Below are 47,422 nucleotides of genomic sequence, written 5' to 3'. Positions count from 1 at the left end.
ATTTGCTTCCTAGGCATACATCGATGATAGAGGACCTTCTCTTTTTTTGCCAATCATCAGTCTTCGTCGTTACCGAGAACTATTTTACACATACCCGTACACTCTGCCGATTATTACGTTTAAATGGCGCAATCATGACCATACTGACACATATATTTCATAACGGCAAAGGGTGTTTCTTTATGACGTATCCGGTACACGAACATTTCTTATTCAAAGAAAAGAGAGAACATTTTGCACACACCTTCCACGCATTGGCTGAAGAAATGAGAAAAAAAGAGTTGGATGTATCTTTCCTTCATGAGGTGATTGATGCTTCCCAGGCGGTGGGTGACATCCAGGCGGTGGGTGACATCCAGGCGGATACTGCCTATCATCTGGGATATGAACGTGGATTCAAGGCGGGCAAAGCCAACCGGAAGTATGAAATCTTCCAGGATCAGTTTTGGAAAAAAGCAGCGGATTAAAGCAGGTCGCTCTCTCAGGTTTTTTGAGTAAGGTTTTTTTCCTGCCGGATGTTAGGATAAGGGTATGTACCTATCAACCGGAGGGATAGTAATGAAAGAGTATTCAGCATTTGATATCGGAGGATCTTTTATCAAATACGGCATTGTTACGGAGAATGGAGATTTGCGGCAACAGAACAAAATGAAGACACCGGATTCGCTGGGTGTTTTAATTCAGCGCATCACAGAAGTTGTCCACCGGCACCCTGATTCAGCGGGCATTGCCGTCAGCGCTCCCGGTGCCGTTTCAGACGAAGGCGTCATTTATGGTATCAGTGCCCTTCGCTACCTGCACGGACCCAATATCAAACACCGTCTGGAAGAGAAAACCGGGCTGCCTGTGTTTATCGAAAACGACGGGAACTGCGCCGGTGCTGCGGAAGTATGGAAGGGAACAGCGCGAGAAAAAAAGGATGTGTTGACGGTCGTCATTGGAACAGGCATCGGCGGGACGGTGATCAAAGAGGGGCGGACACATAAAGGAGCCAATCTGCATGGAGGCGAATTCGGTTTTATGCTTCTCGGCAATCCTGATACCGGCCGCCTGGAGAGCTGGAGCCAGCTTGCTGCAACACGTGCTCTGACCCGCTATGCAGAAGCGGAAAAAGGAATCGAACCGGACACCCTCTCCGGCGAAGAGGTTTTTGAGATGGCGGACGAAGGAGATCCGGCATGCGTCAAAGCACTCGATCGTTTTTACCGGTTTCTTGCGCTCGGTTTATATAACCTGCAGTACATATACGATCCGGAGCTCATTCTTCTCGGCGGCGGCGTGAGTGCCAGAGAAGAGCTCGTGCAGCGGATCAACGAAAAACTGGATGGGCTCATGAGAGAAGCACCCGTCGGCACCATCCGCCCGACCCTTGATGTCTGTCATTTCCGGCAGCACGCAAACCTGCTCGGCGCGGTTTATCGCTTTATTCAAAACAAGCCGGCCGACTAAATGAAAAATATCCAGCCGCCGGATCGAGCTTATGCGGAGCGGAAGGGCTTGATGGTACAACAGCACCTGACTCCCTCCCGCCCCCATACATTAATCAGCGTAGGAATATTCCAGTGCTTCTCCCAGCGTTTCTATTTTCTTTTTAAGGGATCCGCTATCTGACTGCAGCTGAAGTCCAAATCCATTCTCCCTTAGTGTTCCCTGTAATGCTTCCCAATCTTTTTGATCTTGCGTTGTCACTTCCGCTGATTCATATTGCATATCATGAGGATAAGAGGACAAGACGGCGTACAGACGTTTAAGGTTTTCTTTCTCACCACGTTCGGTTATATCCAATTGCTGCACATACATCAGCCCATTCAGCGCTTCGTTCATCTCCCTTGCCACCATGCTGGGATCATTCCAACCTGCTTCTTTCTGATTGGATATGGCACCTTCCAGTTCTATCAGATTACTCTGAACGACCTCTGCGTAGAGCTGCTTTTCTGACGCCTTCAACTTCAGGTAAACATGACCGGCTCCCACCAGGGATACTACGACAATCATAACAGCCAACGCTGTGATAATATGCCGTTTCTGTATGTTGAACTTCATGTCGTATCACACCTCCCTTTTCAGCATCAATCACCCATTCCCCAATTGAATTCTCGTGCCGTTGATCAATATCGTATGATCGTTTTGCCAGCTCACCTTTGCTTTATCGGTTCCTTCCACGCAGCGACGCGGGCTTTTTGCTGCGTCGGCCCCGTTCATTTTCCCACTGAACGCAGCCTCGATCCGTTCATGATGACGTTTATCGGGGCACGAAACCCTCTAAAGTGCCTTATGAACCATTCATAATGACGTTTAAGGGCGCACCAAATGCTATAAAGTGCCTCCGGCGATGTCCCCAACGACGTTTACGGGAGTGCGGAACTCCCTAAAGTGCCTTCGGACTATTCATACCACATTTCACGCAACTTCAGGCGCTCTTTGCTGCGTCGGCCCGTTCCTTTTCCCGCTGAACGCAGCCTCGATCCGTTCATGATGACGTTTATCGGGGCACGAAACCCTCTAAAGTGCCTTATGAACCATTCATAATGACGTTTAAGGGCGAACTGAATACTCTAAAGTGCCTCAGGCAATCTGCCCAACGACGTTTACGAGGGCTCGGAACCCCCTAAAGTGCCTTCGACCCCATTCCCAACGAACGTCTGTGACCCCATCGCGGAGCAGCTCAGGTGCAGTTTTTATTCCGGCAAACGGAGGCCTGGAACGTCCGGGACCCGTCGGCTTCAACAAGCAGCTGATCCGGCAGCACCGCAGCCACAAGCCGTGTTCAGGCATAGAAGACACGGTGAGCTCCGCGAACCGATGTCGCCCTTGTACTCCGGAGTGCATAGAAGACACGATGAGCCCTGCGAATCGATGTCGCCCTTGTACTCCATAGTGCATAGAAGACACGAGGAGCGCCAGCGAATCGACACCGCCCTTGTGCCCTGGAGTAAAAGTGAAGTATGTTGACGCAGCGGTTTGTCTCAGCAACGAAGAACGCCGAACGATCAAAAAAATCGTTCGGCGTTCTCCGCTTCTTACAAAGGTCCCAGTCTCTTCCTGCACACCGGCATTCTACCGCATCAAGGCACCACCGTTCACTTCAATTGTTTCCCCGGTGACAAAACTTCCATAGTCAGAAACAAGATAGAAAACCGTTCCGAGCACATCTTTCGGGGTGCCTTCCCGTTTTAACGGGAGGCCTGCGACGATGTTTTTTCGTGCCTCGTCCGATGTAAACGTGTCATGAAATGCCGTCTCTCCGATGAATCCGGGAGACACGTTGTTAACGGTTACATTTGGCGCCAGTTCTTTCGCCAGCCCTTTTGTAAATGTCATCAGACCGCCTTTTGAAGCAGCATAGGCCGCCGCTCCCGGTCCGCCGCCATTCTGCGCGGCAAGAGATGTCATATTAATGATGCGTCCGCCGTTTTCTTTCATCATCGGCACTGCACGCTGGGACACAAGGAAGGCGCTTGTCAGATTCAAGTCTATCACCTGCCGCCAGAGCTCTTCTTTCATCTCTTCCACCGAACTCCGTTCCACCATGTTACCGGCATTGTTTACAAGGATATCCAAAGTACCATCAAATTCGGCCTCCACTTTATCGAAGAGATTATCGATTTCTTCTGTTTTCAGCATATCCGCCTGGACGATGATGCACTGCCGCCCCATGTTCGTAATGATTTCTTTCACTTCTTCCGCGCCTTTCTGATTGCTGCCATAATGAACAGCCACATCAGCACCGGCCTCTGCCAGTCCAAGGGCAATTTCGCGCCCAATGCCGCTTGCACCGCCGGTAACGAGGGCTTTCTTTTGATCCAGTTCTATTTTTATCATGTCTCCACCTCCAACACTTTACTTCCACGTAGTCTGTCGAAATCCCTGCTGGGTTCAGGAAATGCCGCTCTGTCTGTGATGTGGTAGGATGGAAATGAAAAAGACTTTCAGGGAGGGATACGATGAAAGCGTTGATTCATGAGAAAAAAATTGGCATGGAAGGCCTGACATACCGCGAAACGGACACACCGGAACCGGGACCCGGTGAGGTTCGGGTGCGCCTGAAAACGGCTGGAATGAACCACCGGGATTTGTCGATTTTAAACCGTCATCAGCCGGACGACCCCGCCTGCATCATCGGTTCAGACGGCGCCGGAGTGATTGAAGCGGCAGGTACAGAAGTTACGGCTGTTTCAACAGGAGATGAAGTCATCATTAATCCGGGGCTTGGCTGGGAGAAGAACAGCGATGCACCACCGGAAGGTTTTGAAATTTTAGGGGTGCCAAATGACGGCACATTCGCTGAGCAGATCGTTATTCCGGCAGCCAATGTCGAACCAAAACCGAAACATCTCAGCTGGCAGGAAGCCGGCGTTCTGGCGCTTCCTGCACTAACGGCATACCGCGTACTGTTTACCAGAGCGCGTGTTAAGCCCGGCGACAACGTCTTTATCCCGGGGATAGGCGGTGGTGTCGCCACCTTCCTGTTACAGTTTGCCAGAGCGGCCGGTGCTGACGTTTACGTCACGTCCCGGTCCGAATTAAAACGAAAACAGGCTCTGGAACTCGGTGCCATGCAGGCCATCGACAGCCACGAAGACTGGTCGGAGGCGCTTGGCGGTAAAAAAATGGATGTTGTGGTTGAATCCATCGGCGGCGCCACGTTCAACAAGTCGCTCAGCCAGCTCCGCCGCGGCGGTACCATGGTCACGTTCGGATCTTCCACCGATGACAACGTGGAGCTGAATATCCGACCGTTTTTCTACGGCCAGTACAATCTTCTCGGCTCTACGATGGGAAGCACCGAAGAATTGCAGGAGATGCTGGCGTTTATTAAAAAGTATGACATAAAGCCGGTCATGGATCAGACGTATCCGCTTGCTTCCTATGAACAAGCATTTAATCGGCTGCACCAAGCTGCACAAATAGGCAATATCGGGTTCAGCATGACATAATTCCATAGCAATCGTTTTGATTTTTTACACGAAGCGCTTCCGGCTGTCCTTATGATAACCGGGAGCGCTTTTGAGCTTCTGTCTCCTTTTAGCTGACACAACTATTTGCGATACTCTGTTATACTTTTTCGTCAATTCTGTTATACTTCTGAACAATCAGTCTTCATATGTTCATGTCATTCAAATTCCCTGATTTTTCAATATTTCTACCGTCTTTTATTCTTTTGCAGCTTCCTGTACATTCTTTTTTCATAATTTTTATGTTAAAGTACTTTAGACCTTTTTAATTTTATTATTTTTCCAAAAATTCACGCTTAATATGTGTAAAAAGAACTGCTACTAAACTATTGATTTTGATTTTTTTGAAAAAAAAGATTTCTAAAAATATTAAAGATAGCGCTTTCATTACCTGTTTGTCAGTGTCTGAGCTTGTTCAAGCTGGATAGTTAACATACCGCGGCAGATTTGGTAAGGTATAATGAACCTTTCATTGATACAGATTGTGATGAAAGATTAATACAGAGAATACAAAGAGGAGGTTTTTATGATGACAACCCATAGTGTCGAAGCTTTTCGTCAAAAAAACGTTCTCTTGGGTGGAGAATGGCAAGAGAACGAACAAGGAAATAGAATTACGCTGGACTCCCCGTCAAGCGGTGAGAACATTGGTAGTGTACCGGCTCTGAATAAAGCGGAAGTTGATAAAGCCGTTGAGGCCGCACGCGGTGCACAGAAACAGTGGCAGAAAACCCCGCTTCATGAGAGAAAACAACTGCTTCTCCGCTGGGCGGATAAGCTTGAAGAAAATAAAGAAGCCATCGGAACCGTGATTATGCAGGAAGTCGCCAAGAAGAAATCTTCTGCGGTGGATGAAGTCGTCCGCACAGCCGATTTTATCCGCCACACGGCTGAAGAAGGCGTACGGATCAATGGAGAACTGCTGACAGGAGACAGCTACAATGGTGGTCCCGCAGGAAAAACTGCGCAGGTCAGCCGCGTTCCCCTCGGTGTTGTTCTTGCGATTGCACCGTTTAACTATCCATTGAACCTGTCCGCTTCCAAAATCGCACCGGCACTGATGACTGGGAACAGTGTGATATTTAAACCAGCCACTCAAGGGTCGCTGAGCGGCATTATGATGATGGAAACACTCGAAGAAGCAGGTCTCCCGAAAGGCCTTGTAAATGTCACAACCGGCCGCGGCTCCGAGATCGGTGATGTGCTTGTCACGCATGACGGCATTGACCAGATTTCTTTCACCGGCGGTTCGGGCACCGGCATTTCCATGGCGGAAAAAGCGGGAATGGTACCGATGGTTCTCGAACTGGGAGGCAAAGATCCGGCTATTGTGCTGGAAGACGCCGATCTCGACAAAGCAGCCAAAGAAATCACAGGCGGCGCGTTCTCCTACTCCGGCCAGCGCTGCACCGCAATCAAACGAGTGCTCGTGAAAGAGGAAGCCGCCGATGAACTGGTCGCCAAACTGAAAGAAAAAGTAGAAGCTCTCTCTGTCGGCAAGCCTGAAGATGACGCTGATATTACACCGCTCATCAATGATAAAGGCGCCGATTACCTGCAGGGCCTCATCGACGACACCATCGCAGACGGTGCTGAAGTGGTGACAGAAAACAAACGGGACGGCAGACAGTTTTCACCGGTACTGTTCGATCATGTTTCAACCGAATCCCGCATTGCCTGGGAAGAGCCGTTCGGCCCGGTCCTTCCGGTCATCCGTGTGAAAGATGAAGATGAAGCCGTAAAAATCGCCAACGATTCCGAATACGGGCTTCAGGCCAGCGTCTTTACCCAGGATATCAACACAGCACACCGCATCGCGGACGAGCTGGAAGTCGGAAGCGTCCAGGTGAACGGAAAAACATCCCGCGGCCCGGACCACTTCCCTTTCCTTGGTGTGAAGAACTCCGGCATGGGCGTCCAGGGCGTACGCTACAGTCTGCTCAGCTACACCCGCGAAAAAGTGACCGTGATCAATCAATAAGAAAGAAAAAGGAGAAGGGCGCCGCCCTTCTCCTTTTTTTTTGCTCTGCTCTAAAGGTAAATCACCTGCCCGCACCGCATGCCGGCATTTTTCGGCTGCCGCTTCGGTTCACCGGGCTGTGGCGGTGGACACTACCACCTGAAAATAACAGCATAGTGTCCACCGATCATCGTTTCGCGGCCACTACGCCGCTGAAATCATTCATTAGTGGATGCCGGCAGAAATCAATGGACACTAATCTTCGGCAAGAAAAGTTCAGTGTCCAGCTATACTGTCTTCGCGGATACTACGCATACTTCCGGGCCATTTAGTGTCCACAGAGCATCTCCGCTCCGGAACAACCGCAGTCCAGCTCCAACTGCCGGGCTGTTTTTACCCGGCGGATTTAATCATTTCCGGCGTATCGCCGGTGATTAACTGACAGAGGGGGTGATCGCCTGCATGCTGAAATTCTTCAAACAGCTGCACCACTTGATCCGAGCCTTCCCGGTTTTTCAGTTTCTCCACCTCTGCACGATACATCCGGAGAATCGAAGGATACACATTAGGCTCCGTTTCTTTGTCCGTTTCCTGATTCCGCAGCAGAGTCCCGAGATAACGGCAGCGGAATTCCAACCGCTTGGTTAAATGAACGACGTGGCGCAGGTGGGCCATGAGTTCAGGCGAATAATGTTCAAGTCCATCGATCTGCTGTCCGGCGTCCCGAAGAACCTGCAGGCTGCACAGTGCAATCATGAATAAGCCTCCTTCTTATCTTCCCACGGTTTCTGAAGACTGATCGATCCGGCCAGTTCTTTGCTTTTCTCCCGCTTCAACTTCCGGATTTCCTCCCGTTCCGGGGCGGTTTCAAACAATTTCAGCTCCTCTTCTGTCTCCGGTTCGATACCCGGCACCTGCATCGGGCGTTTGTTTTCATCAAGCGCTACAAACGTCATGAAGGCTGTCGTTGCCATGCGCCGCTCGCCCGTCATCATATCCTCGGCAATCACCTTGCAGAAAATCTCCATTGAACTTTTTCCGGTATAGGAAACAAACGATTCCACGCATACCGAATCCGACTGATATATCGGGCTGAGAAAGTCTATTGAATCTGTCGAGGCGGTGACGCATTCTTTGGCACGCGAATGCCGGCGCGCCGACAGAACTGCACAGCCATCCAGCCTTTTCATCAAAACCCCGCCGAACAGGGTGTTATAATTATTTAAATCACTGCTGAGCACTTGATCTGTATTGACTACTTTACTTTCTTTCGGATGTTTCTTCTCCATAATGATGCACCTTCCATCCTGAATCATTTCTTATTCATCATAACGACGGAAGAAGTATGCGTAAAATGGAATCCTTTCATGACGTTCTATAACGTATGTCTATGAAATCGGTCCCTCATCCGGTAGATGAGTTTCAGCAAACCTTATCCATTCCTTTGCGGCGTGGGAGAGGTAACTATCTCTTCTCCAGATGATGGCAAGCCTCCAATACATCGCCTCCTGATCCACATCCTTAATGCAGACCTCCCCTTTCACCTCACGGCATATGCTTTCCGGCAGCAGCGTCACACCCAGTTTGGACGCTGCCATTTTTCCAAGCAGGTCCCACTGTGAACTTTCAAATACAACAAAAGGGTCAAACCCTTCCATGCGGCAGGCTTCCATGATGCGGTTCCGCAAGGCAAAATCACTGTTTAATAACATAAAATGCTCGTTTTTCAGCTCAGATAAAGGAACGGAGTCCCTGCCTGCAAGTGGATGATCAGCAGCAGCTACCAGCTGGATCGGTTCTGTACCGAATGAAAAATAGGAAAAAACATCTTCTTTCACCGGCTCTACCACAACGCCAAGATCAAGATGTCCGTTCTCTACATCCGCGGCTATCTTGTTGGAGCCGTCTTCCATCAATTCGATGGTGACCGCTGGATACATCTCCCGGAACTTTCCGATAATCATCGGAAAGTAGCTCGAGCCCACCATCGGAGGCAGTCCGATGCGCAGCCGCCCTTGTTTCAAGCCGGATAGATCTTCGAGCTGACTCTCCAGGTCTTTGAACGCCTGATGAATCACCTGCGCCTGTTCGAGAATGATGTTGCCGGCATCGGTTAAAACAACCTGTTTTTTGGAACGGTCAAACAGCGTTACATTGAATTCTTTTTCCAGGTTTTTAATCATTTTGCTGATCGTCGGCTGTGTAACGTATAAGTGCTCCGCCGCCTTGCTGAAACTGTTAAACCGGTTGATTTCAATAAAGTACTGCAGCTGTTTGATATCCATTGGTTTTCCCCGCTTCTCTCATGATTTACCTTCATCTTACAACATAAAACCGGACCTTTTCACCTTTCTCTATAACGGTTCCGGCAAAAGCATCGGCATTCTCCCCTTCCTTTTGATATGATATAAGAATAAGGAGGCCGTGCGATGAACCTGGAACATTTGAGAGCCTTTTATATCCTGGCAGACCATCAAAGTTTTTCTGAAACAGCAAAAATCCTGCACCTGGCCCAGCCGACAGTCAGCATGCAGATCAAACACCTCGAGCAGTCCCTGGAGGCAACACTGTTTGAACGGACAACAAAAAGTGTAAAGTTAACTCCTTCCGGTGAGATTTTATATAAGTATGCGGATCAGATTTTTTCACTTGTCAAACAGACAGAAAAGGAACTGGACAGTTTATCTGAAACCATTCACGGCGATTTGGATATAGGGGCCAGCCTTACCATCGGAGAACATATTCTTCCTTACGTGCTGGGACAGTTCCGCAAAGAATATCCAAATATCCAGATGAAACTGAAAGTATATAATTCAGAACAGATTATGGAACATCTGGGCAATGATGATATTGATCTCGGATTTATCGAGTCCACCAAGTCATACCCTGATTACGATCAACTTGCCTTTTTGGAAGATGAACTGGTTGTGACAACAGGTACCTCCGCTTCTTCCCCGGTCCCCCCTCAGAAACAGACGATCGCGCCTGAGGAGCTGTTTGAATTTCCAATTATTATGAGGGAGCCGGGATCCGGTACAAGACAGGTGGTGGAACAGCATCTCAAGAATAACGGCCTTTATCCGGAAAAACTGGACGTCATCATGGAACTCGAGCATACGGAATCGATTAAGTCCGCCGTGGAATCCGGCCTCGGTATTATGATTATCTCAAGAAATGCCATTCAAAAAGAGCTGGAACTCGGCACGCTCCGCGAGATTCCAATCAACGGAATCCGACTCCGGCGTTTCTTTTACGCCGTGTATAGTAAGGATAAGCTAACACTCCCGGGAGAAACCTTTTTATCTTTTATCCAGAATTATTATCTCAACGAAAAATTCCAATTGTGACCCCATCTGCAGTTTCTAAAACACCTTCAACGTCATTCTTTAAAAAAAGCAGTCACCGCAAGGGAAATGCCCTGCGGTGACTGCTTCTTTCCTTCATCCGGATGACTGATAACATGAGTACCTTATATTGACATCAGATGCCGGTCTGTTTTACGAGATCGGAACTGTCCTTTCGGAAGGAAATTTAAAATACCCGCTTCAACTGCTTCACCGCATTTTCTGCAGTGAATCCATATTCTTTCACTACTGTATCCCCCGGAGCAGAAGCACCGAATGTTTCAATACCGAATACGTATCCATAATCCCCTGTGTACTTGTGCCAGCCGAGCGGGCTTGCCATTTCAAACGCTGCCCGCTTTTTTATATCCGGTGGTATCACCGACTTCTTATACTCATCGGTCTGTTGCTCAAACAAGTCCCAGGACGGCATACTTACAACATTCGGACGGAATCCTTCTTCTTTAAGCCGGCCCGCAGCTTCCAGCGCGAGAGACACTTCGGATCCGGAAGCAAGCAGAACCAGGTCGGGACTGTCTGATTGCGAGACGATATAGGCCCCCCTGGACACGCCTTCTTCCACTTCTTTCAGAGAAAGCGGAAGGGATGGAAGCTTCTGCCTTGAAAAGATTAATGCAGACGGCTGTGATTGATTCGATAACGCTGTTTTCCAGGCAGCAGCGGTTTCTTTAGCATCGGCAGGACGGAGTACGTTCACATTCGGCATAGCGCGAAGCGAAGCAATATGTTCCACCGGCTGATGTGTCGGACCATCTTCACCGACAGCTATGCTGTCGTGGGTGAACACATACGTCACCGGATTTTTCATAATCGCGGACGTCCGGATGGCTGAACGCATGTAATCGGAGAATGTCAGAAAGGTTCCTCCGTACATATGCAGTCCCCCGTGCAATGCCATACCGTTTAATGCTGCTCCCATGCCGAATTCTCTAACACCGAACCATATATTTCTTCCGCTGTAATCGCCTTTTTTCATATCCTCTTCTGCATCGATCATCGTTTTATTGGAAGAGGCAAGATCAGCGGAGCCTCCCACAACGGATCTCAGATGAGAAGCAAGTGACTGAATCACTTCACCGGAGGCGCCTCTGGTGGCTTTTTTGCCTTCCACTTCCAGCTCTTGAAAAATGGAATCCCATAGGTTTTCACTGATCTCGGCATGCCCCTGTTCCCAGCTTTCATACAGCTCCGGATATTTTGTGCGGTATTCCTGCATCATCCGGTTCCACGCTTCTTCTTCTTTTTCAGCTTGCTGCTGCAGGGAAGACATATGATCCCGAACCGTTTCCGGTACGTAAAACGGCTCTTCTTGTGTCCAGCCGTAGGCTTTCTTCACCTCTTCTATTTCTTCTTCACCCAATGGAGCGCCGTGAGAAGCGGATGACCCGCCTTTTGTTGGTGCTCCGAAACCGATGATGGTTTTCACTTCAATCAATGTCGGCTGCACCGTGTTCTTCTTCGCTTCCTGTAATGCTGTTTCGACCGCTTCGGTATCATTGCCGTCTTCCACGTAGAGTACCTGCCACCCGTAACTTTCAAAGCGCTTCTGCGTGTCATCAGAATAAGCTTTGTCGAGGTCTCCGTCGAGTGAAATATCATTGGAATCATATAACCAGACGAGCTTTCCGAGTCCAAGGTGACCCGCCAGCGCCGCAGCTTCATGAGAAATTCCTTCCATAAGGTCTCCGTCACTGCAGATCGCGTACGTCCAGTGGTCCACCACAGGAAAATCCGGCCGGTTGTATACAGAAGCCAGATGACTTTCTGCCAGTGCCATTCCCACACTCATCGCTATGCCCTGCCCAAGCGGACCGGTTGTTGCTTCGATGCCCGGGGTATCACCAACTTCCGGATGCCCCGGTGTTTTACTGTCCCACTGCCTGAATGATTTCAAATCATCCATCGTCACGTCATAGCCGAATAGATGCAGCAGGCTGTACTGCAGCATCGATCCGTGGCCCGCTGATAAGATAAAGCGGTCCCGGTCCTTCCAGGATGGGTTACCAGGGTTCTTTTTAAGAAAACGAGACCACAGCACGTACGCCATAGGAGCTGCCCCCATCGGCATGCCGGGGTGTCCGGACTGTGCTTTTTCGACACTGTCGACAGATAGCATCCGGATTGTTTGTATGGTTTCCTGTTCTACGTTTTTCAAAGTGGATGATGTCACGTAATGATTCTCCTTTCTACGATTCATTTGGGTAACCACGATTACAACGCATTTCCGGAAAGCTGTGATTTTACATGGACGGATTCAACGACGTGGTACTGCCGGTCCACTGCCAGGAAAGTGTGGGACTGCAGCATCTCTTCATTGATTGACTTGACACCTTTTAACAGCGGGCCGTCTGTAATTCCAGTTGCGGCAAAAAAGCACTGATCCGTGGAAACGATATCATCAAGCGTCAAATAACGGTCCGGATCGGCGATTCCCATATCCCGGCAGCGGTTATACTGTTCTTTGTCTGCAGGCCGCAGTCTTCCCTGAAAATCACCGCCCAGGCTTCTCATTGCAACAGCTGCAATCACGCCCTCCGGTGCTCCGCCTGTTCCAACAAGCATATCAACGTCTTTTCCCTCTACTGCTGTGGCAACGATGCCGGTAATATCCACATCCGAAAATAACGTGACACTGGCTCCCATGTGCTGGATGGCCTGAATCAGGGATTGATGCCGTTCTCGATCCTGCACCAGCACATTCAACTGGGAAACGGACTTCCCAAGTGCCTCTGAAACCGCTGTTACGTTTGCTTCTATAGAAGCACTGACATCTATCCTGCCTTTGGCTTTTGGGCCGACGGCTATTTTATCCATATACATGTCCGGTGCATGCAGCAGACATCCACGCTCAGCAGCGGCTAATACAGCAATGGCATTTCCCTGCCCTTTTGATACAAGCGTCGTTCCATCAATGGGGTCTACTGCAATATCGACTTTGGGATCCTCAGATGCTCCAAGTTCTTCCCCGATATAAAGCATCGGAGCATTATCCATTTCTCCTTCTCCGATCACCACTCTTGAATGGGCATTCAGTGAATGAAGCGTTCCCCTCATCGCTTCTGTAGCTTTATGATCGGCAAGTATTTTGCCGCCTTTGCCAATGTAGGGAAAAACAGAGATAGCTGCTTCCTGGGTGACATTTAAAAATGACATCGCTAACGACTGCATCCAACCCCTCCTTTTTTGAAAAAGAATAACCGTCAGGCTATCCCAACGGTTATGACAACCACTAAGAGATACAACGAGTACTCTATTGTGCTTTTGCTCCGTATTCTTTTTCTTTATCTATGATCTTCTGTACTTTCCGGCCGGAACTTCCTCCGTTGAATGTAACGCCGAGGTAACTTTCAACTACTTTCTTTGCCACTTCCGGACCGATAATCTGGGCGCCCATCGTCAAGATCTGAGCGTCGTTACTTAACTGGGCTCTTTCTGCCGAATACGTATCATGACAAAGTGCAGCCCGGATGCCCGGTACTTTGCCGGCCGATATCGCAACTCCAATGCCCGTGCCGCAGATCAGAATGCCGCGGTCTGCTTTTTCCTCTGAAATATCCTGGGCCACATCAAACGCCACATCCGGATAATCAACCGCGTCGCAGCTGTGGCATCCGTAGTCTTCCACCTCATGGCCCAGTTCCTGAATATATTGTTTCACGTCTTCTTTTAAATAAAATGCGTTGTGGTCGCTTCCGAGTGCTACCTTCATTTTTTTATTCCCCTCTCTTTTATTTAATTTCATTTTATATTTATAGTTTTCGTTTGTCAATTAATACTTTCGTTTATTTTCAAATAAAAACCTCTTTATGTTTCAAAAGAGGTTTATTCGGACAGAAGGAAAAGGGAGAGTTCCGGTATGACGACAATGATGAATAAACTAAGCAGCATCGCAAAGAAAAATGGAATAACCGCGCGTGATATCACTCCGATACTGAGACCTGTTATACCGGATCCAACAAACAGGTTCACACCCAGCGGCGGCGTTATAAATCCGATAGACAAATTGGTGATCATCAGGACACCAAAATGAATAGGGTGGATACCAAGCTGCGTTATGACCGGAAACAGAATCGGCGTCAGGATGACAATAGCCGCCACGGTGTCCATAAACATTCCTACTATCAATAGTAGAACGCATATCAGAAGGACAATAATGATAGAATTGGAAGAAATATTTGTTAAAAATGCGGCGACCTTATTCGGTATCTGTTCCAAGGTTAATATCTGCCCGAAGGCCGTAGCCGCTGCAATAACGATAATGATGGTGGCACTGGTTAATGATGCTTTCGTGATAATTCCCGGCAGGTCTTTAACCCGGAGTTCACGATAGACAAACATGCTTACAAACCATGCGTATACCACCGCAATGATGGCTGCTTCCGTAGGTGTGAAAACCCCGCTGTAAATCCCTCCAAGTATAATAATAGGAGTCAGCAGCGCCCATTTTGCCCGATTCACATGAATGAGGAGTTTCTTGAAAGAAAACGTTTCTCCAAGTCCTCTGTACCCATTCTTTTTGGAATAAATATAACACCATGCGACAAGCATTCCACCTACAAAAATCCCTGGTATAATACCCGCTAAAAACATATCTCCTACCGACACACCAGCTGATACCCCGTACATAATCATCGGGATACTCGGCGGAATAATAATGCCAAGTGAACCGGCGGATACTACCACCGCGGTAGAGAACTTTTTGTCATAACCTTCTTCAATCATAGTGGGTATCATTAAGCCTCCGACAGCTGCTACTGTCGCCGGCCCGGATCCTGAAATAGCTGCGAAAAACATGGAAGTCAGGACAGCTACAACGGCCATACCACCGGTAATGTTACCGACCAGTACTTTACCGAGATCCATCAGACGCCTGGATATGCCGCCTCCGCTCATCAACTCTCCGGCTAAAATAAAGAACGGAACGGCCAGCAGCGGAAATGAATCAACAGAGGTGACCAGGTCACGAAACAGAGAGTCTGCTGAAATCGGCGGTATGAATAACACGGTAATAAAGGAAGCCAAGCCAAGAGCTATACCAATCGGCACGGTCAGTATAAGTAATAAGGCAAGTACTCCAAATAAAATTAGTGATGTCATTCTTCATCAACCTCGTTCGTGTGTCTTGGCGATAGAACCTTCCATTGATCCTGTATAATTCTGATGCTTGTAAGCGTAAAGCCGACAAGAGTCGACGCATACACCCACGCATAGGAAATGTTTAATCCGGGTGTTGTCCGTGCAACCGAGTCCATCGTATTGAATCCGTAGTACACAGCGGCAACGGAAAAAACAAGAAAAAGCACATTGGATACTGTTCGTATGACAAGTTTTCCTTTTCTCTTAAACACCATCGACAACGTGTCGATTTTCAAATGCTTATTATTTTTCACCGCGTAGCTCACACCGATAAACACCGACCAGATAAATAGATAACGAGCCAGTTCCTCTGTCCACGGAAGTGAGTTACTGAAAACATAGCGCATGACGATTTGAAAGAAAAGAGTAAAAACAATCGCTACTGTCGTAATAATTAACAAATACTCTTCGATGTATCTATCCAGAAAACGAAGGATTTTCATATCTATCCCTTACTTTCTCCCTTAAGGATATTGCTGCCAGTCATGATGAAAGGAACCGGGAGAGGAGAAGGGTTTTCTCTTCTCCCGGAACGTTCTATCTGGCGTCTTCTACAGCCTGCTGCAGTTCATCCATAAATTCAGATCCGTATACGTCTTCATACTTGTCGTACACTGACTGCGTTGCTTCTCTAAATGGTTCTTTTTCCGGTTCGTTAATTTCCATTCCCTGCTCTTCCAGATCAGTCAACAGCTGTTCTTCATTCTCCTGGTTGGCATCACGGTGATACTGACTCGCATCGCTGGCAGCCTGCTGCACTACCTCCTGCTGGTCACCGGAAAGAGACTGCCAGAACTCATCGGAAATAGCCAGTGGCAGCGCATTGTACTGATGGCCTGTCAGGGAAAGGTAGTCCTGCACTTCATAAAAACTGGCCGCATGAATGTTGGCAAGAGGGTTTTCCTGTCCATCTACCGTGCCCTGCTGAAGTCCCAGATACAATTCGCCGAATGCCATCGGAGTGGCGTTGGCCCCGAGCGCATCAAGAGTGTCGATCGATACGTCTGCTTCCGGTGTACGAATACTTAATCCATCAAGGTCATCCGGAGTTTCAATCGGACGCTGGCTGTTTGTAATATGGCGGATACCATTTTCAAAATAGCTGAGAATACGAATATTATCTTCAAGCAGCGGTTCAGCCATACGGTCTCCCATTGGACCATCCAGTACAGACCAGGCATGTTCATACCCATCGAAAAGGTAAGGCAGCGCACTTGCTCCTATAAGGTCATTGTACTGTGTGAATATGCCGGCACCGGCAAGAGCCATATCCAGATCATTCAGAGATACGTTTTCAATCATTTCTGATTCGCTTCCAACCTGTTCATTCGGATAGACTTCCACCGTTAGAGAGTCGGAGTTTTCTTCAACCATACTTTTGAATTCCATTACCGCCTCGTGTCTCAAATTGGATTCAGCAGCACCGTGACCAAACTCAATGGTTACGGATTCTTCCGAGCTTCCTCCTCCATTTCCGCCGCTTGTTTCTCCGGATCCCCCGGATTCACTGCCACCCGAACATCCGGCGGCAAATGTCAAACCTACAGCTGCTGCAATACCTGCATATAACCTATTTTTTTTCATTATTAATGTCTCCCCTTTTTTACTGAATAATCGTTAAATACTCTTTAGAATAGTTTCAAATGAGGATAAGTCCCAAGCCGATCTTCCAATAAACAAGCCGTCCACTTCATTTACATGCAAGTACTCCTTAACGTTCTGTTGATTCACACTCCCTCCATAAAGTAATGGAATGTCTGCTGCCGCACTGCCGAATTGTTCTCTCAATTTCTCCCGGATAAATTGGTGGGATTCTTCCACATGTTCCGGTGTTGCCGGCTTTCCATGCTCACCGATGGACCACACCGGCTCATAAGCAATCCAGACTCGTTGAATCTCATCATAAGAAAGCCCTTCCAAAGAAATTTTCAATTGAGCGCTCAATTTTTCCCGGCCCACCCCCTTTTCTTTTTCATCCAGGGTTTCTCCGATGCAGATTAAAGGGGTCATGTTATAGGAAAGAGCAGCTTCAGCCTTCTTTTGTACAGCGTCGTCTGTTTCGTTAAACAGCTGTCTTCGTTCCGAATGACCCAGCTCTACAATATCCACGCCTATCTCCTCCAGCATAACCGGGGAAATTTCTCCGGTATAAGGCCCGTAAGGCTCGGCATGCATATTCTGCGCTCCCAGTTTAATATCCGTCCTTTCAAGCTCCTGCTGCAGTGGATGCAGCGATGTAAAAGGAGGAATGATAAACAATTCAATACGGTCGGAAATGTCTGCACGGATCTGCTTCAGCTTCCGGCAGTACTCCCTTCCTTCTTTAATCGTTTTATGCATCTTCCAATTTGTCCCGATGTAAACTTTCTGATTATCCTTCATGTTGTTCGACCCATTCTCTCATGCTTTTGAAGATAAGCCACACCGACGTGGCACCAGCATCCTGGTATCCTTTCGTGCGCTCTCCCAGTGTTTTCGCGCGGCCGTGTTTAGCAGTAATCTGTTTCGTCTCCTCTACGCCGTTCCACGCTGCTTCTTCTGCATGTTTCAGTACCTCTGTCAGTGTCCATTCCTTAGAGGCATCCGATTCCAGGGTCTGTACTGCCGGATCCAGCGCATCAATCATTGTTTTATCACCGACATCAGCCTTCCCTCTTTTTTTCACAGAGTCGAGAGAACCTCTGAAAATATCCGCCAATCCGGTATGATCAATAGAAGATTTAGATTCCAACTGCTTCACGCCGTCACTGAACATCGTGCCGAAAATGATTCCGGAGGCCCCTCCCATTGATTTCATCATCTCCATGCCGGTCGTTTTAAAGACATCATTTATTGTTTCAAATTCAGACTCCCGCAGTTTTTTCATAAACGCTTCCGCTCCGGTAGCCATGCCTGTTCCATGATCCCCATCACCAATTTCAGCATCGATTTGTCCCAGATAGTCTTTGGAGGCGGTAATCGTTTCACCGACGTAAAGCAGCATTTGTTTCACATCATCAACACTTAAATGGTTCATTGTCTGCTTTTCCATGTTTTCACTCCATTTCGTTATTTGTGGTAATACGGGGAATGAGCAGGTGCATCATAATACGTTTTCAGTTCCTCATCCAGTTTGAGGATGGTAATAGAAAATCCGCCCATTTCCTGTGTCGTGCAGTAGCTGTTAACATCCGTGTCGTACACCGTTATACCTTTGGCGAGCAGCTCCTTGTGTACTTTCTGATTGACAATGAGCAGTTCCATTAACGTGGTGGATCCCAGTCCATTCAGTAGAATGACTGCTTCATCCCCACTTTCCAATGCCGCATCGGCCAGCAGATGATCCAGCATTTCATCTGCCAAGTCATCGGCACTCATCATTTCTGCCCGGCGGATCCCTTTTTCGCCATGGATGCCAAGCCCAAATTCAATTTGATTGTCAGGCAGTTCGAACATCGGTGCTTTTTTTCCAGGACTGGTTCCCGGTGATATACCCACGCCGATAGAATGGGTGTTTTCGTTTGCTTTTGCGGCTATCCGTGTTACTTCATCAAGGGACAAGCCGGCATCAGCTGCTGCTCCGGCGGCTTTGATAACAAAAACATCCCCGGCAATACCGCGCCGTTCTTCTTTGTTTTCTTTCGAAGCAGATGCCACGTCGTCTGAAACTTTAACCGTTCTGGTTTCAATGTCCTCCATTTCGGCCAGTTCAGAGGCCATATCAAAGTTGAGGACATCGCCGGCATAATTGCCGTAAATATAAAGAACTCCGGCTTTGTTTTCAACGGCTTTGGTTACCTCAAGAATCGTGTCCGGGTTCGGAGCGGCAAAGACATTTCCCATCGCTGCACCACTGGCCAGACCCTTTCCGGCAAAGCCGACAAACAATGGTTCGTGGCCGGCTCCTCCACCTGTGATCACAGATACCTTGTCGGGATCCATATGCCGGTAGATCACTCCATTAACGCCGTCCACCCGTTCGTAATCAGCAGCGTAAGCGTCAATAAATCCTTGAAGTGTCTCTTCCATTACGTTTTCTTCCTGATTCATTATTTTTTTCATAGGGAAGTCTCAAGCTCCTTTGTTAAAATAATGGAGCGGTTAAACGTGCTCCCGGTTTAATGCCTTTTTCATGTTTTTCAGGCTGCGTTCCATCCATTCATCTTCCACGTCAATCGTTTCCTGGACACTGTCCTGAAAAGGAAGCCACAATTCCACGATGGCGTTCACCTGTATGTCTTCTTTCTGCAGGCTTTCCAGCAGATAGGCCACGTCCAGCTGTCCTTCTCCAACCGGGGCTCCGATTAAGTCAAAGCCGATCGATTTATCTTTGCGCTGGAAAACGAAATCTTTCAGGTGAACATTAGTCGCATAAGCTGTTCCCTGGTCGATCACATCTCTTGGAAACTCAAGCTCGGAGATGGAATTGCCGGGGTCCAGGCATATGCCGATATGCGGACTTCCCACCTCTTCCACGATGTCGACGAGATCCCTCGTTTTAATAGGCTCGTACGTTTCAAGAGCTATCTTCACTCCGTGTTCTTCGAGCTCCGGAACAACGTCTTTCAGCCATTCTTTCGCTTCTGCCATAGAAGGATGGGCTTCTTTGCTGTGAACCATGGTGCGAAGCGTTTTGGCACCGAGTACGCGGGCAATGTGAATATATTTTCGAATATGATCCGGCGTAATGCCCTGCGTTCCTGCTTCAAGCTCAATCCCCTCGTTGTCAGCTGCCTCTTTTACCTGCAGCAGTTCCTCTTCTTCTAGATATTCAATCGGGGGGTGGTCGCAGATCTGAAAAACTTCACCACCCAGCTCTTTTGTTTTGCGTACAAAGTGCAGGATTGTCTCGAGTCCAGGTTCCATTTCGTCGATTTCCCATCTGAACGCGTAAGTGCTTATTCCTAGTTTCATCATTTCCCCCTATTATCTTCCGGGAGTGTCTGCCCCAAAGAATTAATCTATATGAGAACCGCCATTTATATCGATTTCTTCGCCAGTAACGTAGCTTGATTCTTTTGTCGCCAGAAATGCTACCGCATTAGCCACATCTTCCACCGTACCTGCGCGCTTTGCCGGAATGTCAGATTCAAGCTGTTTCTTTTTTTCATCGGTCAGCATTCCGCCGGTGATGTCCGTTGCTATTAATCCGGGAGCTACTGTATTACTGGTTATGCCAAACGGAGCCATTTCACGTGCAACCGCTTTAGAAAATCCTGTAACAGCTGCTTTGGCTGCCGAATAATGGGAGCCGCCAAATATCCCTCCGCCTCGTTTACCGGAAACAGAACTGAGATTCACAATTCTTCCATAGTTGTTTTCCTTCATATGAGGAAGCAGATGCTGGGTGACGAAGAAGGTTCCTTTCATATTCACATCGAAAATCAGGTCCCACTCCTCTTCCGAAATATCCAGTACTCCGGTCGGCCGTGTGATGCCGGCATTGTTCACCAGAATATCTATTTTACTGAATTTTCCGATTAATTCGTCTAATGATTGCTTTACTTTCTCTTCACTCGTAACATCCAATACTGCGGAGTAGGCACTGCCTTTTTCCTGGTCTATATCTTTCACGGCATCTTCGAGCATTTCCTGATTAATATCCGCGATGATTACAGTACCACCGCCTTGGCTGATCTGTCTGGCAATCTCCCTGCCAATCCCGCGTTTTGATGCTGCCCCCGTAACTAGTGCTGTCTGTCCTTCAAAATTCATCGTGTCATCCTCCTCTATGTATTTTGTTAACGTTCATCCATTTTCAGTTTGACCGGAAATGATTGACACATGATAAATGTAAGTTAAACTGAATGAAGTAAAACGTTTAACCTCTGTTAGTAAACACAATAAATTGTGAAAGCGCTTTTGTCAAACTCTTTTTTCGATTCTTTTTGTTTTTCTTTATTTGGAAATTGTTATATCATATAAGAAAGCGGTTCAACAGAAGGTAATTTGGAGGTTTATACCGAATGAAAGTAACAATGAAAAAGATTGCAGAAGAGGTTGGTGTTTCTGTGACGACCGTTTCGCACGTAGTAAACGGCACCAAAAAAATATCTTCTGAAAAATACAATCAAATCATGGAGATTATTAGAAAACATAATTACGTGCCGAACTATTCTGCCAAAAATCTGCGCAGTCAGTCCACGAAAACTGCAGGACTGATCGTGCCGAGTTTTCCTGACTCCTATGTTACCGGCTATATCAACAGTATCAGCAGGCGGGCCAAGGAAATGGGTTACAATCTTCTGTTTATCAACACAGACGAGGACGTCGATTATGAGCAGGAAACTCTTAAACTGCTGCACTCCAACATGGTGGATGGCATTATTTTGTCCCCTTCAGCCAAAATGGAAGAATCCGAGAGCTACAGCGAAGAACTTCTCGACAGTTCGCTTCCTATTGTATTGATAAGCCGTTATCATGAGGCTTTTCAACATTCCCCTTTTGTGACCCAGGATGACTTCCAGGCCGGGTATGACGCTGCCATCCATCTACTCCAGCACGGACATCGTGATATCGGTCTGATTTATGCGGTCAGCGGCATTTCACCTACCAAAAACCGTATAAACGGCTATAAAAAAGCACTGGAAGAATACGGGGTTTCATTTAATGAAAATTATCTGGAAAAAGGGCATGCCACGGTGGAAGGGAGCCGCAAAGCTGTCAAATCACTTCTGGAGAAAAACAAGGAAATCACAGCTCTGTTTGTGCTAAGCGACCTGATGACTATTGGAACGATTTCCGGATTAAAAGAAATGAACAAAAAAATTCCTGACGAAGTGGCCCTGATCGGCTTCGGGGATTTCCCGTCAGCACCGATCATGGATCCTCCCGTCACAAACATCAGTCTATCACCTGACACACTGGGTCAAACGGCATTTGACCTGCTGCTGAACAAAATTAACAATCCCGGCTATGATAAAACGGTTCACATCCCAAATTTTCTAATCACCCGAAAATCATGTGGGTGCTGATATCTGTACAGAGCATTTAAGAAACAAGACGACCTAAGGTTAAACGTTTAACTAAATATGCAAACATTGTTTAGGTTTTTTGCTTTTGCTTATCTTCATTTTTTTTTCATATCATAGAGATACGAAGAGATAAAAAGTAGGTGAACGTATGGGCAAACTGTTCGTAACAGAAAGACGCCATAAGATTATGGAAATCCTGAACACGGAAAGACGACTGACGGTGAAGCGGCTGTCCGGAGAATTAGACGTATCAGAAGTCACCCTCCGGTCTGACTTAAAGGAAATGGAGAAAGAAGGTCTCTTGAAGCGTACGCATGGCGGCGCGGTTCTCCCTTCCTACCCCGAGGAGGAAGTATCCTTTTCAACCAGGGAAAAGCAGAACAAAGACGAAAAAGAAATTATTGCACAGCAGGCACTGGACATTATTAACGAGGGACAGTGTATTCTGCTCGATGCAAGCTCCACGGCTCTTGAACTTGCAAAATTGTTAAAACAGACCAGCATGAAATTGACGGTCGTCACAAGCGGCATCTATACTGCGCTCGAATTGAGGGAAAATCCGGATCTTACTGTCATTTTACTAGGCGGGGTCGTACGGAAGGGATCAAGTTCACTTGAAGGCATACTCGGGTCCAGCATCCTTGAACAGGTTTACGTTGACCTCATGTTCACTTCCGGTAATGGCTTTACGTTTGATACCGGTCTTACGGATTTCAATGTGTATGAAGTCGAATTAAAGACAGAAATGGTAAAAAAAGCGACATCTCTTGTTGCCTTAATGGATCATTCCAAGATCGGCAAAAGTTCGATTTCTTCTTTCGCCGATACTGCAGACATTTCTTATTTCATCACGGACCAACCGCCGAGCGAAAAGCAGCAGGCTGACTTTGATAACCGGAACATTGAAGTACTGTGCCCGGTCGAGGCATAGAAAGGGGATTTATGAAATGAGTGAACACAAAAGAAATATCACCATCAACATTGCTGAATCGCAAACGATTGTGGAATTAAGCACATTACTTCAGAAATACCAGTCTGAAGTCTATCTCATTAACCAGACCGAGGGAAATGTGCAGGAAGTGAATGTGAAAAGTCTGCTGGGACTTGTGACACTGCACCTTCAGAACGGAGATACGGTCACTGTCCGGGCCGTTGGAGAGGACGCGGAGGAAGCTGCTCAGGAAGTTATTGATTTTTTTACAAAGTAGCAGAAATCGAGGTTGAGACACATTATTAATTGAATGTAAAATTCCGACCGGTTCAACGTTGAATCGGTCGGAATTTTTGTTATGTATCCTGTACCGGCAGGAAGCCTGGTGTCTGCAAAACAGTGATCCACAGACGCCAGGCCCCTATTTTATCGAATGATCTGTGCGGTCCAACGAACATTATTCATGGCTCCTAAAATAGCGGGCAATACGGATGGCGGCTTCGCGTAAGTGTTTTTCATGGTTTAAGAGACCTACACGTATATATCCTTCTCCCTGCTCGCCGAAACCACGTCCGGAAGCGACAGCCACGTGTTCTTCTTTCAATAGGGTGTCTGCGAAGGTGTTTGATGTATACCCCTGCGGCACGGGAAGCCATACAAAAAACGTGCCGGATGGGTCCTCACCCTCCCAGCCCTGTTCTCTGAGTGCCGCCATAAAAACATCCCGCCTCGATTCATATGTACGCACGAGATTCCAAACCGGTTCCTGATCCATGGTCAGTGCCCGGGCAGCCGCTTCCTGGATCCCTCCGAAAAGACTGACATGTAAATGGTCCTGAATCAGATTCAGCGCTTCAATCACCGACGGATTTCCAACAGCTGCCGCGACCCGCCATCCTGCCATATTATACGTTTTGGATAATGTATACATTTCCACGCCGACCTCTTTGGCCCCTTCCGCCTGTAAAAAGCTCGGCGGCCGGAAACCGTCATACCCGATAGCCCCATACGCGAAATCATGAACGACACATATCTGATGCCGGGCAGCCATGTTTACCGTTTCTTCGAAGAAAGCGGTGTCTGCTGTAGCTGCCGTCGGATTATTAGGGTAATTTAAAAACATCAGCTTTGCTTTATCCAGTGTTTCCTCGTTCAGTTCGTTATAATCCGGCAGAAAATGATTCTCCTCCCGCAACGGCATGTTCACCGTTTCAGCGCCGGCAAGCGCTGTACCTGACCAATAATCCGGATAACCCGGGTCCGGCAGCAGCGCCGTATCTCCTTCATTCAAAAAGCATTCGCTGATTTCCACCAGTCCTGTCTTCGCTCCGAATAACACGGCAACCTCGGATTCCGGATCCAGTGTCACACCGTACTCTCTGCTGTAAAAGTCAGCAACGGCCTGTTTCAGCTCTTTTCTCCCCCGGAATGGGGAATATTTGTGATGCTCCGGCTTTTCTGCCGCTTCCTGCAATGCTTCAACTACAGCAGCAGGAGCGGGTAGATCCGGGTTGCCCTGCCCTAAATTAATAACATCTATCCCTTCGTCCTTCATTTGTTTGACCTGCTTTACCAGACCTGCGAAAAACTGATCCGGGAGCCGTTTAAGTTTCATTGAAGGTTCAAATTGCATGTTCTGCTTTCCTCCTTTGGTGCATCATTTCATTTATTCTATCACAAGCAGGCACTGGAGCGGTTCGTCTTACTATGTTCCTTTGCATCATGAACAGCTATGCTTTTTCGTTTTTTCAGCGTACAATGATAGGCAGATGAGTAAGGAGGTTACCGTATGCTTGTTTCTTCCCTTCAAATGGATATAGTACCGGGTGATCCGGCGGCTAACCGCGCCAACGTGGCGGAGGCAGTGCGGCAGGAGGCAGATAACACCGGGCCGGATATCATAGTTCTTCCTGAAATGTGGACAACTGCCTATACTCTGCCAGAGCTTCCGGATACAGCCGATTATGCGGGCAGTAGGACCATTCCTTTTCTGCAGGAACTCGCAGTCAAACACGGGGTGCACCTTATCGGCGGTTCCATCGCCTGGAAAGAAAACGGGGACATATTTAACCGTGCTCTTGTCATCAACAAACATGGAAAACTTATTTATCAGTACGATAAGCTCCATTTGGTGCCGATGCTCGATGAACCGGCTTATTTAACCGGCGGGCGTCATAAGTGTAGGATTTTTGAACTGGATGGCATCAAAATGGGGGTGGTCATTTGTTATGACCTTCGTTTCCCGGAGCTTTTACGTCATCTTGCTCTGCAGGGGGCACAGGTTATATTTGTTGTTGCGGAATGGCCGGATGCCAGAAGGGATCACTGGTATCATCTGCAGATTGCCAGAGCCATCGAGAATCAATGTTATATTGTTTCATGCAACCGCATCGGCAGTTACAACGATATTGATTTTGCTGGGACGTCGATGGTTATCAATCCATCGGGACATGTGCTGGCACAAGGACACCGGTATCAGGAGCAGTCGGTGCGCAGCAGCATTCAACCGGCACAAGTACCTGAAGTCCGAAAACAGGTCCCTATTTTCGAGAGCCGGCGTCCGGAATTTTACGAGTGATACAGGTCCTTAGCGGAACGCAGGAAGGCCGTACTGCCGGAACGACTTCACGTCCTCCACACGCTGCCTCTGCGGAACCGTCATCGGGAGCGCGGCCGCATCCGAGGGAGATACCCATGCGTAATCACTGGATTCTGCGTCCAGCTGCATCTCTCCACCTGTAATACGGGCTTCGTACAATATCAGAAATTCCCGCCGTACTTCCCCGTCGGAGTAAGCAATAACGGTCCCGGGATTGGTGTAGGTGCCGACAATGCCGGTCACTTCGATGTCATATCCGGTTTCTTCCCTGACTTCCCGCTTCACACATGCTGCAAGGTTTTCCCCTTCTTCCATCGTACCACCCGGCATCGCCCATTTTTCATTATCGCGGCGTTTCACAAGCAGGATCTCTTCGTTTTCATTGACGAGAGCCGCAGCTGAGGCGGGTTTGACCGAGTTTGGATGCGGCGCTTCAGGGTCATTGAGGTAATCGGTGCGCGTCGTTTCAATAGAAGCCTGCCTCCACGTGAATACCGCGTCCGGCTCTTCCACCACGACTTTGTCATTGCCGGGCGGTGTTTTAATAAAAAGCAGTTCGGTTCCCGGCCTGGAACGCTGGGCATACACGGTACCCGGCGTAATCTGAAAAAAATCGCCCGCATAAAAAGTGTATTCCTCTTCTGTTTCCAGGTCTACATACTGAGTCATTCCACGCATCAAGTACATGTACTCCACAGCCCGTGTGTGATAATGCGGGGCTTCTGAACCCGGTTCATCATATGAAGTAACACCAATTTCCACCGTGTTCTCATGAAAATGCGGAACGGTCTGTGGTTTTTTTAAATGACCGGCCAGATACTGCCTCGTTGTTTGTTCCAAGGCCTGTCTGATACTTTCATCGCTGATGCGTTTCATCGTTTCATTCACCACCCTGCGAAAAAAGCCGGCTTTATCCGCCGGCTCTTTTGTCTATTTTTCTTTTTTCTGACGCTTTTCTTTTTCATCCAGGATATACTTTCTGAACTGCTCTTTTGTTATATCTGAATGCATCGCGGTCTGCACCAGATCCAGCCACTCTGCTTCAAGGTTTTCTTCCGCGGGAGCAATAGAAGATACCGGGACCTGGAGTGCTGCTGCAACATGCTCCAGTTCAGAACGTGTCGGATCATCCTGCTCTCCTTCCTCCACTGCCCTCAGAGTCCTTTCTTTGATTCCCGCTTTCTCTGCCAGTTCTGCTATAGTCAATGCCTGTTCATGCCGTTCGCGGCGTATGCGTATCCCTATCATGCATACAAACATCCTTTTTCTCTTATCATACAAGATTCTACACAAAACACCAAGACTTTTATGCAAAACCTTCTCATACGTACATGATGTAAACCACACTGACCGTTACTGCCATGCATATCATCGTAAGCGGAAAGCCAACCCGCGCGTAATCGGCAAATGAATAACCTCCCGGACCGAATACAATAAGGTTGGTCTGATACCCAATCGGCGATAGAAAACTGGCAGAAGCCGCCACCGCCGTCAGAACAGCCATACCTATCGGCTCTATACCTACCTCTCCACTGATTTCATAAGCAATCGGAAACATAATGACGGCTGCAGCATTATTGGTAATCAATTCTGTAAAGATATTCGTCATGAAATAAAGACATAGGAGAACAGCAAGAATACCAAACGGCTGCAGGCCGCTTATCATAAGATCTGCCGCCCATTCCGCCGTACCTGTCTCGGTGATCACATTGCCGATACCAAGAGCACTTGCGATCAGCAGCAGCACCTGGAACTGAACGGATTCTTTTGCTTCGGATGGCGATGTAATTTTCAAAATGAACAAGGCGCCGACCATAATAACCATCGCTTTAAAGATGGACAACCATCCAATCATCACACAGCTGATGAGCACCATGAGAAGCATCAGCGTTATCCACCCCTGGGACTCATCTTCATAAAACTTTTCCTTCTCAAGCGGGGTCGTAATATAGAAATCCTTCCTCTCCCGCATCCGATCATAAAACTCCGGACCGCTTACAAGCAGCAGCAGGTCTCCCGCTTTCGGCACGATATCACCGATTTTCCCTTCCACCCTCTCATCGTTACGGTGCACCGCCACCACCGCGGCATCATACTTCTGCCGGAAACGGCCCTCTTTAATGGACTGCTGTGTCAAAGGTTACTGATGGGAAACAACAGCTTCCACGAGGCGGCTGTCCCCGTTTTTTATGTTCTCAAGTGACAAATCCGTTCCCGTATTAACGACCAGTCCTTTTCGTTTCTGGAGTTCAGCAATCGTTGAAATCATTCCGGTAAAAATCAGCCGATCCCCCGTCTGAACCCTAGTCTGGCTGCTCACCGGGGAAATCCGTTCCCTTCCACGGATGATTTCAATGAGATACACGCCTTTGAGATTCCGAAGCCGCGCTTCTTCCACCGTCCGGCCGGAGTACGGGAATTCCGGAGTTACTTTCATCTCACTTAAATAATCTTTCGTGCTTTGGTTCACGCGTTGAATCATACTGCGGTGATCCGGAAGCAGTCTTCTGCCGAACAAGAGCAGGTAACTCAGTCCGGCGATCGTAATCGGCACACCCACCCAGGCAAGCTGAAAAAAGGAAAACCCTTTTTCACCTGCATCAATCAACAGACCATGAATCACAAGATTGGTGGACGTACCGATTAATGTTATGGTGCCGCCCAGTATGGAAGCATAAGAAAGCGGGAGCAGATATTTGGAAGGAGAAATATCACGTCTTGACGTCCAGCGGCGGACAACCGGAGTCAGCGTTGCGACAATGGGGGTGTTGTTGAAAAAGGCGGAAAACGCCGAGACCGGAAATAGCAGTTTCCCCATTGCACCGCGTTCCGTTTTTGCATCTGCCAGAAACGAAGACATCAACCTTTCAATCAAGCCGCTTTTTTCAAAGACTCCCGCCACAACAAAGAGAAGGGCCACTGTCATCATGCCCTGGTTGGAAAAACCGGCGAGTGCTTCATCCGGCGTCACAAATCCAAACATCAAAAAGATGAACAGTGTGAAAAATACGAGCAGATCAGGCCGGGCTATTTCCAAAAAAAGCCCGGACAGCATGCCGATTATTCCAATTAATACGACCGCGATTTCTATCGTCATAGGTAACCTTCCTTATGTATCATTCATCTTCCCATCATTATATAGCAACCATTCCCAGCCGGCAATAAATATAAGTTTTCTTATCGGAATTATTGTTTTAATGAGTGTACATAAAAAGAAGCTGTATCAAAAGTCTGCGAAAAGAAATACATTTGCGCTGCAACTGTTCCAGGGCGCCTTGGCACTGCGTCCACTATATCACCGGAGAGCATACGTTAGTGTCCACGGAAGTAGTGTTAGTGACCACTAAGTCCATATAACCCGCAAGATAGTGTCCATTGATTGATGCCAGCGGACACTAATTGCTGATTTCAACGACGCAGTGTCCACTAAACGATAATCCATAGACACTATCTCTTTATTTGTCTATGTTAGTGTCCTCTCACAACTCCCTGGTTGGAATATTTATCCACACCTGAATGGATCAAAGCCAAAAGCGCCGCCCCTTCACAATAGTATTCTTATCACTGCTGCGTTTACTTTCAAAAAAAAGGAACTGTACCTTTTGATACAGCTCCCCTGATCTTTTACATTTCCTGAATATCAAATGAAACAACGCGGTCGGTTTCGGGATTGTAAGTGACGGAGGCCTGTATTTTTCTCGTCTCCTGCGGCGATTGCAGGGTGAATTCATAAGAAGTACGCGTTTGATTTTCGTTTACCTGGGATGTCTCAAGCGCCTGGTAGTTTATCACGTTGTAATTGGGGTAGGCATTTTGTGTCATTTCAAGCAGATATCTGCCCCATCTTTCCTCTTCGAGCTCCGGTGAAGGCGTGATTTCAATGGGGATAACCCCTGCTGCAGGGTCGGCGCCAAGTGCTTCAAACACTCTTTTATGCAGGTTGAGGCGGTTCGGCGGATAGCCGGCAACCTGATCGACAACCGTAACAATCATCTCTCTTCCCGTAACGGGATACCTGATTTTCAGATTCTGACCGCATGAGTAAGGAGAAGATTCTCCTACAGCCGCTGTCATGTACTGATAGGCCGACCAGGACATGCCGCATTTTGTTACAGGTCCTCCCTGTGTCCACGTCGCCTGTCCCTGTACAGCCTGCTGCCGGGCCTGATAATCAAACGTACGGGGCATTGAATGCGGTGCAGGCGGCGTAACCTGCATCACATAAGGATAATAATACATAATGTTCCCTCCTGTTCAGCTCGCCGTTCTTTCTCATCCTATGCAACCCGCGCCCAACAAGGAACATCCCTATTCAAAAAACGCTTCCGATAATCCTGTAGAATAATCGGAAGCGTTTTGGATATTGATCAGGGGCTGCAATCTCTCGGTTTCCTTCCCTGCGGTTTGGTGTCGTCTTGGTTTCTCTGTTTACTTTCCGAGTGGTAAGCAGCCGTCTGTGTTCTTGATTCTACCTATGTGAAAAAATGGTTTCCATGTTTCAGACATCTCCAGAATATCTTCTGTATTTCTCATATATACCCGGATTTGACCTGTACTCGTATAAATGATTTGGTCCTTCTGAAAATCCGCGGGCTCTTCTTCTACGACAAAGTGAAAAAGATGGTTGTCAGTTACTTCCTCTTTAATAAATACATTGGCTGTATCAGAAAAATGCAGAAGTTCGGCAAGTTTTGACCAGTTCATGTACCGCTGCACCAGTTCACATATATCATCATATGCCTCATACCCGGGGTTCGCCCGGTAGATTTTCAGGTTTTTTTCCATTCGGTAAGTAAGCATGTTCTGATCCACAAAGCGGTTCAGTTCCACTCGGACAGCATTTGTGGAATCCCCGAATTCTCTTGTGATGCTCCGAAGGTATCCTTCCGTCCCGGGATTCAGGAAAAATTTCAACATAAGCCGGAGTCGCGTTTTAGAAGTGATTAAATGATGCAGCATAACTCGTATTCCCTTCTTTGCATTAACTTTCTTTTTATATCGTCCAGCTTTTACAAGATTTCAGCGGTTATTATTTTACCGATAAATGAGTCTAAAGTAAACTGTTATACTATTTAATTAGAGACTTTTTTCTTAAATTTAAACAATATTTTTAATATTCCAGTATCCGAAGTAAGCTGAAAAAGTCCGCGGCAATCTGCAATACGCATTTACCCTTCTCTATTCTCACTAAAACGTAGTTCAGAAACCTTACAGTGGTATGCCGGGCTGGTGAAAAGTAAAAGATGTCATAAAATGAGTATTTCCCGGGAAATACATTTTTTTCTGCGGCAGAAATCCGGTGGATTTTTATAAAAAAAGTGCATACCGCTTGTAATGGTGGAAGTTCGACAGAAGACATCCCATTCTTTGTACATACGGCGGCCCTTGCAGCTGAATTCCGGAAACCCCCATCGCATGATGCGTTCCTATCTATTAAAAAAGCCTGGGCAGAGCCAGGCCGTACTTCTAACGAATTATATTTCTATGGTTTTTTCAGTTACAACTTTTTCTATAATGTCATCTCTGCCGACTGTTGCAGATGTGATATACCTGCTTTTCTGCAAAGATTCAGGGCTTTCCAACATTCCAAGCTGGAAGGCAGCGCGGAACAGAAGCGTTACAAATTGACGCAGCGTTGACGTTTGATACGTCGCATAGGATTTCAATGTTTCTGAAAACTGATCGAAAAAGTCTTTTGAACTGAAGGAATCCTGATGCCGCCATTCTTCCAGCTTGTCGAGGAATACTTTAAAAAACGCCATATCAACTGAATATGTCTGAGGGGATTTTCTGAATTTTATTATATTCCTATCCTCTATGTAATAGATTGTAATACCAACTTTATCGGGCTTTTCCGAAGACGCTTTTTCCGTCGAGGTTCTTTTTGCTGCAGTGTTTATCTCCCGTTTTTCCGTCAAACGGGACGTATTTTCTGCAGCAGGTACTGCTTCCTGAATAAAAGCCTCTAGAGCATCCAGCTGACGTAAGTGGTGTACAGCCTGCTCCGCGCGGTCAAACTGTTGATTATCTATAGCATTTTGCACAATATCACGTAGTTTCTGTTTTTCTTCCAATGACAAGCATAAAACTCCTTTCTTTCCCTACGACTTCCATCGTGGTATACATTTCCATAATATAATATTTCTTTTATAATATTATACCCATACATACCGAAAAGAAGAAAGATTTTTTTAAAACTCCTGCAGCAAAACATAGATCCATTATTTTCCTTTATTTCACAATAAAAGAATTACTGTGATAACAGTTTTCACAAACCATATAACCTTTGGTTTTTATGAGTGTATCTATGTCATCTTTACTGTGAGATACTTCCCGCTCCTCAAGCGGTGTTTCATTAAATCGGCAGGCGTCTCCTGCATAAGCTGTTTTATGAATTAGTTTTTGTTTATGATCGATTAAATACTTCAAATGATTTCATCCTTTCTGTTGCGGTTTAAACAAACGTTTGATGAAAGCCTGACGTGAAGGAAAGCAACCTAAGTCTAAAAATGCCGGTGTAATACACTGTTGACCCAAATAAAAAAAGCCGAAAAGGAGTCATATCTCCTCTTCGGCTTATGTTTGGCTCTATTCGTCCAACTCATTTCCACCGTATGGCTGGTCAGGCTGTAAAATAATGATAATGTAGCTTTTATCAATGTTAAAATCCCAGTCGACAAAAATATCTTTCACCTTGCTTCCCAGGATTTTTTCAAATTCACTGGCATGCAGCAGTCTCTTTTCCAATTGTCTTTTAGAAAGCTTCAACTGCTCTTCAAAACCTCTGCTGATCAGTTCCTTTTCAATTTTTACAAGGATACCGACCCTGGTAATAATGAGGGTTCTATCATTTAAGAGACAGGAATCCACCGCTTCCGGCCATTTCTCCGCCTGCATGCTCACCTGCCCGATTTGTTCATGAACCGCTTCTTTTTTCTCGTAATTTTCAAGAAGAACGTCTCTTTCACCGTCTTCATTTACCATTTCACCGACGAGTATGCCGGTTTTATGGTGAAGCGACCAATCGTAATACATTTCTTTGATATCCAGCCCGGCACTCGCCTTCAGCGTAGCCTTGATATCGGGAAGAAGTTCCTGCATCAGCAGGTCTCTTGTTTCTTCCACTTTCATGGCTTTATTCTGATTAATTAAAACCCGTTCCATCGGGGCCAGGAAATCACTCAGGTAAATGGTGATAAACGGTCGTTTTATCGAAACGTAGACCGATGACGGTCCCTTGCCGAAATTGTCGCGGAGCAGCTTCCCCGTGTAACTTGCAATTTCAGCCTGAATCGAGTTCTTTTCCATGACTATCATTCCTTTTATGTAGACAGAGACCTTTTTTTCTCTATCCTGTATTATATTATAAAGACTATAATGAAGTACTTAAAGTGAAAAACTTTTTTTATATAAAATACGAGTGAAGTAATAAATATACCCCGGGTATGAAGGCTTAAAACATTGTTCTTTATTAAAAGGAATAAGCTGGTATAGACAACTATAAGTATAGATGCTAAAATGTTTTTACATTTACTTTGAAATTATTTTTAAACCTTCACACATTAAAAAGAAAGGGGTTTCACGTCATGCTTGACTTTCTACAGCGTATCGGGAAAGCATTGATGCTTCCCATCGCAACACTTCCTGCCGCCGCTTTGCTGCAGCGCCTGGGGCAGGATGACCTTCTCGACATTTCTTTTATGGCCGCTGCAGGTTCTGCGCTATTTGACAACCTGCCGCTGCTTTTTGCCATCGGGGTTGCCGTCGGGCTGTCCAAAGACGGAAACGGTGCTGCCGGTCTTGCCGGTGTCATTTCGTTTTTTGTCCTGCAGGAAGGATCAGCCGCGATCAATGAAAATATTGATCCAGGCTTCCTCGGAGGAATCATCTCAGGGATTACAGCCGGACTCTTATACAACCGGTTCCATGATATTAAACTGCCGAACTGGCTTGGCTTTTTCGGAGGGAGGCGGTTTGTACCGATTATAACCGCTGCAGTCACAGTTCTTCTGGCCGGTATATTCGGGTTTATCTGGCCGCCGGTCCAAGGGCTTATCGATGCTGTCGGCCAGTGGATTATTAATGCGGGGGCTGTTGGAGTGGGAGTGTACGGCTTCTTAAACCGTTTGTTGATTCCGATTGGTCTTCACCACGTGCTGAACAGTCTCGTATGGTTTGAATTTGGTTCCTATCAAGGAGCGACAGGAGATTTGGACCGTTTCTTTGCCGGAGACCCGACTGCTGGAATATTCATGGCCGGGATGTTTCCGATGATGATGTTCGGTCTGCCTGCCGCCTGTCTTGCGATGATTCTGGCAGCAAAACCGGAAAAACGCGCCCAGGTGTCCGGTCTTCTCGGCGGCCTTGCGCTTACTTCTTTTTTAACTGGTATTACCGAACCGATTGAGTTTTCTTTCATGTTTATCTCGCCGCTGCTGTATGTCGTTCATGCTTTGCTGACAGCCGCTTCCATGGTTGTCACCTACCTGGCGGGAACACTGCATGGTTTCGGTTTTTCAGCCGGTGCTTTTGACTACGTTCTAAACTTCAACCTGGCAACCAAACCATTACTGCTCGCTGGGATAGGAATTATTTTCGGCATTATCTATTTCGTCGTTTTCTACGGAATGATCAAGGGATTAAATCTGAAAACACCGGGCCGTGAGGATGATGAGGAAGAAGCTGTTGTACACGAAGGCGATGATAAGTACAATACAATGGCCCAGGAATACGTCGCCGCCATCGGAGGTTATGACAACATTCAATCCATCGATAACTGTGTCACCCGGCTTCGTCTGCAGATGAACGATATGGATCAAGTAGATGAAGACCGTCTGAAGCGCAACGGTGCCAAAGGTGTTATGAAAGTCAATAACACAAATCTTCAAATCATCGTTGGTACAGACGTGGAATTTGTAGCCGACGCCATGCGGAATAATCAAACAACCGGTGTAACGGCCGGGGCTGGTCAATCTGTTCTCTCCAGTCCATTAGCAGGAACTGTTCTTCCTCTCGCACAAGTGGCCGATGAAGCTTTCTCAAGCGGAGCTCTCGGCAAAGGAACTGCGGTAGTACCGGAAGAAGGAAGACTGTACGCACCGGCAGACGGTACGATCAGCACAGTCTTCCCTACCCACCATGCTTACGGTATAACTACGGAGGGAGGATATGAGGTACTGCTTCATATCGGACTGAACACCGTAGAGTTAAAAGGAGAACACTACACTCCTTATGTAGAACAGGGGGAACAAGTGAAGAAAGGACAGCTGCTGGCTGAATTTGATATAAAGCAGATTCAGGATGCCGGTTATGATATCACCACTCCGATTATTATAACCAACGCAGACAATTCTCTTCAGGTTACCGGACCGGTGGAAACGTCCATTAAAACCGGGGATAACCTGCTTACCCTCCAATAGTCCTCATCATGTCATAAGAGTCTGGGACAAAACCTGTAAAAGAAGCGAAAAATGCCGAACGTTTTTTTAAAATCGTTCGGCATTTTTCGTTGCTGAGACAAACCGCTGCGCCAAAACGCTTCGCTTTTACTCCAGAGCACAAGGGCGGCATCGATTCGCCGGGGCTCATCGTGTCTTCTTTGCACTCCGGAGTACAAGGGCGACATCGGTTCGCTGGGGCTCACCGTGTCTTCTTTGCACCCGGCCGTTTCAGGACCCGTTGGCCGGCATCGAAACAACACTTGAACGGATCCGTCCGTACGGACGCAGAAAATGCGGGCGTTTGTTTGCTGTGTTCAGGTTGGGGGAACGGACATTTGTTGCAATTGGGTTCTAAGGCACTTTAGGGGGAAAAGGAACCCCTAAAACGTCGTTGGGCACATCGCCGAAGGCATTTTATAGTACCCGGCGCGTCCATAAACGTCACTTTGAATGATTCCGAAGGCACTTTAGAGGGTTTGGTGCCCCGGTAAACGTCATTAGCCTGTGGAAGTACGTCACGTGCGGGCGCTGACCTGACCGCACATCCTGCGGGGACGCGCGACTCGTGCTGTTTGTAGCAGGAGTCAAAGCATGTTGGCTACACTGCTGTACGATGGTTGAACAACGCCGCCGGACATTCGTGTTTCTCCTCCGCCTATTTTATTTCTGTCCCAGACTTTTTATTTTAACAGTGGAATCCGCTCTTTATATTTTTCTACGAGGTTTTGGTTATGTTCATCCGCCCCGTCGACATTTCCGGATAGAAAAACCGGAGGCTCCTCCCCATTTTCAGCGAGGTGTTCAATCACACCGGCAAACATGGTCTGGAGAATGACGGCTCCTATGACCGTAGATGTTGCTGCATATGGCTCCGGAACGTTTGGGTGCGTGAGCAGCGCGTCCCCTCTTCGACACAAGTTGTCGAGTACCATATCGACCGATTCATACAGCCGCCTGCCGCTTTCGTGACGGGAAGGCTGACTTTTAGAATAGTCTATCGACGTAATGGCAATCACAGTCAGTCCTTTTTCTTTTCCGTACTCCGCAGCGTCAATCGGCACCGGGTTCCGTCCGGATGTAGAAATGACAATAAGAGCATCCCCGGGTTCAAGCGAATGCTGATTCAGAAAATCCCGGATATAATGATGTTTGCGTTCATTACGCGACGCCTGAACCGCTCCTTCATGAAGCATCAATGATTCCTCCAGCAAAGGATTTACAGGTACCAAACCTCCCGAACGATAAAACACTTCTTCGCTCAGCAAGTGGGAATGGCCGGCGCCGAACACATGAATAATACCATCATTGCTTATCGTTTCCGCCAGGTACTCCACTGCTTTTTTCATTGATTCCGCCTGATTTTCCTGCAGCAGTTCAAGATCTTTCTGAACCTCCTCCATGTAACGAAACACAGGTACCGTCCCCTTTTATAAACAAGCTTGGTATTATGTACAGATTACCACAAAAAACACGTAAAAAAGAACCGGTATCGCATCACCGGTTCATTTCATCTTGGCATATTTATTGTAAACTTATACCTGTCTCCCCGATAAGCCGATTTCACGTACTCGAGCGGGCTCCCGTCTTCTAAATAGGTAATTCGTTGAATAAGAAGCACCGGCGCGCCTTCTTCGATAGCTAATCTTTCTGCTTCTTCCGTGTTGGCAAGCGATGCTTCAAATGTCTGCTCGCCGTCCACGATTTTCACTCCTTTTTCCTGTTCCAGAAAGGAGTAAATCGACCGGTTTTCCACGTCTTCCGGAATGTCTCCGGCCAGTTCCCGGTTGATAAAGGTCGTTTCGTACGCCATCGGAACGTCGTCAGCGAGGCGTACGCGCTTGATTTCATACACCTTGGTTTCGGGTTTGATCTGCAGGGCTTCTGCTGCTTTCCGCGGCGCCGTGCGGAGCTGATACTGAATCAACGTACTTCCCGGTTCAAGGCCGCGTGCTTTCATGTCTTCGGTGAAACTCGTGAGCCCCTGCAGCGGCTGCTCAATTTTTGGTTCAGCGACAAAGGTGCCTTTGCCCTTTTCCCTCATGAGCACTCCTTCATTGGCGAGTTCTGTCACCGCCTGCCGGACGGTCATACGGCTCACATCAAAGTCTTCGGAAAAAATCCGCTCCGACGGCAGCATATCGCCCGGATTCCACTCGCCGGTTTCTATTTTTTTACGTATCATTTCCTGTATTTGATAATATATCGGCAGGGGTGAGTTTTTATCTATCATCTCGTTTCCCTCTCCCTTCCTTCAGAGACCCATTTATTGAACGAAACACCTGATAACGCAGCTTCATCCGCAATTATTGTAACATATGGGTGCTTCTGAAGAACGGATGCAGGAAAATCCTCACTTATTTTTCCTTCAAGAAGGTTGGTTACGGCCTCTTGTTTCCGGGTGCCGGAAGCAAGAAGCATAATACGGCGGCTTTCCATAATTGTTTGAATCCCCATCGTCACCGCATGATGCGGTACCTCTTCCTTCTCATCAAAAAACCGGGCGTTGGCTTCGCGGGTGGATGGTTTTAATTCCACGATATGCGTTCTCGAATCAAACGAACTGCCGGGTTCATTAAAGCCGATATGTCCGTTCTCTCCTATGCCGAGGAGCTGCAGGTCGATGCCGCCGCTCTCCTGGATATGGTTTTCATATCTCCCGGCTTCTTTCTGGAGATCATCGGCATCTCCTCTTGGCAGATGCGTCTGATTGGCACCGAGTTGAAGCGGCAGAAATAGTTTTTCTTTCATATAAAAATGATAACTATTCGGATGTTCCGGGGGGAGCCCCGCGTATTCATCGAGATTAAATGTCTGCAGACGGGAAAGAGGAACGCTGCCAGCTTCACGGATCAACGCCTGATACGTCCCTTCCGGCGTCCCGCCGGTAGCAAGACCGAGAACGATTGCGGGTTGTTTGTTTATTTCTTCTGCAATCAGAGAGGCGGCCTTTTCGCTCATGTCCTGATAGTCTTTGGCTGCTATGACTTCCATGCTGTTCCCTCCTGTTGATAAGCGAGTGTTCCCCGGCACCACGTACGGCTGACGTCACCGTTACGCTTAAGAAGCACCATATCGGCGTCCATCCCGGGATGCAGGGTTCCTTTGCGCGTCAACCCCAGTTTAGCGGCGGCATTTTTTGAGGTCACGGCCACTGCTTCCTCCAAGGTGCATCCGGTAAAGTCCATCATATTCCGCAGTGCTTCATTCATCTTCAGCATGCTTCCGGCAATCGTACCATCCTCTAGATAAGGTCTGTTTCCTTCCACCGTCACGCTCTGGCCTCCGAGATCATACGTGCCGTTCTGCAGGCATTTGGCGCGGATCGAATCTGTTATTAACAGCATGTCCGCCGCCCCTTTTAGACGAAAAGCCATATTCACCATCGCGGGATGGACGTGCACCCCATCAGCAATCACTTCCGTCGTCAGCCGCTTGTTTAACAGCGCAGCAGAAGCAAGACCCGGATCGCGGTGATGAAGCCCGCTCATTCCGTTAAACAGGTGCGTCACATGCGACACCCCGTCGACCGCTGCCTGATCCACCTCTTCCAGGCCGGCATCCGAGTGGGCTGCCGCTGTGACAATGCCGCACTGCGACAGATAACGGATGAGGGCATGGTCCGGATCCTGCTCCGGAGCGAGAGACACCCATTTGATCAAACCATCCGCGGCCTCCTGCCACTGCTGGAATAAAGCAGGATCAGCTTTCTGTAGATGTTCTTTTGGCTGCGCCCCCGCTTTTTCTGCCGTGAAAAAAGGTCCTTCGAGGTGGACGCCGAGCATTTCCGCGCCAGCTTCAGGTTGATCCGCCGGGAATGCCGCCGCGTTCTCCAGTGCTCTTGTAATGGCATCATTATGCTGCGTGATCGTCGTCGCGAGAAAAGACGTCGTTCCTTCGGATGGGAGGGTTTCGGATATGTTACGCAGAGCCTCCGGGGTCCCGTCCATCACATCGGCGTTATTGGTGCCGTGAATGTGCACATCAATCATGCCGGGAACGAGCACCTCATCCGCACCGGTTTCTATCTCCACTGTTTCCGGCGTTCCCGCTGCGCGGACACCCTGATCATCCCCGACAGCGGCTATGACACCATTTTTCACATGGACATAGGCATGCTCCCATCTGCCGTCCGGGTTGATAACTGTCACATCCCGAAGGATAAAATCATCCATTCCAAACCCTCCCCAAGCATCGTCGCTATCCTTATTGTAACAGGAAGGAAATATAGTTGTCTATACCATTAATGTTATATAATCTGACTAAAGAGTCACTTTTCGTATGATTTTATGGCATTATGAGTGGTAGATCAGCTCTAACCTTCACAATCTTCATCTATGCACTGGAAAGTGACTCCTACGATCATTCTACACGTCTCCATTTTAAAAAAATCCATTAAGAGTAACGCTTAGAACAAATCCAGCAAAAAATGACTTGATTTTTTTACCTTTAATGATTATGATTACCTTACTCTATAGAGAGGAAGTGAGATATGATACACAAACCCTGTGCTCCTTCTGAGGAATTGCTGCGACTCCGTTATCTAAATAGAAGAATGAACCTGGAACCAAAGGACAAGCTTCACTACAATCACCTGGAAAAAGGGCATGAAGGAGAGAAAAAAGCAGGAAACTGGCTGAAGACCATCGACAGGGATGCGATTATTCTGCATGACCTACTTCTTGAAATGAACAACAGCATTTTTCAAATAGATTTTCTTGTTATAACCTGGAGAACAATATACATGTTTGAAGTGAAAAATTACGACGGAAACTTCATATTGGAAGAAAACCGCTGGTACATTCTAAACGGAAAAGAAATCAAAAACCCGCTCCTGCAGCTGGAGAGAACCGAGTCATTACTTAGGCAGCTGTTTCAATCACATAACTGGGCTGTTCCGATTGAATCCTATCTTCTGTTCATGAATCCCCACTTTATGCTGTATCAGTCCCCGCCGGATCTGCCAATTATTTTCCCCGCACAACACCAGAGTTTTATGGAGACGTTGAACCAACCCCGCCCTCCGTTATCCCCAGAACAAACGCAGCTGGCTCAAGAACTGCTCACCCTTCACATCTCTTCTTCCCCCTACCGGATAATGCCCGAGTATTCGTGGGATTCATTGAAAAAAGGTATCATCTGCCCGGACTGCGACACTTTTGTGCAATTTCACAATTACAATGTGTGGTGTCCTGTATGCAGACAGAGGAGTTCACTCGAAAACACCGTGCTGGGCAGCGTGAAAGAATTTCAGCTGTTATTTCCTGATAAACGCATCACGACACCTTTGATATATGAGTGGACCGGGATACAAGGGGACAAACAACGCATTCAGCGTATTCTTGCTAAACATTTCAACAAGCAAAAACAAGGTCGGCACACGTATTACGTGCAAAATAAAACATCTATTCCATCATTGTGACTCTTAGAATTTCTCTAAGCGTTACAATACCTCCTGTTTCTTAAAAAAGTGCATCTTAGATCCTCTCTAACCTGTACTTTATCCTATCATCCCCCGTATTGTGACCCTTAGACACCTCCCGCATCAGCGCGCACCGGCCAACCACCCCAGTCAATACCCATACCCGAGCTTCCGGGACACGTCCATGGCGGTTTGTTTAAGCTTTTCAATACAGCCGTCCACCGCATCTTCGCCAGTGCGCATGGTGAGGGTGGAAATGCTGATGGCGGCGGTGACCCGGCCGGTTTGGTCCCGGATAGGGACTGCTGCACAACGCACGCCGGGCTCATTTTCTTCCCGGTCCTCCGCGTACCCCTGGTCCCGGACATTCTGAATCTCTTTACGGAATGCGGCGGCGCTTGTAATCGTACGTTCGGTCCGGCGTATAAACACATAGTCTTCAAGCAGAGCATCGATCTCTTCGTCAGGACAAAAAGCAATCAGAGCTTTACCTACGCCGCTGCAGTGCAGAGGCACGCGGCGTCCGATGCGGGAATAAAAAACAACCGCCGACGGCTGCTCCACTTTATCAATATAGACACCTTCGCGTCCGTCCTGAATCACAAGATGAACCGTCTGGTGCACATCCCGGGACAGTTCATACAAAGAGTCCTGCGCCACGCTTCGGAGATCGCGGCTGCGAATCACATGGTTGCCGCGTTCAAACAATTTCATGCCGAGGCGGTACCGGCCCGATTCCCCTGCCTGTTCTATGTACTGATGTTTTTCCAGTGTTTTTAACAGCGAATGGACAGTGCTTTTATGGAGATGGAGTTGTTCGCTGATATCGGTGTTTTTCAGTTCCGTTACATTATCATCAAATAAATCAAGAATCTGCAGGGCGCGGTCGACGGATTGAATAATCGGCATCAAACGACCTCCTTTCTAAAACACGTATTGAATAAGCAGAGCAAGCACCGTCCCTCCACTGCTGAATAACAGGGCGGCAGGAAGATTCCAAAGCGAGATGCGGTATGGATTCTGTTGAAGAAGCATACCAGTCAGCGAGACGGTGATGTTAAACGGTCCTGCCATGACCGTGGACAACCCGGATGTAATCAGAACCACCGCCGCTCCGGCCGGCGCGATATTTCCAAGCAGCGGCTGCAGCATCTCTCCTGCCAGAGTGATGGTGACAATCGGATGAAAACCTATCATCGCAAGCGCCAGGAACATAACCTGAATGGATACGAATAACAGCACTGGACTATTTTCCAAAAATAAGAACGGATACTGCAGCCAGTCCATCCACACCGTTTCTTCGAGTACACTGATGAAAAATCCGACAGATAAAAACAGCACCATATAGTTCTGCATAGATGCCGTCCGCTGTTTCCAATTTTTCAAACCATATACCAAAAACGAACGGATTCTGCCAATCGCCAGGGCCCACCCAAAGGAAAAAGGAACAATAACCAGCGCCACCGTCTCGAGAAACGATACCGGCAGCACACGTTGCAGGAGAACCACAGATGCAATAAATAAGATCAGAAAAAAGGACAACCCTGCAATCTTGCGGTACACCTTACTCATATTCACAGGACGGGCTTCGAGGGAAGCTTTAATATGCCGGTATTTCCTCCCGCTGACCAAAGTGATCAACAAGAACACACCGGCAAAAAGAAGCAGAAGCGGCAGCAGCTTCAGGTAACCGGCCCCTGTTATGTCCACCGATATCGCAACAAGCAGCTCCATCGGACTCCATACAAGACACAACGCATACCCACGGAGCATCGCCGAACTGATAAATCGGGCGGAGAGCTTCGCGCTTTGTTCACGCAGGTTACGGCGCAGAACGTGAATAACGAGAGGCAGGGTGCCGATGTTCAAAAACGTCCCTATTAAAAAAGAAACCCCCGCTGCACGCCGGTACAGCTGACCGAGGTGGGAAATGTTGGTTTTCAGCAGTTTATTGACTTTCTGATCATAACGTCCAACCACGATCACACTGTTCATAAACGGCAGTACATAAAATACCATAATCAGCATGACCATGGACGTCATATAATGCGGAAATGCACGCACCGGGAGCCCTTCCGCCCAGGCAGCCGCAAGTGCTGTCGCGAGAAATACCGCAGCCGTTCCTTTGTACAGACGCCCGGCCTTTGGAAAAGAAACGATAACCGATACTGCCGCAGTCAGGCCTGTCAGATAGGACAGCCATACTGCTTCTGTGAAAAGGGAAACAGCGTAAGACCCCGTCAGGACGCTGTATAACAATATATACATCATAATAAACGTTCCTTCATTATCCTAAAGCTAAAAAAAACAAAGCAGCGCGTCCTCCTTTTTCGAAAACGCCCTGCTCTGCTGTATTTCCCGGCTTATTTTACGGCTTGATGGAAGGCGTCGGTGAAAGCCTGTGCCCGTTTGGTGAGAGCCGCTTTTTCATCGCTGTTCCAGGGATTCTTCGTATTAACAAGGGCGCTTCCCACTCCAACGGCGACAGCTCCCTGATCCATGTAATCCTTCAGGTTTTCCGTTGTAATGCCGCCGGTCGGCATTAATGGAATATGAGGAAGCGGCCCCTTGATATCTTTCAGGTAGGACGGGCCGAACTGGTTAGCCGGAAAGACTTTAATAACATCTGCTCCGCTTTCATAGGCATTCAGTATTTCCGTCGGAGTCATAGCACCAGGAATGCTGATCACCCCGTACCGCTTGGACATCCGAATTGTTTCCGGATTCACGGTAGGTGAAAAGATAAACTGGGCTCCCGACATAATCGCCGAGCGTGCCGTCTCAGGATCGAGCACCGTGCCGGCTCCTGTAATTAATTCATTTCCATAGGATTTGCGCAGTTTCTCGATGGCAGCCAGAACATTCGGGGTTTCCATCGTAATTTCAAGCGTCCGCACGCCGCCTTCCAGAAGCGCTTCCGCCATATCCTCTATATTGTCCGGATCGGCTCCGCGGATGATGGCCACCACTCCGTTTTCTTTAATATCCTGAATGGATGTCATATGCGTATCCTCCTTAACGCCGCACATCTTCTGTGCCGCTGTCTTTGTTCACTAATGCTTCCACGTCTCCGCGTTCCGGCAGGCCTTCTACATCCCCTTCCGCCTGGGTAACAAGCGCGCCCACTGCATTACCCCGCTGCACAGCGTTTTCCGTTGAAAGCCCGTCGATCAGGCCGGACAGATAACCGGCGGCAAATCCGTCTCCTGCTCCCACCGGGTCGACCACTGTTTCAACATCAAAAGACGGAATAAATGCCGATCCATTTTTGTTGAAATGATAGGTGCCTTTGCTTCCCGCCTTCAACACGACGTCACCGGCTCCCTGCTGTAAAAAGAGACGCCCCAGTTCATCGGGGTTCTTTGTACCAAACAGAAAATCCCCTTCATCAATACCCGGCAGCACGATATCCGCCAGCGCAGCCAGTTCAAGCAGGGTGCTGCGTGCCTCTTCTTCGCTCCATAACGAGCGCCGCAGGTTCGGATCAAAAACAACTGTGACGCCGTGTTCTTTGGCCGTTTTGACAGCTTCGGGCAGCATGTTCCGGCAGCTGCTGCTGAGCGCCGGTGTGATGCCGCTGATATGTAAGTAATCCGCCTGTTTTATATAATTTTCATCGAGGTCAGCTGTACTCAGGCGGCTTGCCGCCGAGCCTTTCCGGTAATACTGCACACGTATATCACCGGCCTTTCGGAATTCCTTGAAATACAGACCTGTCGGGGCTTCTTTGTCGAAGGTGACGCAGTCGGTGTTCACTCCTTCGCCCCGGATAAAGTGAAGCATTGCTTTCCCAAGTTCATCGTCGCCGACACGGCTGATCCAGCCCGCCTGATGACCAAGCCTCGCCAGCCCAATGGCCATATTCGATTCTGCTCCTCCAAACTTCCGGGAGTAGGAATGAGCATACCTCATCAGTCCGTTTTGATCCGGGGTGAACAGAGCCATCGTCTCCCCTATCGTAACAACATTCATTCCTGCACCTCCAATTGTTTTATAATATAAAACATCGTTCTGTCATGATAATTCTATCGTATACCACCGCAAAAGAATCGTCAATTTCCTATACAAAAGAGACTGAGACAAAAGGGACTAATGTTGGTGAAAACCGAACATTTATAAACCTGAATGAAGAAGCACTCTTATAGCGTAGTCAAAACACGTAGACTCCTGTGGGAACAGCACGAGTCTCGATACCCCGCAGGAAGGACCTTTCTTCCGAGGAGGATCGAGCCGTGCCCACGGAAAGCGAAGTGTTTTGACGAAGCGGTGTAGAATGCGAAATATAAATTCCGAACGATTTCCTTAAGAATCGTTCGGAATTTTTCATTCATTTTAGATTTTTGTCCCTGCCTCTTTCATCCGGCATGTGGGTGGGATACCAGTCCCATCCGAGCTTGAGCAGATGTACGATTTCATCTGCAGCCGCTTCTTCGCTTTTTCCATCTGTGTCAATCTGCAGCGTGTTCAATGAATAGATTTGCCTGCGTTCATAGAAAAGAGTCTCCATTTCGTCCAACGTTTTATTCTGAAGGACAGGCCGGTTGTCCTGAATGAGAGGGAGACGTTCTTTCCATGTCTCCCAGCTCAAGTTTAACAGTATAACAATACCATATTTCATACAGACTTCTCTTATTTCAGGCTGGCTGTATGCCCCGCCGCCAAGGGCCAGAATCTTCAACCGTTCTTTTTCGCAAAGATGGACCGTTGCTTCCTTTTCGATTTCCCGAAACGTTTCCTCTCCTTTTTCACGGAAAATATCCGGAATACTCATGCCCTGCTGTTTTTCGATATATGTATCAACATCGATAAAATCCCTGTATAGTTTTTTCGACAGCAGGTTCCCAATCGTGGATTTACCTGACCCCATAAACCCTATTAAGACAATGTTTCTCTCTCGCAAAGCCGGCAGCTGCTCCATTTTCCTCCCCGCTTTCTATCATCATTTATCTTTTATACCAAGTACGTTTCCAACTCTCTCATCACATCAATCGGTATCTGCCCGGGCGCGGAGCTGTTTTTTCCCACTGCAAACGTGAACAGCGACCCGAACTGCCAGCCGGCTATCCTGGAGACGGCTCCCATCTTCCCCATTGACATCGTAATGACAGGAATGTCCAACTGTTCTTCTGCATCACGTGTTACCTTCAGAAGGGATAAAACATCATCCATCGTTTCAGGCATCACAGCAAGCTTAGCTGCATCCGCTCCAGCCTGCTCCATTTCTCTCAGCTGATTCATCATGTCCTCTTCGGACGGAGTGGCAGAAAAATCGTGATAGGAAACAATAAACACCACACCGTTTTCGCTGCAGATCGATTGAACTTCCTTTCGGTTCGCTTCGTCATGCTGCCGTTCATAATCCAGCATATTTACGTATCCACCGGAACACAACTGTCGATATAACTCGATTTTGTCCTGTTCTGCCATACATAATTTCTGTCCGCCCTCCTTTTCAGAGCGGATCGTGAATAGGAGAGGAGTGCCCTCCAGAGCTGTCTGCAGACGTCGAGCGGTGCGCACCACCTGCTCTGAATCAGAAAGGCTTTCAAAAAAGTCCGCCCTCCATTCCAGAAGATCCGGCTTTTTGAGCTTTGCAGATGCCGCTTCTTCCAAGATCCCCGTTTCTGTTCTCCCTGTCAGCGGCAGGCAAAGAGAAGGATGTCCGGTTAAAAACGTGCGGGTGCTGGTTTGAATTTTTTTGGCTCGCATCGCAGCCTCCTTATCTATTTTTATCCTCTTATCCAAAAATTTCGTCGATATATGTTACATTTCTTATGAAATATAAGCTATAATAAAACTATTATACTACATTTATTACTCAGAATGGCAGGTGTGGACTTTGGCAAAAGGGGAGTATGTTAACAAAAAGCGCTCAGAAGGATCTTTGCTTCTTGTTCTTCTGTTGGTTTTTCTGTTCACAGCAGCCGGCTGTCTCTTATTCATTTTCGCACCGCCCGCTGCAGAACCGGGTCTGCTTTCCTCACTCATTGGGTCTTTTGTTTTATTTGGCGGCGTTCATTTGTGCCTGCCATGGAACAGGAACTATTATATTTCGCTTGCTCCTGTCATTTTCTATGGTTCGTTTTTCGCCGCAGGACCGGCCGCGGCTTTTTTTGTTATGGCTGTGAGTTCTATCGTATTAAGCATATGGTTTCACCGCAAATCCTTTGCCCTGCTGGGTTTAATACGTATGAATATCATGCTTTCATTAAGCACAATCCTGGTCACAGTGTTTCAGCATTACAGCCGGTCTTTGTCTTTTGACAACCCCTCTACTCTTATCATAACAGCTTTTCATTTGATTCTCACCACTACTATATGCCTGGTCTGCGTCAAGTTTTTCTCGGTAAGCCTGAAAGACGGCAGTTTCCGGCCCTCTCTTGTTGTACACCGTGAATCTCCTACCGCGCTCCGCTTGGTGGCCTCGCCGGAAGGTCTGCTTTCTGGCGAAAACAGACCTTCCAGCGAGGGTTAGGAAAGGCTCTTTACCATATGGCCCATCGCTGTGGAATGGGCGGCATGCAGCGGTATGACACCGGCTGTCGTCCCGTTGGATGCCCGGGCCGGGTCCCGGAGAATATCGGTCATCCGTACCATGCGGGCCCATTGACGCTGCTGCCTTACCGAGCGCGGTTGATATCGATGCAGATAAGCCGCCCGCAGG

General features: G+C 47.8%; 48 protein-coding genes and 1 pseudogene. 12 read left to right on the top strand and 37 right to left on the bottom strand.

Features of this window, described 5'->3' with window-relative positions; translation table 11 throughout:
• Positions 1-182 precede the first annotated feature (182 nt).
• Both BM058_RS14015 and BM058_RS14010 read left to right on the top strand, forming a co-directional pair.
• Positions 183-467 carry a hypothetical protein gene (locus tag BM058_RS14015; RefSeq protein WP_090927673.1) on the top strand — a complete coding sequence of 95 codons (285 nt, stop codon included), beginning with the start codon at positions 183-185 and terminating at the stop codon, positions 465-467.
• A gap of 91 nt (positions 468-558) precedes the next feature.
• Positions 559-1,449, top strand: a complete 891-nt coding sequence (locus BM058_RS14010; protein ID WP_090927672.1) for an ROK family protein — start codon at positions 559-561, stop codon at positions 1,447-1,449.
• A 90-nt stretch (positions 1,450-1,539) separates the two neighbouring features.
• Here the strand turns inward: BM058_RS14010 and BM058_RS14005 are convergent, their stop codons facing one another.
• Together BM058_RS14005 and BM058_RS14000 are read right to left on the bottom strand one after the other, a co-directional pair.
• On the bottom strand, positions 1,540-2,043 hold the full coding sequence (locus tag BM058_RS14005) for a hypothetical protein (RefSeq protein ID WP_090927671.1): 504 nt from the start codon (positions 2,041-2,043) through the stop codon (positions 1,540-1,542).
• A gap of 1,014 nt (positions 2,044-3,057) precedes the next feature.
• Complete coding sequence (locus tag BM058_RS14000; RefSeq protein ID WP_090927679.1) at positions 3,058-3,819, bottom strand: SDR family NAD(P)-dependent oxidoreductase; 762 nt, start codon at positions 3,817-3,819, stop codon at positions 3,058-3,060.
• Positions 3,820-3,944: 125 nt separating this feature from the next.
• Between BM058_RS14000 and BM058_RS13995 the strand changes: the two genes are divergently transcribed.
• Together BM058_RS13995 and BM058_RS13990 are read left to right on the top strand one after the other, a co-directional pair.
• Positions 3,945-4,937, top strand: coding sequence for a zinc-binding dehydrogenase (locus tag BM058_RS13995; RefSeq protein ID WP_090927670.1), 993 nt, complete (start codon positions 3,945-3,947; stop codon positions 4,935-4,937).
• A gap of 547 nt (positions 4,938-5,484) precedes the next feature.
• Positions 5,485-6,936 (top strand): NADP-dependent glyceraldehyde-3-phosphate dehydrogenase, encoded by a 1,452-nt coding sequence (locus tag BM058_RS13990; protein WP_090927669.1) that lies wholly within the window; start codon positions 5,485-5,487, stop codon positions 6,934-6,936.
• Between the two features lie 372 nt (positions 6,937-7,308).
• Here the strand turns inward: BM058_RS13990 and BM058_RS13985 are convergent, their stop codons facing one another.
• From BM058_RS13985 to BM058_RS13975, 3 genes are all read right to left on the bottom strand, one after another.
• Positions 7,309-7,671: a hypothetical protein gene (locus tag BM058_RS13985; protein WP_090927668.1), complete on the bottom strand. Its 363-nt coding sequence runs from the start codon at positions 7,669-7,671 to the stop codon at positions 7,309-7,311.
• Complete coding sequence (locus tag BM058_RS13980) at positions 7,668-8,204, bottom strand: acyl-CoA thioesterase (protein WP_090927667.1); 537 nt, start codon at positions 8,202-8,204, stop codon at positions 7,668-7,670. Before BM058_RS13980 ends, BM058_RS13985 begins: the two co-directional genes overlap by 4 nt.
• A gap of 99 nt (positions 8,205-8,303) precedes the next feature.
• Positions 8,304-9,200, bottom strand: a complete 897-nt coding sequence (locus BM058_RS13975; RefSeq protein WP_090927666.1) for a LysR family transcriptional regulator — start codon at positions 9,198-9,200, stop codon at positions 8,304-8,306.
• A 144-nt stretch (positions 9,201-9,344) separates the two neighbouring features.
• Here BM058_RS13975 and BM058_RS13970 point away from each other — a divergent pair, with 144 nt between their 5' ends.
• A complete protein-coding gene (locus BM058_RS13970; protein ID WP_090927665.1) occupies positions 9,345-10,262 on the top strand; it encodes a selenium metabolism-associated LysR family transcriptional regulator in 918 nt (305 codons plus the stop codon).
• Positions 10,263-10,446: 184 nt separating this feature from the next.
• Here the strand turns inward: BM058_RS13970 and tkt are convergent, their stop codons facing one another.
• The 11 genes from tkt to BM058_RS13920 form a co-directional block, all read right to left on the bottom strand.
• Positions 10,447-12,450 carry a transketolase gene (gene tkt, locus BM058_RS13965; protein ID WP_281244701.1) on the bottom strand — a complete coding sequence of 668 codons (2,004 nt, stop codon included), beginning with the start codon at positions 12,448-12,450 and terminating at the stop codon, positions 10,447-10,449.
• A gap of 41 nt (positions 12,451-12,491) precedes the next feature.
• Complete coding sequence (gene glpX, locus BM058_RS13960; protein WP_090927664.1) at positions 12,492-13,448, bottom strand: class II fructose-bisphosphatase; 957 nt, start codon at positions 13,446-13,448, stop codon at positions 12,492-12,494.
• An 82-nt stretch (positions 13,449-13,530) separates the two neighbouring features.
• The gene (rpiB, locus tag BM058_RS13955) at positions 13,531-13,989 is read right to left on the bottom strand and encodes a ribose 5-phosphate isomerase B (RefSeq protein ID WP_090927677.1); all 459 of its coding nucleotides are present in this window, start codon (positions 13,987-13,989) and stop codon (positions 13,531-13,533) included.
• A 113-nt stretch (positions 13,990-14,102) separates the two neighbouring features.
• The gene (locus tag BM058_RS13950) at positions 14,103-15,377 is read right to left on the bottom strand and encodes a TRAP transporter large permease (protein ID WP_090927663.1); all 1,275 of its coding nucleotides are present in this window, start codon (positions 15,375-15,377) and stop codon (positions 14,103-14,105) included.
• Positions 15,374-15,859: a TRAP transporter small permease gene (locus tag BM058_RS13945; RefSeq protein WP_090927662.1), complete on the bottom strand. Its 486-nt coding sequence runs from the start codon at positions 15,857-15,859 to the stop codon at positions 15,374-15,376. The genes BM058_RS13950 and BM058_RS13945 overlap by 4 nt, the downstream gene beginning before the upstream one ends.
• A 94-nt stretch (positions 15,860-15,953) precedes the next feature.
• Positions 15,954-17,000: a TRAP transporter substrate-binding protein gene (locus tag BM058_RS13940; protein WP_090927661.1), complete on the bottom strand. Its 1,047-nt coding sequence runs from the start codon at positions 16,998-17,000 to the stop codon at positions 15,954-15,956.
• Positions 17,001-17,033: 33 nt separating this feature from the next.
• Positions 17,034-17,798 (bottom strand): triose-phosphate isomerase, encoded by a 765-nt coding sequence (locus tag BM058_RS13935; protein ID WP_090927660.1) that lies wholly within the window; start codon positions 17,796-17,798, stop codon positions 17,034-17,036.
• Positions 17,788-18,447, bottom strand: a complete 660-nt coding sequence (dhaL, locus tag BM058_RS18525; RefSeq protein ID WP_218151909.1) for a dihydroxyacetone kinase subunit DhaL — start codon at positions 18,445-18,447, stop codon at positions 17,788-17,790. The genes BM058_RS13935 and dhaL overlap by 11 nt, the downstream gene beginning before the upstream one ends.
• A 17-nt stretch (positions 18,448-18,464) precedes the next feature.
• A complete protein-coding gene (locus BM058_RS18520) occupies positions 18,465-19,457 on the bottom strand; it encodes a dihydroxyacetone kinase subunit DhaK (protein ID WP_218151908.1) in 993 nt (330 codons plus the stop codon).
• Positions 19,458-19,496: 39 nt separating this feature from the next.
• Positions 19,497-20,312 (bottom strand): sugar phosphate isomerase/epimerase family protein, encoded by an 816-nt coding sequence (locus BM058_RS13925; RefSeq protein ID WP_090927659.1) that lies wholly within the window; start codon positions 20,310-20,312, stop codon positions 19,497-19,499.
• A 39-nt stretch (positions 20,313-20,351) separates the two neighbouring features.
• Positions 20,352-21,110, bottom strand: a complete 759-nt coding sequence (locus tag BM058_RS13920) for an SDR family NAD(P)-dependent oxidoreductase (protein WP_090927658.1) — start codon at positions 21,108-21,110, stop codon at positions 20,352-20,354.
• A 251-nt stretch (positions 21,111-21,361) separates the two neighbouring features.
• On the opposite strand from BM058_RS13920, the gene BM058_RS13915 reads away from it, so the two are divergent.
• The 3 genes from BM058_RS13915 (at position 21,362) to BM058_RS13905 (ending at position 23,577) form a co-directional block, all read left to right on the top strand.
• Entirely contained in the window at positions 21,362-22,369 is a 1,008-nt protein-coding gene (locus tag BM058_RS13915; protein WP_090927657.1) for a LacI family DNA-binding transcriptional regulator, read from the top strand.
• 148 nt (positions 22,370-22,517) lie between these two features.
• Positions 22,518-23,300 (top strand): DeoR/GlpR family DNA-binding transcription regulator, encoded by a 783-nt coding sequence (locus tag BM058_RS13910; RefSeq protein WP_090927656.1) that lies wholly within the window; start codon positions 22,518-22,520, stop codon positions 23,298-23,300.
• Between the two features lie 16 nt (positions 23,301-23,316).
• The gene (locus tag BM058_RS13905) at positions 23,317-23,577 is read left to right on the top strand and encodes an HPr family phosphocarrier protein (protein ID WP_090927655.1); all 261 of its coding nucleotides are present in this window, start codon (positions 23,317-23,319) and stop codon (positions 23,575-23,577) included.
• A 180-nt stretch (positions 23,578-23,757) separates the two neighbouring features.
• Here the strand turns inward: BM058_RS13905 and BM058_RS13900 are convergent, their stop codons facing one another.
• On the bottom strand, positions 23,758-24,933 hold the full coding sequence (locus BM058_RS13900) for a pyridoxal phosphate-dependent aminotransferase (RefSeq protein WP_090927654.1): 1,176 nt from the start codon (positions 24,931-24,933) through the stop codon (positions 23,758-23,760).
• Positions 24,934-25,089: 156 nt separating this feature from the next.
• On the opposite strand from BM058_RS13900, the gene BM058_RS13895 reads away from it, so the two are divergent.
• Positions 25,090-25,878 carry a carbon-nitrogen family hydrolase gene (locus BM058_RS13895; protein ID WP_090927653.1) on the top strand — a complete coding sequence of 263 codons (789 nt, stop codon included), beginning with the start codon at positions 25,090-25,092 and terminating at the stop codon, positions 25,876-25,878.
• Between the two features lie 9 nt (positions 25,879-25,887).
• On the opposite strand, the gene BM058_RS13890 is transcribed toward BM058_RS13895, so the two are convergent.
• The 9 genes from BM058_RS13890 to BM058_RS13855 all read right to left on the bottom strand — a co-directional run bounded on the left by BM058_RS13890 (position 25,888) and on the right by BM058_RS13855 (position 33,207).
• Positions 25,888-26,775 carry an NUDIX domain-containing protein gene (locus tag BM058_RS13890; RefSeq protein ID WP_218151907.1) on the bottom strand — a complete coding sequence of 296 codons (888 nt, stop codon included), beginning with the start codon at positions 26,773-26,775 and terminating at the stop codon, positions 25,888-25,890.
• 54 nt (positions 26,776-26,829) lie between these two features.
• Positions 26,830-27,147 carry a helix-turn-helix domain-containing protein gene (locus BM058_RS13885; protein ID WP_177195571.1) on the bottom strand — a complete coding sequence of 106 codons (318 nt, stop codon included), beginning with the start codon at positions 27,145-27,147 and terminating at the stop codon, positions 26,830-26,832.
• Between the two features lie 73 nt (positions 27,148-27,220).
• The gene (locus tag BM058_RS18820) at positions 27,221-28,036 is read right to left on the bottom strand and encodes an SLC13 family permease (protein ID WP_322787887.1); all 816 of its coding nucleotides are present in this window, start codon (positions 28,034-28,036) and stop codon (positions 27,221-27,223) included.
• Between the two features lie 3 nt (positions 28,037-28,039).
• On the bottom strand, positions 28,040-28,996 hold the full coding sequence (locus BM058_RS18815) for an SLC13 family permease (protein WP_322787886.1): 957 nt from the start codon (positions 28,994-28,996) through the stop codon (positions 28,040-28,042).
• 527 nt (positions 28,997-29,523) lie between these two features.
• Positions 29,524-30,138, bottom strand: coding sequence for a DUF3889 domain-containing protein (locus BM058_RS13875; protein ID WP_245737008.1), 615 nt, complete (start codon positions 30,136-30,138; stop codon positions 29,524-29,526).
• A 189-nt stretch (positions 30,139-30,327) separates the two neighbouring features.
• Positions 30,328-30,816, bottom strand: a complete 489-nt coding sequence (locus BM058_RS18345; RefSeq protein ID WP_177195570.1) for a hypothetical protein — start codon at positions 30,814-30,816, stop codon at positions 30,328-30,330.
• A gap of 557 nt (positions 30,817-31,373) precedes the next feature.
• Complete coding sequence (locus tag BM058_RS13865; protein ID WP_090927651.1) at positions 31,374-31,979, bottom strand: hypothetical protein; 606 nt, start codon at positions 31,977-31,979, stop codon at positions 31,374-31,376.
• Positions 31,980-32,130: 151 nt separating this feature from the next.
• Positions 32,131-32,328 (bottom strand): hypothetical protein, encoded by a 198-nt coding sequence (locus tag BM058_RS13860; protein WP_090927650.1) that lies wholly within the window; start codon positions 32,326-32,328, stop codon positions 32,131-32,133.
• 159 nt (positions 32,329-32,487) lie between these two features.
• Positions 32,488-33,207, bottom strand: a complete 720-nt coding sequence (locus BM058_RS13855) for a Na-translocating system protein MpsC family protein (RefSeq protein WP_090927649.1) — start codon at positions 33,205-33,207, stop codon at positions 32,488-32,490.
• A 278-nt stretch (positions 33,208-33,485) separates the two neighbouring features.
• Here BM058_RS13855 and nagE point away from each other — a divergent pair, with 278 nt between their 5' ends.
• On the top strand, positions 33,486-35,318 hold the full coding sequence (gene nagE / locus BM058_RS13850; RefSeq protein ID WP_090927648.1) for an N-acetylglucosamine-specific PTS transporter subunit IIBC: 1,833 nt from the start codon (positions 33,486-33,488) through the stop codon (positions 35,316-35,318).
• Positions 35,319-36,019: 701 nt separating this feature from the next.
• Here the strand turns inward: nagE and BM058_RS13845 are convergent.
• The 4 genes from BM058_RS13845 to nagA form a co-directional block, all read right to left on the bottom strand.
• The gene (locus tag BM058_RS13845; protein ID WP_090927674.1) at positions 36,020-36,739 is read right to left on the bottom strand and encodes an SIS domain-containing protein; all 720 of its coding nucleotides are present in this window, start codon (positions 36,737-36,739) and stop codon (positions 36,020-36,022) included.
• Positions 36,740-36,846: 107 nt separating this feature from the next.
• A complete protein-coding gene (phnF, locus tag BM058_RS13840) occupies positions 36,847-37,569 on the bottom strand; it encodes a phosphonate metabolism transcriptional regulator PhnF (RefSeq protein ID WP_090927647.1) in 723 nt (240 codons plus the stop codon).
• Positions 37,566-38,330, bottom strand: coding sequence for a glucosamine-6-phosphate deaminase (gene nagB / locus BM058_RS13835; protein WP_090927646.1), 765 nt, complete (start codon positions 38,328-38,330; stop codon positions 37,566-37,568). Before nagB ends, phnF begins: the two co-directional genes overlap by 4 nt.
• Entirely contained in the window at positions 38,318-39,511 is a 1,194-nt protein-coding gene (nagA, locus tag BM058_RS13830) for an N-acetylglucosamine-6-phosphate deacetylase (protein WP_090927645.1), read from the bottom strand. The genes nagB and nagA overlap by 13 nt, the downstream gene beginning before the upstream one ends.
• A gap of 317 nt (positions 39,512-39,828) precedes the next feature.
• Here nagA and BM058_RS13825 point away from each other — a divergent pair, with 317 nt between their 5' ends.
• Positions 39,829-40,758: a nuclease-related domain-containing protein gene (locus BM058_RS13825; protein ID WP_090927644.1), complete on the top strand. Its 930-nt coding sequence runs from the start codon at positions 39,829-39,831 to the stop codon at positions 40,756-40,758.
• 150 nt (positions 40,759-40,908) lie between these two features.
• Here the strand turns inward: BM058_RS13825 and BM058_RS13820 are convergent, their stop codons facing one another.
• The 6 genes from BM058_RS13820 to aroD all read right to left on the bottom strand — a co-directional run bounded on the left by BM058_RS13820 (position 40,909) and on the right by aroD (position 46,467).
• Positions 40,909-41,667, bottom strand: a complete 759-nt coding sequence (locus BM058_RS13820) for an IclR family transcriptional regulator (protein WP_090927643.1) — start codon at positions 41,665-41,667, stop codon at positions 40,909-40,911.
• A gap of 15 nt (positions 41,668-41,682) precedes the next feature.
• Positions 41,683-43,029 carry a hypothetical protein gene (locus BM058_RS13815; protein ID WP_090927642.1) on the bottom strand — a complete coding sequence of 449 codons (1,347 nt, stop codon included), beginning with the start codon at positions 43,027-43,029 and terminating at the stop codon, positions 41,683-41,685.
• Positions 43,030-43,121: 92 nt separating this feature from the next.
• Positions 43,122-43,760 (bottom strand): bifunctional 4-hydroxy-2-oxoglutarate aldolase/2-dehydro-3-deoxy-phosphogluconate aldolase, encoded by a 639-nt coding sequence (locus tag BM058_RS13810; RefSeq protein ID WP_090927641.1) that lies wholly within the window; start codon positions 43,758-43,760, stop codon positions 43,122-43,124.
• A gap of 13 nt (positions 43,761-43,773) precedes the next feature.
• Positions 43,774-44,730, bottom strand: coding sequence for a sugar kinase (locus tag BM058_RS13805; RefSeq protein WP_090927640.1), 957 nt, complete (start codon positions 44,728-44,730; stop codon positions 43,774-43,776).
• Positions 44,731-45,085: 355 nt separating this feature from the next.
• Entirely contained in the window at positions 45,086-45,676 is a 591-nt protein-coding gene (locus BM058_RS13800) for a shikimate kinase (RefSeq protein ID WP_090927639.1), read from the bottom strand.
• Positions 45,677-45,708: 32 nt separating this feature from the next.
• Complete coding sequence (gene aroD / locus BM058_RS13795; protein WP_090927638.1) at positions 45,709-46,467, bottom strand: type I 3-dehydroquinate dehydratase; 759 nt, start codon at positions 46,465-46,467, stop codon at positions 45,709-45,711.
• Between the two features lie 130 nt (positions 46,468-46,597).
• Here aroD and BM058_RS13790 point away from each other — a divergent pair, with 130 nt between their 5' ends.
• The gene (locus BM058_RS13790) at positions 46,598-47,233 is read left to right on the top strand and encodes a hypothetical protein (protein WP_090927637.1); all 636 of its coding nucleotides are present in this window, start codon (positions 46,598-46,600) and stop codon (positions 47,231-47,233) included.
• Here BM058_RS13790 and BM058_RS18340 read toward each other — a convergent pair.
• Positions 47,230-47,422 (bottom strand): annotated as a pseudogene (locus tag BM058_RS18340) (ISLre2 family transposase); the annotation flags it as partial. The gene BM058_RS13790 and the pseudogene BM058_RS18340 overlap by 4 nt on opposite strands.

Source organism: Salibacterium qingdaonense (genome assembly GCF_900114715.1).
In the GTDB taxonomy this organism is placed as follows: Bacteria; Bacillota; Bacilli; order Bacillales; family Marinococcaceae; genus Salibacterium; species Salibacterium qingdaonense.
This window is presented reverse-complemented; position numbering and strand designations above follow the sequence as displayed.

Bases quoted from the DNA above. Each gene is read 5' to 3' on its own strand.
- BM058_RS14015 (WP_090927673.1), top strand. From the start codon at position 183: ATGACGTATCCGGTACACGAACATTTCTTATTCAAAGAAAAGAGAGAA.
- BM058_RS14010 (WP_090927672.1), top strand. From the start codon at position 559: ATGAAAGAGTATTCAGCATTTGATATCGGAGGATCTTTTATCAAATAC.
- BM058_RS14005 (WP_090927671.1), bottom strand. From the start codon at position 2,043: ATGAAGTTCAACATACAGAAACGGCATATTATCACAGCGTTGGCTGTT.
- BM058_RS13995 (WP_090927670.1), top strand. From the start codon at position 3,945: ATGAAAGCGTTGATTCATGAGAAAAAAATTGGCATGGAAGGCCTGACA.
- BM058_RS13990 (WP_090927669.1), top strand. From the start codon at position 5,485: ATGACAACCCATAGTGTCGAAGCTTTTCGTCAAAAAAACGTTCTCTTG.
- BM058_RS13985 (WP_090927668.1), bottom strand. From the start codon at position 7,671: ATGATTGCACTGTGCAGCCTGCAGGTTCTTCGGGACGCCGGACAGCAG.
- BM058_RS13980 (WP_090927667.1), bottom strand. From the start codon at position 8,204: ATGGAGAAGAAACATCCGAAAGAAAGTAAAGTAGTCAATACAGATCAA.
- BM058_RS13975 (WP_090927666.1), bottom strand. From the start codon at position 9,200: ATGGATATCAAACAGCTGCAGTACTTTATTGAAATCAACCGGTTTAAC.
- BM058_RS13970 (WP_090927665.1), top strand. From the start codon at position 9,345: ATGAACCTGGAACATTTGAGAGCCTTTTATATCCTGGCAGACCATCAA.
- glpX (WP_090927664.1), bottom strand. From the start codon at position 13,448: ATGCAGTCGTTAGCGATGTCATTTTTAAATGTCACCCAGGAAGCAGCT.
- rpiB (WP_090927677.1), bottom strand. From the start codon at position 13,989: ATGAAGGTAGCACTCGGAAGCGACCACAACGCATTTTATTTAAAAGAA.
- BM058_RS13950 (WP_090927663.1), bottom strand. From the start codon at position 15,377: ATGACATCACTAATTTTATTTGGAGTACTTGCCTTATTACTTATACTG.
- BM058_RS13945 (WP_090927662.1), bottom strand. From the start codon at position 15,859: ATGAAAATCCTTCGTTTTCTGGATAGATACATCGAAGAGTATTTGTTA.
- BM058_RS13940 (WP_090927661.1), bottom strand. From the start codon at position 17,000: ATGAAAAAAAATAGGTTATATGCAGGTATTGCAGCAGCTGTAGGTTTG.
- BM058_RS13935 (WP_090927660.1), bottom strand. From the start codon at position 17,798: ATGAAGGATAATCAGAAAGTTTACATCGGGACAAATTGGAAGATGCAT.
- dhaL (WP_218151909.1), bottom strand. From the start codon at position 18,447: ATGGAAAAGCAGACAATGAACCATTTAAGTGTTGATGATGTGAAACAA.
- BM058_RS18520 (WP_218151908.1), bottom strand. From the start codon at position 19,457: ATGAAAAAAATAATGAATCAGGAAGAAAACGTAATGGAAGAGACACTT.
- BM058_RS13925 (WP_090927659.1), bottom strand. From the start codon at position 20,312: ATGATGAAACTAGGAATAAGCACTTACGCGTTCAGATGGGAAATCGAC.
- BM058_RS13920 (WP_090927658.1), bottom strand. From the start codon at position 21,110: ATGAATTTTGAAGGACAGACAGCACTAGTTACGGGGGCAGCATCAAAA.
- BM058_RS13915 (WP_090927657.1), top strand. From the start codon at position 21,362: ATGAAAGTAACAATGAAAAAGATTGCAGAAGAGGTTGGTGTTTCTGTG.
- BM058_RS13910 (WP_090927656.1), top strand. From the start codon at position 22,518: ATGGGCAAACTGTTCGTAACAGAAAGACGCCATAAGATTATGGAAATC.
- BM058_RS13905 (WP_090927655.1), top strand. From the start codon at position 23,317: ATGAGTGAACACAAAAGAAATATCACCATCAACATTGCTGAATCGCAA.
- BM058_RS13900 (WP_090927654.1), bottom strand. From the start codon at position 24,933: ATGCAATTTGAACCTTCAATGAAACTTAAACGGCTCCCGGATCAGTTT.
- BM058_RS13895 (WP_090927653.1), top strand. From the start codon at position 25,090: ATGCTTGTTTCTTCCCTTCAAATGGATATAGTACCGGGTGATCCGGCG.
- BM058_RS13890 (WP_218151907.1), bottom strand. From the start codon at position 26,775: ATGAAACGCATCAGCGATGAAAGTATCAGACAGGCCTTGGAACAAACA.
- BM058_RS13885 (WP_177195571.1), bottom strand. From the start codon at position 27,147: ATGATAGGGATACGCATACGCCGCGAACGGCATGAACAGGCATTGACT.
- BM058_RS18815 (WP_322787886.1), bottom strand. From the start codon at position 28,996: ATGACGATAGAAATCGCGGTCGTATTAATTGGAATAATCGGCATGCTG.
- BM058_RS13875 (WP_245737008.1), bottom strand. From the start codon at position 30,138: ATGTATTATTATCCTTATGTGATGCAGGTTACGCCGCCTGCACCGCAT.
- BM058_RS18345 (WP_177195570.1), bottom strand. From the start codon at position 30,816: ATGTTGAAATTTTTCCTGAATCCCGGGACGGAAGGATACCTTCGGAGC.
- BM058_RS13855 (WP_090927649.1), bottom strand. From the start codon at position 33,207: ATGGAAAAGAACTCGATTCAGGCTGAAATTGCAAGTTACACGGGGAAG.
- nagE (WP_090927648.1), top strand. From the start codon at position 33,486: ATGCTTGACTTTCTACAGCGTATCGGGAAAGCATTGATGCTTCCCATC.
- BM058_RS13845 (WP_090927674.1), bottom strand. From the start codon at position 36,739: ATGGAGGAGGTTCAGAAAGATCTTGAACTGCTGCAGGAAAATCAGGCG.
- phnF (WP_090927647.1), bottom strand. From the start codon at position 37,569: ATGATAGATAAAAACTCACCCCTGCCGATATATTATCAAATACAGGAA.
- nagB (WP_090927646.1), bottom strand. From the start codon at position 38,330: ATGGAAGTCATAGCAGCCAAAGACTATCAGGACATGAGCGAAAAGGCC.
- nagA (WP_090927645.1), bottom strand. From the start codon at position 39,511: ATGGATGATTTTATCCTTCGGGATGTGACAGTTATCAACCCGGACGGC.
- BM058_RS13825 (WP_090927644.1), top strand. From the start codon at position 39,829: ATGATACACAAACCCTGTGCTCCTTCTGAGGAATTGCTGCGACTCCGT.
- BM058_RS13820 (WP_090927643.1), bottom strand. From the start codon at position 41,667: ATGCCGATTATTCAATCCGTCGACCGCGCCCTGCAGATTCTTGATTTA.
- BM058_RS13815 (WP_090927642.1), bottom strand. From the start codon at position 43,029: ATGATGTATATATTGTTATACAGCGTCCTGACGGGGTCTTACGCTGTT.
- BM058_RS13810 (WP_090927641.1), bottom strand. From the start codon at position 43,760: ATGACATCCATTCAGGATATTAAAGAAAACGGAGTGGTGGCCATCATC.
- BM058_RS13805 (WP_090927640.1), bottom strand. From the start codon at position 44,730: ATGAATGTTGTTACGATAGGGGAGACGATGGCTCTGTTCACCCCGGAT.
- BM058_RS13800 (WP_090927639.1), bottom strand. From the start codon at position 45,676: ATGGAGCAGCTGCCGGCTTTGCGAGAGAGAAACATTGTCTTAATAGGG.
- aroD (WP_090927638.1), bottom strand. From the start codon at position 46,467: ATGCGAGCCAAAAAAATTCAAACCAGCACCCGCACGTTTTTAACCGGA.